The 56738-nt window shown below is 67.2% G+C and carries 49 protein-coding genes (2 of these 49 cut by a window edge); 27 read left to right on the forward strand and 22 right to left on the reverse strand.

The genetic code is table 11. The features are described 5' to 3' along the window. From CXY91_RS19585 to CXY91_RS19615, 7 genes are all read right to left on the reverse strand, one after another. Positions 1-454 carry the 5' portion of an ABC transporter ATP-binding protein gene (locus CXY91_RS19585; protein WP_100962889.1) on the reverse strand. The gene continues 515 nt to the left of window position 1, outside the view, so the window shows 454 of its 969 coding nt (coding positions 1-454); it begins with the start codon at positions 452-454; its stop codon lies beyond the left edge, outside the window. After that, a complete protein-coding gene (locus tag CXY91_RS19590) occupies positions 447-1430 on the reverse strand; it encodes an ABC transporter ATP-binding protein (RefSeq protein ID WP_100962890.1) in 984 nt (327 codons plus the stop codon). Before CXY91_RS19590 ends, CXY91_RS19585 begins: the two co-directional genes overlap by 8 nt. Further along, positions 1427-2890, reverse strand: a complete 1464-nt coding sequence (locus CXY91_RS19595) for an amidohydrolase family protein (protein ID WP_100962941.1) — start codon at positions 2888-2890, stop codon at positions 1427-1429. The genes CXY91_RS19590 and CXY91_RS19595 overlap by 4 nt, the downstream gene beginning before the upstream one ends. A gap of 38 nt (positions 2891-2928) precedes the next feature. Further along, on the reverse strand, positions 2929-4128 hold the full coding sequence (locus CXY91_RS19600; protein ID WP_100962891.1) for an amidohydrolase family protein: 1200 nt from the start codon (positions 4126-4128) through the stop codon (positions 2929-2931). Between the two features lie 31 nt (positions 4129-4159). Continuing rightward, on the reverse strand, positions 4160-5092 hold the full coding sequence (locus tag CXY91_RS19605) for an ABC transporter permease (RefSeq protein ID WP_100962892.1): 933 nt from the start codon (positions 5090-5092) through the stop codon (positions 4160-4162). Continuing rightward, complete coding sequence (locus tag CXY91_RS19610; protein WP_100962893.1) at positions 5082-6074, reverse strand: ABC transporter permease; 993 nt, start codon at positions 6072-6074, stop codon at positions 5082-5084. The genes CXY91_RS19605 and CXY91_RS19610 overlap by 11 nt, the downstream gene beginning before the upstream one ends. Positions 6075-6230: 156 nt before the next feature. Continuing rightward, positions 6231-7799 (reverse strand): ABC transporter substrate-binding protein, encoded by a 1569-nt coding sequence (locus CXY91_RS19615; protein WP_100962894.1) that lies wholly within the window; start codon positions 7797-7799, stop codon positions 6231-6233. A 242-nt stretch (positions 7800-8041) separates the two neighbouring features. Here CXY91_RS19615 and CXY91_RS19620 point away from each other — a divergent pair, with 242 nt between their 5' ends. The 3 genes from CXY91_RS19620 to CXY91_RS19630 all read left to right on the forward strand — a co-directional run bounded on the left by CXY91_RS19620 (position 8042) and on the right by CXY91_RS19630 (position 10784). Further along, positions 8042-8749 (forward strand): GntR family transcriptional regulator, encoded by a 708-nt coding sequence (locus CXY91_RS19620; protein ID WP_091834290.1) that lies wholly within the window; start codon positions 8042-8044, stop codon positions 8747-8749. After that, complete coding sequence (locus tag CXY91_RS19625) at positions 8746-9450, forward strand: flavin reductase family protein (RefSeq protein WP_248307562.1); 705 nt, start codon at positions 8746-8748, stop codon at positions 9448-9450. The genes CXY91_RS19620 and CXY91_RS19625 overlap by 4 nt, the downstream gene beginning before the upstream one ends. An 89-nt stretch (positions 9451-9539) precedes the next feature. Beyond that, a complete protein-coding gene (locus tag CXY91_RS19630; protein WP_100962895.1) occupies positions 9540-10784 on the forward strand; it encodes an aminopeptidase in 1245 nt (414 codons plus the stop codon). 128 nt (positions 10785-10912) lie between these two features. Here CXY91_RS19630 and aptA read toward each other — a convergent pair whose 3' ends face one another. Together aptA and CXY91_RS19640 are read right to left on the reverse strand one after the other, a co-directional pair. After that, complete coding sequence (aptA, locus tag CXY91_RS19635) at positions 10913-12253, reverse strand: omega-aminotransferase AptA (RefSeq protein WP_100962896.1); 1341 nt, start codon at positions 12251-12253, stop codon at positions 10913-10915. A 77-nt stretch (positions 12254-12330) separates the two neighbouring features. Continuing rightward, positions 12331-13212, reverse strand: a complete 882-nt coding sequence (locus tag CXY91_RS19640) for a GntR family transcriptional regulator (protein ID WP_100962897.1) — start codon at positions 13210-13212, stop codon at positions 12331-12333. A gap of 84 nt (positions 13213-13296) precedes the next feature. On the opposite strand from CXY91_RS19640, the gene CXY91_RS19645 reads away from it, so the two are divergent. Together CXY91_RS19645 and CXY91_RS19650 are read left to right on the forward strand one after the other, a co-directional pair. Continuing rightward, on the forward strand, positions 13297-14439 hold the full coding sequence (locus CXY91_RS19645; RefSeq protein WP_100962898.1) for a C45 family autoproteolytic acyltransferase/hydolase: 1143 nt from the start codon (positions 13297-13299) through the stop codon (positions 14437-14439). A gap of 56 nt (positions 14440-14495) precedes the next feature. Continuing rightward, a complete protein-coding gene (locus CXY91_RS19650; RefSeq protein ID WP_100962899.1) occupies positions 14496-16055 on the forward strand; it encodes an ABC transporter substrate-binding protein in 1560 nt (519 codons plus the stop codon). On the opposite strand, the gene CXY91_RS19655 is transcribed toward CXY91_RS19650, so the two are convergent. Beyond that, positions 16052-16702: a GntR family transcriptional regulator gene (locus CXY91_RS19655; protein WP_091833068.1), complete on the reverse strand. Its 651-nt coding sequence runs from the start codon at positions 16700-16702 to the stop codon at positions 16052-16054. The genes CXY91_RS19650 and CXY91_RS19655 overlap by 4 nt on opposite strands. Positions 16703-16854: 152 nt before the next feature. Here CXY91_RS19655 and CXY91_RS19660 point away from each other — a divergent pair, with 152 nt between their 5' ends. From CXY91_RS19660 to ggt, 6 genes are all read left to right on the forward strand, one after another. Then, complete coding sequence (locus tag CXY91_RS19660) at positions 16855-17739, forward strand: alpha/beta hydrolase family protein (protein WP_100962900.1); 885 nt, start codon at positions 16855-16857, stop codon at positions 17737-17739. A gap of 61 nt (positions 17740-17800) precedes the next feature. Beyond that, complete coding sequence (locus tag CXY91_RS19665) at positions 17801-19345, forward strand: ABC transporter substrate-binding protein (RefSeq protein WP_199777511.1); 1545 nt, start codon at positions 17801-17803, stop codon at positions 19343-19345. A 34-nt stretch (positions 19346-19379) separates the two neighbouring features. After that, positions 19380-20324, forward strand: coding sequence for an ABC transporter permease (locus CXY91_RS19670; RefSeq protein ID WP_100962902.1), 945 nt, complete (start codon positions 19380-19382; stop codon positions 20322-20324). Next, positions 20321-21139 carry an ABC transporter permease gene (locus CXY91_RS19675; RefSeq protein ID WP_091833056.1) on the forward strand — a complete coding sequence of 273 codons (819 nt, stop codon included), beginning with the start codon at positions 20321-20323 and terminating at the stop codon, positions 21137-21139. The genes CXY91_RS19670 and CXY91_RS19675 overlap by 4 nt, the downstream gene beginning before the upstream one ends. Further along, positions 21136-22782, forward strand: coding sequence for an ABC transporter ATP-binding protein (locus tag CXY91_RS19680; protein WP_100962903.1), 1647 nt, complete (start codon positions 21136-21138; stop codon positions 22780-22782). Before CXY91_RS19675 ends, CXY91_RS19680 begins: the two co-directional genes overlap by 4 nt. 213 nt (positions 22783-22995) lie before the next feature. Continuing rightward, positions 22996-24609: a gamma-glutamyltransferase gene (ggt, locus tag CXY91_RS19685; RefSeq protein WP_100962904.1), complete on the forward strand. Its 1614-nt coding sequence runs from the start codon at positions 22996-22998 to the stop codon at positions 24607-24609. A 6-nt stretch (positions 24610-24615) separates the two neighbouring features. Here the strand turns inward: ggt and CXY91_RS19690 are convergent, their stop codons facing one another. After that, complete coding sequence (locus tag CXY91_RS19690; protein WP_091833046.1) at positions 24616-25116, reverse strand: Lrp/AsnC family transcriptional regulator; 501 nt, start codon at positions 25114-25116, stop codon at positions 24616-24618. Positions 25117-25324: 208 nt separating this feature from the next. Here CXY91_RS19690 and CXY91_RS19695 point away from each other — a divergent pair, with 208 nt between their 5' ends. The 6 genes from CXY91_RS19695 (at position 25325) to CXY91_RS19720 (ending at position 33582) form a co-directional block, all read left to right on the forward strand. Beyond that, positions 25325-26557 (forward strand): 3-methyl-2-oxobutanoate dehydrogenase (2-methylpropanoyl-transferring) subunit alpha, encoded by a 1233-nt coding sequence (locus tag CXY91_RS19695; protein ID WP_100962905.1) that lies wholly within the window; start codon positions 25325-25327, stop codon positions 26555-26557. A 2-nt stretch (positions 26558-26559) separates the two neighbouring features. Beyond that, positions 26560-27576 carry an alpha-ketoacid dehydrogenase subunit beta gene (locus tag CXY91_RS19700; protein ID WP_100962906.1) on the forward strand — a complete coding sequence of 339 codons (1017 nt, stop codon included), beginning with the start codon at positions 26560-26562 and terminating at the stop codon, positions 27574-27576. After that, positions 27576-28889, forward strand: a complete 1314-nt coding sequence (locus CXY91_RS19705) for a dihydrolipoamide acetyltransferase family protein (protein ID WP_100962907.1) — start codon at positions 27576-27578, stop codon at positions 28887-28889. Before CXY91_RS19700 ends, CXY91_RS19705 begins: the two co-directional genes overlap by 1 nt. Positions 28890-28905: 16 nt before the next feature. After that, positions 28906-30303 carry a dihydrolipoyl dehydrogenase gene (gene lpdA, locus CXY91_RS19710; protein ID WP_100962908.1) on the forward strand — a complete coding sequence of 466 codons (1398 nt, stop codon included), beginning with the start codon at positions 28906-28908 and terminating at the stop codon, positions 30301-30303. Positions 30304-30415: 112 nt separating this feature from the next. Beyond that, positions 30416-31909, forward strand: a complete 1494-nt coding sequence (locus CXY91_RS19715; RefSeq protein ID WP_100962943.1) for an amidase — start codon at positions 30416-30418, stop codon at positions 31907-31909. Between the two features lie 86 nt (positions 31910-31995). Beyond that, on the forward strand, positions 31996-33582 hold the full coding sequence (locus tag CXY91_RS19720) for an ABC transporter substrate-binding protein (RefSeq protein WP_100962909.1): 1587 nt from the start codon (positions 31996-31998) through the stop codon (positions 33580-33582). A 122-nt stretch (positions 33583-33704) separates the two neighbouring features. Here CXY91_RS19720 and CXY91_RS19725 read toward each other — a convergent pair whose 3' ends face one another. Together CXY91_RS19725 and CXY91_RS19730 are read right to left on the reverse strand one after the other, a co-directional pair. Continuing rightward, entirely contained in the window at positions 33705-35306 is a 1602-nt protein-coding gene (locus CXY91_RS19725) for a gamma-glutamyltransferase (protein ID WP_100962910.1), read from the reverse strand. Between the two features lie 97 nt (positions 35307-35403). Further along, positions 35404-36240 (reverse strand): endonuclease/exonuclease/phosphatase family protein, encoded by an 837-nt coding sequence (locus CXY91_RS19730; protein ID WP_244543791.1) that lies wholly within the window; start codon positions 36238-36240, stop codon positions 35404-35406. A 188-nt stretch (positions 36241-36428) separates the two neighbouring features. Here CXY91_RS19730 and CXY91_RS19735 point away from each other — a divergent pair, with 188 nt between their 5' ends. Beyond that, positions 36429-37976, forward strand: coding sequence for a phospholipase D-like domain-containing protein (locus tag CXY91_RS19735; RefSeq protein WP_100962911.1), 1548 nt, complete (start codon positions 36429-36431; stop codon positions 37974-37976). A gap of 24 nt (positions 37977-38000) precedes the next feature. Here the strand turns inward: CXY91_RS19735 and CXY91_RS19740 are convergent, their stop codons facing one another. Continuing rightward, positions 38001-39251: an ROK family transcriptional regulator gene (locus CXY91_RS19740; protein ID WP_100962912.1), complete on the reverse strand. Its 1251-nt coding sequence runs from the start codon at positions 39249-39251 to the stop codon at positions 38001-38003. A 166-nt stretch (positions 39252-39417) separates the two neighbouring features. Between CXY91_RS19740 and CXY91_RS19745 the strand changes: the two genes are divergently transcribed. The 7 genes from CXY91_RS19745 to CXY91_RS19775 are packed head-to-tail and all read left to right on the forward strand — an operon-like array spanning position 39418 to position 47041. After that, positions 39418-40677, forward strand: a complete 1260-nt coding sequence (locus CXY91_RS19745) for an extracellular solute-binding protein (RefSeq protein WP_100962913.1) — start codon at positions 39418-39420, stop codon at positions 40675-40677. A 55-nt stretch (positions 40678-40732) separates the two neighbouring features. After that, entirely contained in the window at positions 40733-41659 is a 927-nt protein-coding gene (locus CXY91_RS19750; RefSeq protein WP_100962914.1) for a carbohydrate ABC transporter permease, read from the forward strand. Then, the gene (locus tag CXY91_RS19755) at positions 41659-42495 is read left to right on the forward strand and encodes a carbohydrate ABC transporter permease (RefSeq protein ID WP_100962915.1); all 837 of its coding nucleotides are present in this window, start codon (positions 41659-41661) and stop codon (positions 42493-42495) included. Before CXY91_RS19750 ends, CXY91_RS19755 begins: the two co-directional genes overlap by 1 nt. A 5-nt stretch (positions 42496-42500) precedes the next feature. Further along, positions 42501-44018, forward strand: coding sequence for an argininosuccinate lyase (locus tag CXY91_RS19760; RefSeq protein ID WP_100962916.1), 1518 nt, complete (start codon positions 42501-42503; stop codon positions 44016-44018). Next, positions 44018-45073: an ABC transporter ATP-binding protein gene (locus tag CXY91_RS19765; RefSeq protein WP_100962917.1), complete on the forward strand. Its 1056-nt coding sequence runs from the start codon at positions 44018-44020 to the stop codon at positions 45071-45073. The genes CXY91_RS19760 and CXY91_RS19765 overlap by 1 nt, the downstream gene beginning before the upstream one ends. Then, positions 45070-46029, forward strand: coding sequence for a carbohydrate kinase family protein (locus CXY91_RS19770; RefSeq protein WP_248307563.1), 960 nt, complete (start codon positions 45070-45072; stop codon positions 46027-46029). The genes CXY91_RS19765 and CXY91_RS19770 overlap by 4 nt, the downstream gene beginning before the upstream one ends. Then, positions 45956-47041 carry an SIS domain-containing protein gene (locus CXY91_RS19775; protein WP_199777513.1) on the forward strand — a complete coding sequence of 362 codons (1086 nt, stop codon included), beginning with the start codon at positions 45956-45958 and terminating at the stop codon, positions 47039-47041. The genes CXY91_RS19770 and CXY91_RS19775 overlap by 74 nt, the downstream gene beginning before the upstream one ends. A gap of 7 nt (positions 47042-47048) precedes the next feature. Here CXY91_RS19775 and CXY91_RS19780 read toward each other — a convergent pair whose 3' ends face one another. From CXY91_RS19780 to CXY91_RS19815, 8 genes are all read right to left on the reverse strand, one after another. Continuing rightward, positions 47049-48335, reverse strand: coding sequence for a TRAP transporter large permease (locus CXY91_RS19780; protein ID WP_100962919.1), 1287 nt, complete (start codon positions 48333-48335; stop codon positions 47049-47051). Further along, on the reverse strand, positions 48332-48829 hold the full coding sequence (locus tag CXY91_RS19785; protein ID WP_091832996.1) for a TRAP transporter small permease: 498 nt from the start codon (positions 48827-48829) through the stop codon (positions 48332-48334). The genes CXY91_RS19780 and CXY91_RS19785 overlap by 4 nt, the downstream gene beginning before the upstream one ends. A gap of 190 nt (positions 48830-49019) precedes the next feature. Beyond that, positions 49020-50012, reverse strand: a complete 993-nt coding sequence (locus CXY91_RS19790; protein ID WP_100962920.1) for a sialic acid TRAP transporter substrate-binding protein SiaP — start codon at positions 50010-50012, stop codon at positions 49020-49022. A gap of 78 nt (positions 50013-50090) precedes the next feature. Then, positions 50091-50765 carry a GntR family transcriptional regulator gene (locus tag CXY91_RS19795; RefSeq protein ID WP_091832988.1) on the reverse strand — a complete coding sequence of 225 codons (675 nt, stop codon included), beginning with the start codon at positions 50763-50765 and terminating at the stop codon, positions 50091-50093. Between the two features lie 10 nt (positions 50766-50775). Beyond that, the gene (locus tag CXY91_RS19800; protein WP_100962921.1) at positions 50776-51672 is read right to left on the reverse strand and encodes a dihydrodipicolinate synthase family protein; all 897 of its coding nucleotides are present in this window, start codon (positions 51670-51672) and stop codon (positions 50776-50778) included. Between the two features lie 78 nt (positions 51673-51750). Next, complete coding sequence (locus CXY91_RS19805) at positions 51751-52569, reverse strand: carbohydrate ABC transporter permease (RefSeq protein WP_100962922.1); 819 nt, start codon at positions 52567-52569, stop codon at positions 51751-51753. Then, a complete protein-coding gene (locus tag CXY91_RS19810) occupies positions 52569-53498 on the reverse strand; it encodes a carbohydrate ABC transporter permease (protein WP_091832977.1) in 930 nt (309 codons plus the stop codon). The genes CXY91_RS19805 and CXY91_RS19810 overlap by 1 nt, the downstream gene beginning before the upstream one ends. Positions 53499-53637: 139 nt before the next feature. Then, positions 53638-54987 carry an ABC transporter substrate-binding protein gene (locus CXY91_RS19815; RefSeq protein WP_091832973.1) on the reverse strand — a complete coding sequence of 450 codons (1350 nt, stop codon included), beginning with the start codon at positions 54985-54987 and terminating at the stop codon, positions 53638-53640. 184 nt (positions 54988-55171) lie between these two features. On the opposite strand from CXY91_RS19815, the gene CXY91_RS19820 reads away from it, so the two are divergent. Further along, a complete protein-coding gene (locus CXY91_RS19820) occupies positions 55172-56194 on the forward strand; it encodes an aldo/keto reductase (RefSeq protein WP_100962923.1) in 1023 nt (340 codons plus the stop codon). A gap of 4 nt (positions 56195-56198) precedes the next feature. Next, a protein-coding gene (locus CXY91_RS19825) for an amidohydrolase family protein (RefSeq protein WP_100962924.1) crosses the window boundary here: on the forward strand, positions 56199-56738 show its 5' portion. 300 nt of this gene lie beyond the right edge of the window; only the first 540 of its 840 coding nucleotides appear in the window; it begins with the start codon at positions 56199-56201; its stop codon lies beyond the right edge, outside the window.

Consider the following 56738-nt stretch of genomic DNA (forward strand, 5'->3'; position numbering starts at 1 on the left):
CATCCGCGCGCGACAGGCCGACGATTTCGAGCAGATCGCCCACGCGGGTCGCCGTCTCGCTCTCGTCCTTGCGCAGCTTCAATTCGCGGATCGGCTCGGCGATGATGTCGCCGACACGCCAGCGCGGGTTGAGCGAGGCGTAAGGGTCCTGGAAGATCATCTGCACCCGCGGCGGCCCGAAGGAGCCGTCGGCGCGCTTGATGTCCTTGAAATCGAGCATGCCCTGCGTCGGCCTTTGCAAGCCGACGACCATGCGCGCCAGGGTCGACTTCCCGCAGCCGGACTCTCCGACGATGCTGAAGGTCGTGCCGCGGTGGACGCTGAACGAGACGTTCTCGACCGCGCGCAGGATGCGGCGCGGCTCAGCTGAGAACAGCCGCGACAGCGCCGGCGCCGAGACGTCGAAGCGACAGGAGGCGGCGGTGACCTCAAGGATGGTGTTCGCCTCAGCCATGGGCGATCTCCCGCAGCGGGAAATGGCAGGCGGCGGCGTGATCGGATGCCGGCAGGCTGGGCTTGGTCTGCCGGCAGAGATCGGTGGCAAAGCCGCAGCGCGGATTGAAGGCGCAGCCGGTCGGGATCGCGTTCAAACGCGGCATCGAGCCGTCGATCTGGTTGAGCGCGGCGTTACGGCGGTGAACGCTCGGGATCGAGGCCATCAAACCGGCGGTATAGGGATGATGCGGCCGGCGCGTCACCTCCTCGACCGGGCCGATCTCGACGACGCGCCCGGCATACATCACCGCGACCCGATCGGCGGTCTCGGCGATCACGCCCATATCGTGCGTCACCAGCATGATCGCTGTGCCGTGCTCGCGGCAGAGCCGCTTCAGCAGCGTGGTGATCTGCGCCTGGATCGAGACGTCGAGCGCCGTGGTCGGCTCGTCGGCGATGATCAGCGTCGGCTCGGCGCAGAGCGCCAGCGCGATGACGACGCGCTGGCGCATGCCGCCGGAGAACTGGTGCGGGTAATGGTCGATCCGCGTCTCGGCGGCGGGGATGCCGACCTCCTTCAGAAGGTCGAGCGCCCGCTTGCGCGCCTCGGCCTTGCCGACCGGCAGATGCGTCGTGATCGTCTCGACCAGTTGCTCGCCGACGGTCAGCAGCGGATGCAGCGAGGTCAGCGGGTCCTGGAAGATCGCGCCGATCCGGCGGCCGCGCAATTTGCGCATCGTCTCGGCCGGCAGATTGTCGATGCGCTGGCCCGACAGCCTGATCTCGCCGCCGGCAAGGCGCCCGGGCGGATCGAGCAGGCCGATCACCGCCGTGCCGGTCAGCGACTTGCCGGCGCCGGATTCGCCGACCACGCCGAGGATTTCGCCCGGCGCGATCTCGAAGGAGATGCCGTCGAGCGCCGTCAGCGGGCCACGCCGCCCGTCGAAGACGATGCGCAGATCCTGCACCGAAAGCAGCGCTGGCTGGGCGTTCACGCGGCGTCCTCCTGGCGTTCGATCGCGTAGCTGGACGAGAAGATCTCGCTGGCGGGCGGGTGGCCCAAAGTGCGCTGCGGATAGCGCGCCATCACGCCCTCGAACTGCTTCTGGGCACGAATTTTGTCGGCGGCCTCGTCCTGGCCCGGAATGGCGCGGTCCTCCATGACGAAGCGGCCGTCGATCACCACGGTCGAGAAATCACGGCCATGGCCGGTCAGCAGCATCGTCTGGATGGGGTCGATGACCTGGCCGCTATGCGGCCGGTCCAACGCAAAGACGGTGATGTCGGCGCGCGAGCCGGGCTGGAGGCGGCCGAGATCGGGCCGCTGCAGCGCATCCGCGCCACCAATCGTGGCGGCGTCGTAGTAATCCTCGGAGCGCACGGCGCCGACATTGCCGGCCATGGTCCGAGAGAGGATCATGCCGACCTGCAGGTTCATGATCATGTCCGGCGGGGCGGTGTCGGTCCCCATGGCGATGTTGAGGCCCATGGCACGGTAGCTGCCGAAATGGTTGATCGCGTTGCCGTGCCGGCCCGAGACCAGCGGGCAATGCACAATGCTGGCGCCGGAATCGCGGATGATCTCGAGGTCGCGGCCGGGACGGTCGATCAGGCGGCTGCCGGAGACGACGGTGCCATGCGGCAGCAGGCAGCGCTCATCGAGGAAGCCGAGGCTTTCGAGCCATTCCGGCGGGCTCAGCCCGTGCTGGGCGAGGACGAGATCGTACTCGATCTTGGACTGGCAGCAGTGCAGGCGGACGGGGATATCGAGCTCGCGCGCCGCGGCGGCGGTGCGGCGCAGCAGCTCGGCCGTCGAGGTCTCGATGCGGTCGGGCGCGAGCATCGCCCGGATCAGCCCACCGGCCGCGCCGTCGTGACGCCGGGCGAAATCGATGGCGGCATCGAGCTCGGCAAGGCCGCGGGGCTCGTCGTAATGGGTGACGATGCGCCCGTCGGCTTCGACCAGCTGGTTGCCGGTCCGGTAGGCGGGGCCGAGATAGGCGCGCAGGCCGAGATCGGCGGCCGCTTTCGCGGCGTCCTCGAACTCCTGCACCGTCTCGCCCCAGGCGCGGTAGAACAGCGAGGCGATCGGCAGCGCCGTGGTGATGCCGTTGCGGATCAGCTGGGAGAAGGCATAGCGCTTCTGAAAGGCGAGTTCCTCGCGCGTATACATCTCGTAGGGGCCGGCTTCGAGATAGCTGCGCGGCCAGACGCGCCCCTTCTTCCAGGCCGGCTGGTTGTCATAGCCGAGGATGGTGGTGTCGAGATCGGAGAGGGCATCGCAATCGATGAAACCTGGCCCGATCAGGGCGTGGCCGTAGTCGAGGCGGCGGGCGACGTCGCCCGGAAAGCCATGGCCGACGAAGACGACTTCGCCGTCTTCGAACACGACCTCGCCGTTCTCATAGAGGCGGTGGCGGCCGTCCTTGTGGCCGACCACCCAGCGCGCGGTCATCAGGATACGGCCGTCCGGCCGCTTCTTGGCTCGCGGGGTCACGGCGCGGTCCTGATCGACACGCCGTCGCGGGCGACGATCTTGCCGCGCTTGATCACGCGGCGTCGCGGCGGACGGGTCGCGACGGCTTCGGCGATCGACTCGGCCGGCAGCAGGACGAGATCGGCGACGCAGCCGAGCTCGAGCCCGTAGCCCTCGATCTCCATCACCTTGGCGCCCTCGGTGGCGCAGACGTCCAGCGCCAGCCTGACCTCGTCGTCGCGACGGAAATTGTTGCGCAGGCCGACGAACATCGCCCGCTCCAGCATGTCGGCGTTGCCATAGGGGCTCCAGGTGTCGCGGATGCCGTCGGAGCCGGAGCAGACGCGGACGCCCGCCTGTAGCAGCTTCTTGACCGGAGGAGCCGGGCGGCTCGCCGGCGCGGTCGTCATGATCGCGATGTCGAGCACGGCGAGTTCCTCGATCAGCGGATCGATCAGGGCCGGATCTGGCGTGCCCAGGCAGAAGGCGTGGCTGACCGTGACCTTGCCGGTCATGCCGAGCGCGCGGGTGCGCTCGATGATCAGGTCGAGCGAGAAGGCACCGACCTCGCCGGGCTCGTGCAGATGGATGTCGAGCGGCTTGCCATAGCGCTGGCAGAGCCCGAAGACGGCGTCGAGATGGCCCTTGGGATCGCGGTCGATCGTGCAGGGATCGAGCCCGCCGACGATCTCGCAGCCGGCCTGCATCGCCTGGTCCATCAGTTCGAGCGTGCCCGGCCGGCGCAGCAGGCCCGATTGCGGGAAGGCGACGAGCTCGATGTCGACGATATCGCGATAGGCATCGCGCGTCTGCATCACGCCCTCGACACCCCACATCCCATGCTCGGTGTCGATATCGACATGGCTGCGGATATGGGTCGTGCCCTTGAGCGAGGAGAGGATGCTCTGGCGGGCTGACTGGCGCGCGGGATCGATGTCGAGCCGCTTCTTGTTCATCCGCTCGTTGTCGATCTTGTCGAGCAGCTTGGGGCCGACCTCGTTGGTGTACCAGGGCAGGCCGAGCAGGCTCTTGTCGAGATGGGTGTGGGCCTCGACCAGGCCGGGGATGACGATCTCGCCCTTGCCGTCCTCGATCGCGACGCCGGCCGGCGCGGAAAGGTTGGCGCCGATCTGGGCGATCCTGCCGTTCTCGATCAGGAGATCGACGGCCTTGCCGGCATAGGGGCGGACATTGCGGAGCAGCAGGGAGGCGGTCATCGCAGGCATATCCTCGTTTGATTTCTTGTCGTCAGCGCAGCTTCGGGTTCAGCGCGTCACGCAACCAGTCGCCGAGGAGGTTGACCGAGAGGACGATCAGTCCGAGCTGCAGCGAGGGGAAGACGACGAGCCACCAGGAGCCGGAGAACAGATACTGGTTGCCGATGCGGATCAGCGTGCCGAGGGAGGGCTGGGTGATCGGCATGCCGACGCCTAGAAAAGAGAGGGTCGCTTCCGACAGGATGGCGAGACCGAGATTGAGCGTGGCCGCGACCATCACCGGGGTCAGCGTGTTCGGCAGGATGTGCCGGCGCATGATCCGCCCAGCCGGCACCTTGATGATCCGCGCCGCCAGCACATATTCCTTGCGCCGCTCGACCATGGTCGAGGCGCGCACGGTGCGGGCGTACTGCACCCAGCTGGTCAGCGCGATCGAGACCACAAGCACGGCGGCGGCGAAGGGATCGCGCAGCGCTGGCGGCAGCAATTCCCGGAAGATCGCCGAGACCAGGATCGCCATCAGCAGCGTCGGGATCGACAAAACGGTATCGCCGAGCCGCATCAGGAGATTATCGATCCGCCCGCCATAGAAGCCGGCGGCAAGGCCGAGCGAGACGCCGATCGCCATCGAGACCAGCACGGCCGAGAAGCCGATGATCAGCGAGACCCGCGTGCCGTAGAGGATGGCGGAGAGCACGTCGCGCCCCTGCGGGTCGGTGCCGAGCAGGAAGGGCCATTCGCCATCCGCCGACCAGATCGGCGGGATCTCGGCCTTGTCGATAAACACCTGCGCCAGGTCGTGCGGGTTCTGCGGCGCGATCAGCGGGCAGAACAACGCGGTCAGGATCAGGATCGACAGCACCAGCGTCGAGAGCCAGGCGGCCGGCGTGCGCCGGAAGCTCCAGCCGATGTCGCTGTCGAGGAAGCGGCGCAGGCGGCCGGGTTTGGCGGCTTCAGCGGGCATTGGCGCCTCCCGAAAGCGCGTCCTCGCGCAGGCGCGGATCGACCCAGGCATAGGTCAGGTCGACCACCGTGTTGAGCGAGACGAAGATGAAGGAGACGACGATCAGATAGGCCGCCATCACCGGGATATCGACGAAGGTGACGGCCTGGACGAAGAGCATGCCCATGCCCGGCCACTGGAACACCGTCTCGGTGACCAGCGCGAAGGCGATCAGGTTGCCGATCTGCAGGCCGGTCACCGTGATCACCGGCATCAGGCAATTGCGCAGCGCGTGCCGGAAATTCACGACGCGGGCCGGCAGGCCGCGCGCCCTGGCGAAACGGATGAAATCGGTCCGCATCGTCTCCAGCATCTCGGCCCGCACCAGCCGCATCACCAGCGTGATCTGGAAGAGCGAGAGCGTGATGCCGGGCAGGATCAGCGCCTTGCGGCCCGACGCCGTCAGGAAGCCGGTGCTCCACCAGCCGAGCTGGACGACCTCACCGCGACCGAAGGCGGGCAGCCATTGCAGGTTCACCGAGAAGACCAGGATGAAGAGGATGCCGAGCGCGAAGCTCGGCAGGGAGACGCCGAGCACCGAGATGAATTGTAGTGCCTTGGCGAGGACGCTCTCTCGTCGGATCGCCGTGTAGACGCCGAGCGGGATGCCGACCGCCAGCGACAGGAAGGTCGCGACCAGCACCAGCTCGAAGGTCGCCGGGAAGCGCTCGGCGATCAGCGTGAACACCTCCTGCTGGTTCCGGTAGGAGATGCCGAAATCGCCGCGCACGGCATTGCCGACGAAGGTCGCGAACTGCAGCACGAAGCCCTTGTCGAGCCCGAGCCTGGTCCGCAGTTCGTCGCGCTGCTGCTGGCTCGCCTGCTCGTTGAGCATCAACTCGACGGGATCGCCGACGAAGCGGAAGGTCAGGAAGGCGAGGAACGCCACCGCCAGCATGACGCCGGCGGCATTGACGAAGCGCTTGAACAGGAAGGCGGGCATTGGGGAACTCCGCTGCCGACTTGATGTCTGGTCATCCCGGGCGACCCAAGGGAGACCCGGGATCCATTCCGGAACGGTTCAGGCATGGATCCCGGCTCTGCGCCGCTACGCGGCTCCGGCCGGGACGACCTCACACCAGAAGCGCTATGAGCGCCTTCACTTCATCATGGTGAGCCACAGCCGCGGCTTGTTGTCCGAGGCCTGAACCGTGGAGGCGACGGTGCTGCGCATCGCCCAGGCCATCGGCTGCTGGTGCAGCGGAATGAAGAGCTGCTCGGCCTTGGCGATCTTCAGCGCCTCCTGCATCAGCGCGATGCGCTTTGGCGTATCGAGCTCGACGCCGGCCTTGTCGACCAGCGCGTCGATGCGCGGATCGCCCCAGTTGCCCCAGTTGAACACGCCGCCCGTGCCGCTCTTGGAGCGTAGCACCTGCACCAGGATCGAATAGGCGTCGATCATCGGCTCATTGGCCCAGCCGAAGGAGATCACGTCGAAATCGCCCTTGACCCGCTTCGGCGTCTGCTGGCTGCGCGGCGCCAGGCTGAGGTTCGGCTTGAACCCAGCGCGCGACCACATCGCCGCCACCGCCTGGCAGAACTCCTCCTCGTTGACGAGCGAGTCGCTCTGGCAGTTCATCAGGAAAGAGAAACCATTGGGATAGCCGGCCTCGGCGAGCAGCTTCTTGGCACCGTTGAGGTCGAAGGGCAGGCGCTCATCCTGCGAGGGCTCATAGCCGGGGATCGCCGGGGCGACGAGCGCGCCGGTATTGCGCGAGAGGCCGCGCATCGCACGCTTCTGCACGGCGTCGATGTCGATCGCGCGGTAGAGCGCCTCGCGCACCTTGATGTCCTTGAGGGGGTTCTTGTCCTTGACGTCGCTCTCGACCAGCTTGTCGGTCAGGTTGAAAGCGAAGAAGACCGAGCGCAACTCGTTGGTCTGCAGCACCTTGACCTCGGGCGAGGCCGAGAGGCGCGGCAGGTCCTGCAGCGGCGCGACATTGGTATAGTCGATCTCGCCGGAGAGCAGCGCCGCCACGCGCGTCGACGACGAGGTGATCGGCGTGAACTCGATCACGTCGATATTGTGCTGCGGCTTGTCCCACCAGTCGGGATTCCTGGCGAAGACCGTCTTGGCGTCGACGCGGCGGCTCTCGATCTTGAACGGGCCGGTGCCGTTGGCGTTGTCGGTCGCATAACCCTTCACGCCCTTGCCGGAATCGGTGGGAAGCAGCGAGTTGTTCGCCTCCATCCACTCCTTGTCGAAGATGAAGATGTTGGTGAGGTCGTTGAGCAGCAGCGGATAGGGGCCGTTGACCTCGAGCTCGACCGTGTAATCGTCGATCTTCTTCGAGCTCTTATAGGCTGGCAGGTTGCCCTTGAGCGGCGAGGTATCGTGGGTGACGCGCGCCAGCGAGGCGATGACGTCGTCGGCCGTCAACGGGTTGCCGTTGTGGAACTTGACGTTCTTGCGCAGCTTGAAGCGCCAGGTCGTCGGCGTCACCGTCTCCCAGGATTCCGCCAGCGCCGGCTCGATCTTGAGATCGCCGGTATAGCGCACCAGACCTTCATAGACGTGGTTCAGCACGGCGAGCGTGAAGGTCTCGCCATAGGAATAGGGGTCGAGCGAGGCGATCTCGCGCGACGCGCCCCATTTTAGCGTCTTCGCTTCGACCGCGCCATTCAGCGCAAAGGCGGCGACGGCCGCCAGCAGCCAGGCCTTCTTCATCGAACTCTCCCCTTTGTCGTTGCTCGCCGCCGGCCCGCGCTGCGTACCGGGGGAATGCCGTTTCGTTGCCGCCTCTGTGACCACCGTGGCGCTTTCCGCGCCATCTCGTGTGCGATAATTCATCAACTTGCATACGATACAATAACCGTATTGTATGCGATTATTGAAGACAAGCGGAAACTCGATGCATGCCGCGCCCTGCCCGCCCGCTCGCTGCGAACAAGTCGAACTCCAACGTCAGGATGCCCGAGAAGGGCGCGCCGGTGCCGCGCGCGCAGGCGGTCTACAAGGCGCTGCGGCGTGCCATCATCGAGCAGGCGCTGAAGCCAGGTGTGAAGCTGCCGGAGGATGCGATCGGCGAACAGCTCGGCGTCAGCCGCACGCTGGTGCGCGAGGCCTTCGGACGGCTGGCCGTCGAGGGCCTGGTCGAGCTCAAGCCCAATCGCGGCGCCAATGTCGCATATCCGACACTGGAAGAGGCGCGCGACGTCTTCGAGGTCCGCCGCGGGCTGGAGCGGCTCGTCGCCGAGAACCTCGCCGGCCGATTGACGCCGGCGCAATCGGCCGAGCTCGAGGCGCATGTGCGGCTGGAAGAAAAGGCGCATGAGCAGGACGGGCCGGAATCGATCCGGCTGTCCGGCGAATTCCACATCAAGCTCGCCGAGATGACCGGCAACGCGCTGCTGCTGCGCTATGTCCAGGAAGCGTCGTCGCGCTGCTCGCTGATCCTCGCCATCTACGGCCGCCCGCACTCCTCCGAATGCGCCGTCTCCGAGCATCGCCAACTGATCGAAGCGCTGCGCGCCGGCGACGCCGCCCGCGCCGCCGCGCTGATGGACCACCACCTGCAATCGGTCGTCACCCGCGCCTTGCTGGCGCCGCGCGGCGAACGCGACATCCGCGACGTGCTCGCGCCCTATGCCCTGAGTGAAGGATTGACCCCATCGTGACCCAGACGCTGACGCAGGACCGGTCGGCCGCCGCCGAGATCGTCACCTTCGACTTTGCCGCGCTGACCCCGCGCGAGCGCTACAAGCTGCTGATCGGCGCCGTGGTGCCGCGCCCGATCGCGCTGGTGACCACGATCGACGCCAATGGCGTCGTCAACGCCGCCCCCTTCTCCTTCTTCAACTGTCTCTCGGCCGATCCGGCGATCCTGGCGCTTGGCGTCGAATACCGCCTGACCGGCGGACAGAAGGACACCGGCCGAAATGTCCGCGAGACACTGGCGTTCACCGTCAACATCGTCTCCGACGCGCTGCTCGACGGCATGAATGCCTGCGCCGTGCCGTTCGAGCCGGGCACGGACGAACTGGCCGAGGCCGGCCTTTCAGCCATGCCCGGGGTCAAGGTGCCCTGCCCCTGGATCGGCCAGGCGCCGGCCGCCTTCGAATGCCGCCACCACACCACGCTCGGCATCGGCAATTCGCGCGAGATCATCCTGGGCGAGGTCGTCTACGCGCATTTCCGCGCCGACACGGTCGATCAGATGAAGCACTACGTCGATCCGGTCGCGCTCGATGCGATCGGCCGCATGGGCGGCCATGGCTACGCCACGACGCGCGACTATTTCGACCTGCCGACCATGTCGGTGGCCGATTGGCGCGGCGATCGTTCCAAGGCGAGGCGCACACGGCCCGACCGGCGCTGAACGAATGCGTCCTCTGCTCAGGAACGGTTGACCCCGACAGGATTTCCGCCAGCAATGCGGCCTCTTAAAATCAGTTCGACGAGGCCCCCATGAACAAGCACGTCTCCGGCATCGATGCCAACAAGCTCGACAAGCTGGCGCAGGTCGCGATCAAGGTCGGCCTCAACCTGCAGCCGGGGCAGGACCTGTTCCTGACCGCCCCGGTCGCAGCGCTGCCGCTGGTCCGGCGCATCGCCGAGCACGCCTACAAGGCCGGCGCCGGCCTGGTCACGCCGATCCTCTCCGACGAGGCGCTGACGCTGGCGCGCTATCGTTTCGGGCAGGACGCCAGCTTCGACCGCGCCCCGTCCTGGCTCTATGAGGGCGTCGGCAAGGCCTTCGCCGCCAACACGGCCCGCCTCGCCATCGTCGGCGACAATCCGATGCTGCTCGCCGAGCAGGACCCGGCCAAGGTCGCCCGCGCCAACAAAGCGAACTCGATCGCCTACCAGCCGGCGCTGGAGAAGATCGCCAATTTCGACATCAACTGGAACATCGTCTCCTATCCCGGCACGGCCTGGGCCCAGCAGGTTTTCCCGGGCGATGCCGAAGAGGTCGCGGTCGCCCGTCTCGCCGAGGCGATCTTCGCGGCCTCGCGCGTCGATCGTGACGACCCGATCGCGGCCTGGGCGGAGCATAACGCAGCGCTGGCGCAGCGCACCAAATGGCTGAACGGCCAGCGCTTCTCGGCGCTGCATTTCACCGGGCCGGGCACGAACCTCACCATCGGCCTCGCAGATGGCCATGAATGGGAGGGCGGCGCCTCGACCGCCAAGAACGGCATTACCTGCAACGCCAACATCCCGACCGAAGAGGTCTTCACCACCCCGCATGCCCGCCGCGTCGAGGGCCATGTCTCCTCGACCAAGCCGCTTTCCTATCAGGGCACGCTGATCGACAACATCCAGGTGCGCTTCGAGGAAGGCCGGATCGTCGAAGCCAAGGCGAGCCGCGGCGAAGAGGTGCTTAACAAGGTGCTCGACACCGACGAGGGCGCGCGCCGGCTCGGCGAGGTCGCGCTGGTGCCGCACTCATCGCCGATCTCGCAGAGCGGTATCCTGTTCTACAATACGCTCTTCGACGAGAACGCCTCCTGCCACATCGCGCTCGGCCAGTGCTATTCGAAGTGCTTCATCGACGGCACCACGCTGACGCCGGAGCAGATCGCGGCGCAGGGCGGCAACAAGAGCCTGATCCATATCGACTGGATGATCGGCTCCGGGGAGATCGACATCGACGGAATCAAGCCCGACGGCAGCCGCGTTGCGGTCTTCCGCAAGGGCGAGTGGGCCTGAGAAGCGCCGCTCCCGTCATTGCGAGCGCAGCGAAGCAATCCAGGGAGACGTAGAGCGCTGCCGCTCCTGGATTGCTTGGTCGCTACGCGTCTCGCAACGATGGGGAGCGCAGCCTCGCAGCACACCCCTTAACCGATCCGCCCCAGCGCCCGCTCGATCGCGGCGAAGATCTCCTCGATCTGCGCGGGCGCGATGACCAATGGCGGCGACAGCACCAGCGTGTCGCCGGCATTGCGGACTAGCACGCCGGCGTCGAGGCAGAGCGCGTTCGCCTCCCCGCCTCTGGCGCCATCGGCACCGGGACGCGGCGCAAGATCGATCGCGCAGAGCAGGCCCGCGGTGCGGATGTCGACGACGTGGGCCGCGCCCTTCAGCCGGTGCGCCCGCTCCTCCCAGAGCGGCAGCACCTTGGCGAGGCTACCCAGGATGTCCTGCTCGGCAAAGACGTCGAGCGTCGCGAGGCCGGCTGCACAGGCGAGCGGATGGGCCGAATAGGTATAACCGTGTAAGAGTTCGATCGCCTCGGGCGGGCCGGCCATGAAGGCCTCGTAGACGTGGCCGGCGACGAGGACCCCGCCCATCGGCACCGCGCCATTGGTCATGCCCTTGGCGCAACTCATCAGGTCGGGCCTGACGCCATAGGCCTGCGCCGCGAACGGACTGCCCAGCCGGCCGAAGCCTGTGATGACCTCGTCGAAGATCAGCAGGATGCCGTGCCGGTCGCAGATCGCGCGCAGGCATTCGAGATAACCCTTTGGCGGCGGATAGACCCCGCCCGAGCCGGTCACCGGCTCGACGATGACGGCCGCGACGGTCGCGGGATCATGGATCTGCAGCAGGGTCTCCAGCGCCTCGGCCTCGACGAGACCGCCTTCCGGCCGGCCGCGTGAGAACGCCATCGTCGCTCGATCATAGGGCAAGGGTAGATGCGCGACATCGGGCAGCAACGGCCCGAAGGCGGCTTTGTGCCGGCCGATGCCCGAGACCGAGAGCCCGCCCCAGCCCATGCCGTGATAGCCCTTGGCACGCCCGATCAGCTTGGTCCGCCCGGCCTGGCCGCGAGCCTGATGGTAGGCGCGCGCGATCTTCAGGGCGGTATCGACCGCTTCCGAGCCGGAATTGACGAAGAAGACGTGGTCGATGCCCTCCGGCGCGAAGTCGCAGAGCCTGGCAGCATAGGCCTGCGCGTCGGGATGGCTCATCTTGAACGACGAGACGAAGTCGAGCCGGCCGGCGGCGGCCCGGATTGCCTCCGTGATCGTCGCCTGGCCATGACCGGCGTTGACGCACCAGAGCCCGGCCATGCCGTCGAGCACGCGCAGTCCGTTCGGGGTGATGTAGTGCATGCCTTCCGCCCGCTCGAACAGCAGCGGCGCCTGCCGGAAAGCGCGCATCGGCGTAAACGGCATCCAGAATGCGTCGGGAGCGTTGTCGCGGCGGCTTTCGGGGGCAAGTGCATGCGCGGTCATCAGCGGGTCCTCACTATCAACGACCGTATGATGTCTTTTGTAAATTCAAAAGACAATAGCGAGGATGCCGGGTAGTCTCAGTCCAGCCCGTCCGGCCTGCGCAGCTGCATGGCGCGCTGGAGATGGCTGCGCATCAGCGCACTGCCGAGCTGAAGATCGCCGGCCTCGATCGTCGCGAGCATCTGCAGATGCTCGCGGCTGTTCACCACAACGCGCTCATAGCCATAGGTCCAATCGTAATTGGAGAGCCGGCGCATCTGGTTCTGGCGGCGGATGGCGGAGTGGATGAAGCGGTTGCCGGAGGCGGCCGCCAGCCCCTCATGGAAATCGGCGTTCATCTCGTAGAAGCCGATCGCCGAGCTTTCCTTCCAGGGCTGCGACAGGGTCAGCTCGTGCCGGGCCCTCATCTCGTCGATCCAGCCTTGGTCGAGCGCAAAGCCTGGCTCCAGAAAGACCATCGGCTCGATCAGCAGGCGAAAGCGATAGCGCTCGTCATGGGCAGACTGATCGCGCGCCTCGTGCAGGAAGCGCCAGCCATAGCCGCGCTTGCGCTCGACCATGTCGAGATCGGCGAGCCGCGCCATCAGGCGCTGCACCTCGGGCCGGCCGAGCTCGTAGCGCCGCATCAGTTCGAGCTCGGAAATCTCATCGGGCAAGTGCCCGCCATGGCGATCCTGCGCCACCTTGACCATGACGAGCTCGCTCTCATCGGCGCTGGCGCCTTGATCGGCAGGCGCCTCCAGCGCGCTGAGCAGCTCGACGCCCCTGTTCGGATGCCGGCGCACCAGCCCTTGCCGGGCGAGATGGTCGATCGCGGCGCGCACCGGCGTGCGCGAGACGTTGAGGCGGCGCGCCGCGCTGTTCTCGTTCAGCCAGGCGCCAGCCTGAAGTCCATCCTCCCGCACCATTTGCATGATGCGTTCGGCGATCTCCTGCTGCAATCGTGTCGGTGCCGCCATGAGAAGACTCTTGATTGTCTTAGTTTGAAATGAAATACATTATAGCCAGACACATCACCAGCGCGAACCCGCGGAGATCCGGCCATGGTCGAACCCTTTCCCTTCGTCGATGTCGCCGGCACGCCCTATGAGCGCGGCCGCCAGCATGGTGCGGCGGTGCCGAAGCGCGTCAAGCGCTCGATCGAACTCTATGGCGGACAGCTCGGCGAGCTCGGCTATGACGCCGCCGCCAAGTCGCGACTGATCGGCGAGTTCGCCCGCGAGATCGAAGCCTTCGGCAAGCACTATGTCGAGGAGATGCGCGGCATCGCCGACGGCGCCGGCGTCGCGCTCGAAGACGTCATCATGATCAACGCCCGCACCGAGGTCATCGCCAAGGCGAAGCTCGAAAAGAGCAAGCCGGTCGGGGCTGAGGAGGAGCTCGACGATGGCTGCACCGGCGCGATCATCCTGCCCGAGCGCAGCGCTACGGGCGAATTGATCCACGGCCAGAACTGGGACTGGAAGGCCGAATGCGCGGAGACGGCGATCGTGCTGCGCGTGCGCCGCGACGACGGTCCGGACTTCCTGACCTTCGTCGAGGCCGGCGGTCTCGCCCGCTGCGGCATGAACGCCGCCGGCATCTCGATCACCGCCAACTATCTCGAAAGCGAGCGCGACTTCACGCAAACCGGCGTGCCGCTCGCCCTGATCCGTCGCAAGGTGCTGGAGCAGGAGCATTTCGCCTACGCGATCAAGGCGGTCGCGACGACGCCGAAAGCCTGCTCGAACAACATGATGCTCTCGACGATCGCCGGCTTCGGCATCGACTTCGAATGCGCGCCCGACGCCGCCTTCCCGCTCTATCCCGAGGACGGGCTCATCGTGCACGCCAATCACTGGGTCGGCCAGGTCGCGCTGACCAAGCTCACCGACACCGGCATCCCGCGCGTGCCCGAGAGCTTCTACCGCGACTGGCGCGTCAGGAAGCTGCTGAACGAGGCCGGTCGCAAGCTCACGGTCGCCGATCTCAAAGAGGCTTTCTTCGACGATTTCCTGACGCCGCACTCGGTCTGCCGGCCGCCGCGCCTCAACGACACCGGCAATCTCTCGGCCACCGTCTCGATGGTGATCATGCAGCCGGCCAAGGGCACCATGGAGGTCGCACCGCTCCCGGCCCTCAACCGCATATTCACCCGCTACAGCCTGACCGATGAGCCGGTGACGCTGGCGCAGGCCGCCGAATAGGGCCGCCAAGCCAGACAGCATCCAAGCCAAAACCAAAAGACAAGGGGAACCCGCCGATGCACAACCGACGCCGCCTTTCCCTAGCCCTCGCCGGATTGGGCCTTGCAACCGCTGCCCCCCTGCCGGCTGCGGCCGCGACGTTGCGGGTCCACCTGAATGCCGACATCCGCGGCATCAATCCGGGGATCAACCGCGACGACAACACTGACGCCGTGATGCTGCATGTCGTCGAGGGGCTCGTCGCCTATGGCGAGGATTCGGAGGTGAAGCCGCTGCTCGCCGAAAAGGTCGAGGTTTCGCCGGACGGGCTCAGCTACACCTTCACCCTGCGCAAGGGCCTCAAGTTCCACAACGGGGCCGACGTGACCTCGGCCGACATGGTCTGGAGCTGGAACCACTATATGAACGCCAAGGCCGACTGGCGTTGCCTGTCGGAATTCGATGGGCGCGGCCGCGTCAAGGTCGAGGCGGTGACGGCCCCCGATCCGGCGACCGTCGTCTTCAAGCTGGACAAGCCGAGCTCGCTCTTTCTCGCCAATCTCGCCCGCACCGACTGCGCGATGACGGCGATCCTGCACAAGGATTCGCTGAAAGCCGACGGTTCCTTCGACAAGCCGATCGGCACCGGCCCCTACAAGTTCGCCGAATGGAAGCGCGGCGAGTTCGTCCGCCTGACCCGCAACGAGGCCTATGCCAGCCTGCCGGGCGCGCCCGACGGCTATACCGGCGGCAAGCGCCCGCTCGTCGACGAAATCCGCTTCATGGTCATCCCGGACGGCGCCACCGCCAAGGCGGCACTGCTGCGCGGCGATGTCGATGTGATCCCGGACGTCGCCAATGCCGAGGTCAAGGAGCTCAAGAAGGACCAGCGCATCGGACTTTCGATCACGCCGAACATGGGCTTGGTCGGCATCCTCCTGCAGACCCGCGACCCGCTGCTCGGCAATGTCAAATTGCGCCAGGCGATCGCGGCGGCAATCGACACCGAGGAACTCGTGGCGCAGGTCACGGACGGGCTCGGCAAGCGCAACAACTCGATCGTGCCGTCGATGTCGTCCTATTACGGCCCGGTCCAGGCCAAGGGCTATGCATACGACCTCGCCGCGGCCAGGAAGCTGCTGCAGGAAGCCGGCTACAAGGGCGAGCCGCTGGTGATGATCGCCAACAAGCGCTACCCGCAGAGTTTCGATGCCGCCGTCGTTTCGCAGCAGATGCTGCAGGCTGCCGGCATCAACGTCCAGATCGAGGTGCTCGAATGGGCAACGCAGCTCGACCGCTATACCAAGGGCAACTATCAGCTCCAGGCCTTCCCCTATTCGGCCAGGCTCGACCCCGCTCTCAGCTTCGAATCGATGACCGGCCCGAAGGCGACGCAGCCGCGCAAGGTCTGGGACACCCCGGAATCGCAGGCGCTGCTCGACAAGTCGATGGTCGTCTCCGACAAGGCCGAGCGCCAGAAGCTGTTCGACGAACTGCACCAGCGCTTCATCGCCGAGGTGCCGATGGTAATGCTCTATAACGGCATCGACGCCGGCGCCTATGGCAAGCGGGTCAAGGGCTACAAATCCTCGATCCTGTCGAAACCGCGACTCTGGGAAGTCACGGTCGCGGACTAGGCCGCACCACCGGCCTCGATAAGGTCCTTGAGGATGTGCTGGCTGATCAGCTCGGCCAGACGCTCTCCATCCCCGGCGCGGATCGCCGCGACCATGGCGTGGTGGTCCGCATCGCTTGCGAGCAGGGCCTGATGCGAGGCCCAGACCGTGACCGCCGAACCGCGCGAGCGGTCGCGCAGGCTCCAGATCGTCTCCGCCAGCACCGGATTGCCGCAATGGGCATAGATCAGGCTATGGAAGGCGCGGTTGATCTCGCTCTGCTCGACGCGCGTACCGCTCTGCACGGCACGGCTGAACTCGTGGGCGAGTGCATCGAGCCGGGCGACGGCCTCTTCGTCCATCCTGCCGATCACCAGGCGGGAGGCGGCGCTCTCCAGGATGATGCGGGTATCGCGGATCGCGCGGTAGGTGGCGAGATCGATCTCGACAACGCGGTAGCCGCGATTGGGTACGTGCTCGATCGTCTTGCGTATGGCAAGCTCGTCGAGCGCCGTGCGGACATCGAAGCGCGTCGCCTGGAAGGCTTCTTCCAGATCGATCTGGCGCAGCCATTCGCCCGGACGATAGGCGCGGATATGGATCGCCTTGGCGATCTCGTTGGCGAGTTCGCCCTTGGCGCGCTGGCGGATTTTCGGACGGCTGGCCATGACGGGTCTCTAGAGCATTGCAATGACGCTTGCGAGCCGGCTCGCACGTCTCGCGCACAGGCCGCTCAGCATCGGTCGAATCCGGCTTGCGGCTCCATCCGTATCATGCAACAAAATTGGCGCCAATCTTATAGCCAATCAGGACCCGCCGTATGACCGCTCCCGCTGCAAAGCCCGCCAAGCAGGACGACGCGGCGGCGATCGCCCGCGCGCTCTACGACCTCGGCCCGACCCCGGTGATCGCCTGCAAGGCCGATCCCCGCTTCAGCTATTGCCTCTATGTGCCAAAGAGCCTCGGCAAGGGCGGCCAGCCTCCCGAGCTCGTCGTCACCATGCACGGCACCGGGCGCGGCTTCACCGGCTATCGCGACGCCTTCGAGGCCTTCGGCCGCTGGAACAACTGCGTCATCCTCGCCCCGCTCTTCCCGATCGGCGTGATGGGCGACGGCAACCGCAACGGTTTCAAATACATGCGCGAAGGCGAGGTCCGTTACGACCACATCCTGCTCGCCATGGTCGAGGAGGTCGCCCAGCATTACGGCCTGCGTTTCGACCGCTTCGCCCTGTTCGGCTATTCCGGCGGCGGCCACTTTGCTCACCGCTTCCTGATGCTTCAGCCGGACAAGCTCTGGGCCGCCTCGATCGGCGCGCCAGGCTCGGTGACGCTGCTCGACCCGACGCGCGACTGGTGGGTCGGCACCCGCAACATGGCCGAGCTCTTCGGCAGCGCGCCCGACATCGAGGCGATGCGCAAGGTCGCGGTGCAGATGATCGTCGGTGCCGCCGATCTTGAGACTTGGGAGATCACCCACAAGCCCGGCGACCGCAGCTGGATGCCGGACGCCAACCGCGCCGGCACGAACCGTCCGGAACGGCTCGACAGCTTGCGCCGGAATTTCGAGGAGCACGGCATCGACGTGCGCTTCGACCTCGTGCCGAACATGCCGCATGACGGGTTGAAGGCCGTCTCGCGGGTCGAGGACTTCTTCGCCGAGGAGCTCGCCAAGCGCCGATCCGGCGCGGCCAGGGCGGCCTGACGTCAGCGATCGCACGCACAACGACAAGATCAAGACAACAAGACAAAGAGGGGAATTGCCGATGAACCGCCTGCTCGCCTCCGCCTTCGCTTTGCTGGCGCTCGCCAGCCCCGCCGCGGCGCAGTCCATCACGGTTGCGGTCGCCGCCGACATCCGCAGCAACAATCCCGGCGTCAACCGCGACGACAACACCGACGATTTCGCGCTGCAATTGGTCGAGGGCCTCGTCGGCTACAATGAGGGCGGCGTCGCGACGCCGCTGCTCGCCGAGAAGGTCGACCTCTCCGCCGACGGCAAGACCTACACCTTTACGCTGCGCCAGGGCGTCAAGTTCCATAACGGCGCCGAGCTGACCTCGGCCGACGTGCTGTGGAGCTGGAACCGCTACATGGACGCCAAGACCGACTGGCGCTGCACCTCGGAATTCGACGGCCGCTCCGGCCTCAAGGTCGAGGCGGTGACCGCGCCCGATGCCCGCACCGTCGTCATGCAGATCGACAAGCCGAACGCGCTCTTCCTCGACACGCTCGCCCGCACCGACTGCGCGATGACCGCGATCCTGCACAAGGATTCGGTCAAGGCCGACGGGTCCTGGGACAAGCCGATCGGCACCGGCCCCTACAAGTTCGGCGAGTGGAAGCGCGGCGAGTACTTCACCATGACCGCCTTCGACGGCTACAAATCACCGAAGGACGGCGGCAAGGCCGACGGCTATGTCGGCTCCAAGCGGCCGCTGCTCAAGGAGGTCAAGTTCCTGATCGTCAAGGATCCGGCCACGGTGAAGGCCGGCCTGATCTCCGGCGCGCTCGACATGGCCGAGATCCTGCCGAGCGATGCGGCCGAGCTGAAGAAGAACCCGAAGCTCTCGGTCGCGGCCGAGCCCAATGCCGTCAGGCACGTCTTCCTGATCCAGACCAGGGACGCGGTGATGGGCAACCAGAAGCTGCGCCAGGCGATCGCCGCCTCGCTCGACATGGATGAGATCGTCGCCTCCTTCTACAACGACCTTGGCAAGCCCAACGCGTCGCCGATCTATTCCGGCTCGAGCTATTTCGGCGAGGTCGAGAAAAAGGGCCATGTCTACGACGCGGCCCGCGCCAAGACCCTGCTCAAGGAGGCCGGCTACAAGGGCGAGAAGATCGTGATCCTCGCCAACAAACGCCCGACCGTGCCGAGCTTCCCGGCCGCTGTGGTGGCGCAGCAGATGCTGCAATCCGTCGGCGTCAACGCCGAGATCGAAGTGCTCGACTGGGCGACCCAGCTCGACCGCTTCAACAAGGGCAATTACCAGATGCAGTCCTTCTCCTTCTCGGCCCGCTTTGATCCCGCCATCGCCTTCGAGCAGTTCTCCGGCCCGAAGGACAAGCAGCCGCGCAAGACCTGGGACAATCCAGAGGCGCAGAAGCTGATCGACAAGCTCTACGTCACCTCCGACCGGGGCGAACGGCAGAAGCTCGTCGACGAATTGCACAGGCGCGTCATCGACGAAGTCCCGATGATCTTCGCCTTCAACGGCCTCGACATCATCGCCCATGCCAAGCGCGTCCAGGGCTTCAAGCCGTGGCAGTCGAAGCTGCGCATGTGGGAAGTGACGCTGGCGAACTGACGCCAACTGCCACCGCGCATCCGGGAGGAAACCGATGCTGCGCTTCGCGCTGACGCGCATTCTCATGTCCGTGCCGACACTGTTGATCGTGTCGGTCTCGGTCTTCGCGCTGATCAGGCTGATCCCGGGCGATCCGGCCTCGCTGATGCTGGGGGACCTGGCGACACCCGCCTCGATCGCCGACCTGCAGGCCAGGCTCGGCCTCGACCAGAGCCTGCCGGTGCAGTTCGGCATCTGGTTCGGCAACCTGCTCAAGGGCGATCTTGGCCAGTCGATCAACTCGCAGCAGGCGGTGCTGCCGCTGATCCTGCAGCGCTTCTGGATCTCGGCCCAGATCGTCCTCATTGCGGTCGCGCTCGCCAGCCTCGTCGCGGTTCCCGCGGGCGTGCTCGCCGCCTGGAAGCAGGACACCTCGCTCGACTTCAGCCTCGTCGCCGTCGCGACGCTGCTCTTATCGATCCCGACCTTCTGGCTCGGCCTTTTGCTGCTGCTGTTCTTCGGCCTGAAGCTCGAATGGCTGCCGGTGGTCGGCTACGTCTCGATCGCCGAAAGGCCGCTGGCCGGCATCCTCTATCTGATCATGCCGATCATGACGCTGTTCCTGCACGAGATCGGCGTGATCCTGCGCATGGCACGTGCCTCGACGCTGGAGGTACTGCGGCTCGACTACATCACCCATGCCCGCGCCAAGGGCCTGACCGAGAGCGCCGTGCTCTGGAACCACGCCTTCAAGAACGCCTTCGGGCCGACCTGGACGCTGATCGGCCTCGTGCTCGGCAATCTGTTAGGGGGAATCGCGGTGGTCGAGACAGTCTTCACCATCCCCGGTCTCGGCCGCCTGCTGGTCGATTCGATTTTCGCCCGCGACTACCCAGTGATCCAGGGCTGCATGCTCTTCGTCGCCTTCACCTATGTGCTGGTCAATCTGGTGATCGACCTCTGCTATCCGATCTTCGACCCGAGGGTGGCGGCGCAATGAAGCTCCCTGCTCCCAACGCCCTGGTTGGCGGCACGCTGATCGGCTTCCTCGGCCTCGTCGCCGCGGTCAGCGCGCTCTGGACGCCGTACGATCCCTTGCGACTCTCCTTCCGCGCCAAGCTCGCGGCGCCCTCCGCCATGCACTGGCTCGGCACCGATGAATTCGGCCGCGACGTGCTCTCGCGATTGATGGCGGGCGCCGCGACCTCGGTCTGGATCAGCCTGCTGACGGTCGCACTCGCCGTCTCGCTCGGCACGATGATCGGCCTGTTCTCCGGCTATGTCCGCGGCTGGGTCGACCGTACCATCATGGCCTTCAACGACGCCCTGCTCGCCTTCCCCGGGATCCTGCTGGCGCTCGGCCTGCTCGCCGTGGTCGGTGCGAACAAATACGGCATCATCCTGGCGCTCGGCATCGCCTACGCGCCCTCCGTCGCCCGCATCGTCCGCGGCACTGTGCTCTCGCTGCGCGAGCGCGAATTCATCTCAGCCTCGCGGGTGATGGGCAATTCGGAGGCCTTCACCATGGCCCGCCACATCCTGCCCAACTGCATCGCGCCGCTGACCGTGCTGGCGACCTCGATGTTCGGCTGGGTGCTGCTGGCGGAGAGCTCGCTCTCCTTCCTCGGCCTCGGCGTGCCGCCGCCGGCCCCGACCTGGGGCAACATGCTCGCGGGCTCGCGGCCCTATATCGGCCAGGCGGTCTGGCTCGGCATCTTCCCGGGCCTCTGCATCTCGCTGACCCTGCTCGGCATCAACCTGCTCGGCGACGCCCTGCGCGACAAGCTCGACCCGCGGATGAGGGGTGCGCGATGACCTCCACCAAGCCCCTGCTCGAGGTCGACGGCCTCACCCTCAGGATCGGCGCAAGCGGTCGCACCGTCGTCAACAATGTCAGCTTCTCGGTCTCGCCGGGCGAGATCGTCGGCATCGTCGGCGAATCCGGATCGGGCAAGACGCTCGCCGCCCGCGCCGTGATGGGCTTCATCCCGCCGGCGGTGCGCCTGATCTCGGGTTCGATCCGCTTCGACGGCGAGGAGGTCACCACCATGGCGCCAAAGCGCCTGCGGGCGATCCGCGGCGCCAAGGTCGGCATGGTCTTCCAGGAGCCGATGACCTCGCTCAACCCCTCAATGCTGATCGGGCGCCAGCTGGACGAGGGCCTGGCGCTGCATCGCAAGCTCGACGCAAACGGCCGGCGCGAACTCATCCTCGACATGCTCCGGCGTGTCGGCATCCGCGATCCCGAGGGCGCGTTCAACGCCTATCCGCACCAGTATTCCGGCGGAATGCGCCAGCGCATCATGCTGGCCTCGGTGATGCTGCTGAAACCGGCCCTACTGCTCGCCGACGAGCCGACCACCGCGCTCGACGCCGTCGTCCAGCGCGACGTGATGGAGCTGATGGTCGACCTGACCAAGGAAAACGGCACCGCCGTGCTGCTGATCTCGCATGATCTCGGCATGGTCGCGCGCTATTGCAGCCGCATCGTCGTGATGTGCCAGGGCGACGTCGTCGAGCAGGGAGAGAGCGAAGACATCCTCGCCCGGCCGCAGCACCCCTATACCCGCAAGCTCCTCGCCGCGATGCCGCATCGCGAGCCGGCACGTGACCTGCCGGAAGCAGCGACGCCGCTGGTTTCGGTCGACGGTCTCGTCGTCGATTATGGCGGCCGCCAGGGCTTCTTCCGAAAGGAGCAGCCCAAGCGCGCCCTGCACGGCATTAGCCTCAATGTGAAGCCGGGCGAGGTCGTCTCGGTCGTCGGCGGTTCGGGCTCGGGCAAGACCACGCTCGGCCATGCCATCGCCGGGCTGATCAAGCCGAGCGAGGGCGCGATCCTGTTCAACGGCAAGCCGATCGACAAGAGCGAGACGGCCTATTGGGACTATCGGCTGAACTGCCAGATGGTCTTCCAGGATCCCTATTCCTCGCTCGACCCGCGCATGACCATCGGCGAGCTCGTCGGCGAGCCGCTGCGGCTGGTCAAGGGCATGGGCGCCGCCGAGAAGAAGGCGCGGCTCGCCGAAGTTCTGGGCGAGGTCGGCCTCGGCGACGGCTTCGCCGAGCGCTATCCGCACGAGCTCTCCGGCGGCCAGCGCCAGCGCGTCGCCATCGCCCGCGCCATCATCCGCCGGCCGAGCTTCGTCATCGCCGACGAGCCGGTCTCGGCCCTGGATGTGACGGTGCGCGCGCAGGTGCTGGAGCTCTTCGCGCAGCTGCAGAAGAAGCACGGCTTCTCCTGCCTGTTCATCAGCCATGATCTCGGCGTGGTCGAGCAGGTCTCCGACCGCGTCATCGTCATGCAGGACGGCCGCATCGTCGAGGAAGGCACGCGCGACCAGATCTTCGACGCGCCGCAGCACGACTACACCCGCAAGCTGCTCTCGGCCGTGCCCGGGCTGGAGAGTACCGAGGATGGCGGGGTGAGGCTGTTCTGGAGATTGGCGGAGCCGGCGTGATGAAGAGCGCGGCCTCCCCTTCTCCCCTTGCGGGAGAAGGTGGCTCGGCGAAGCCGAGACGGATGAGGGGTCGCGCGACCTGCCCTCTTTGCCTCGTTGCTCGTCGCCAGTGATTCAGCGCAGCGCGACCCCTCATTCGCCTGCCGGCACCTTCTCCCGCAAGGGGAGAAGGGAAGCCTTCCGGCCACGCCGCGCCAATGAAAGGCCCTCGCCATGAAGAACGGAATGATCGTCGCCCCGCAGCCGGAAGCGGTGGAAGCCGGCGCCGCCGTGCTGGAGCGTGGTGGCAATGCGATCGACGCGGCGATCGCCTGCGCCTTCATGCAGGGGGTGGTCGATCCGCTGATGTCCGGCATCGGCGGCTTCGGCTCGATGCAGCTCTACATGCCCGGCAGGGGCGTGCATGAGATCGTCGAGTTCTATGCCCGCGCCTCCTACTCAGCGAAGCCGGACATGTGGCAGGACAAGCTGCGCGGCCAGTCACGCGACGGCTTCGCCTTCCTGCTCGAGGGCGGGATCAACGAATTCGGCCATCTTGCCGTCTGCACGCCCGGCAGCGTCAAGGGCTATGACTATGTGCTGTCGCGCTTCGGCACGATGGACTGGGCCGATGTCATGGCGCCGGCGATCCGGCAGGCGCGCGAGGGCGTGCTGGTGCGCCCGCACATGCACTGGTTCTGGACCCAGGACCAGAGCGGCTCCGGCCAGGTCAATACGGCTGACAAGCTGCGCTACAGCGAGACCGGCAAAAAGCTCTATTTCCGCCCCGACGGCAGCGCGAAGCGCCCGGGCGACATCATCGTCAACGCCGACATGGCCAACACGCTGGAGCGGCTCGCCAGGGGCGGCGCCAACCTGTTCTATCATGGCGAGCTCGCGCAGGAGATCGCCGCCGACTTCGCCGAACATGGCGGGCTGATCTCACGCGAGGACCTCGCCCGCTACGAGCTTTCGGTCGCCGAGCCGATCTGGGGCTCCTATCGCGGCCATCGCATCTCGACCTCGCCGCCGCCGGCGAGCGGCACGTCGATGCTGCAGATCCTCCACATGCTGGAGGCCTTCGACATCGGCGCGCTCAGCCATGGCAGCGCCGAGCATGTCCGCCTGCTCGCCGAGGCGATGAAGCGCATGACCATCGACAAGGACCAGTTCATGGGCGACCCCGCCTATGTCGACGTCCCCGTCGCGCATTTGATCTCGAAGGAGCATGCGGCAAGCCAAGCCGAGAGCATCCGCCGCGGCGAGCGCGCCGACGTGAAGCGCCTGGAGCGCTCGTCCTCGCGCGAGACCACCCATGTCACCGTTGTCGACAAGCATGGCAATGCGGTGGCGCTGACCCACACGCTCGGCAGCCCGTCGGGCGCAATCACCGAGGGGCTCGGCTTCATCTACAACGGCACGATGAGCCGCTTCGATCCGCGCCCCGGCCGCGCCGGCTCGATCGCGCCCGGCAAGCGCCGCTCGTCCTCGGCCGCGCCGACCATCGTCTTCAAGGGCGACAAGCCCTTCATCGTCATGGGCGCGCCGGGCGGCAGCTATATCGCCCCGGCGACGGCCCAGGGCATCATGAACGTCATCGACTTCGAGATGTCGATGCTGGAGGCGGTGGCGGCGCCGCGCGTGATGGGCGTCTCCAACTCGATCGACATCAGTAACCGCATCCGCCGCAGCGTCGAGGCGCAGCTCAAGGCCGAGGGCTATGACGTCAAGCGCTCGGCGCAGAGCTATCCCTTCGCCGCGCTGCACGGCGTCAAGATCGAGGACGGGCTCGCGACCGGCGGCGCCGACCCGCAGCGCGACGGCATGGCGATCTCGGTGCCGGCGTAGAACAGGTCAAACCGGCGCGATCTGCAGCGGGTCGACCGAGATCGCCCGCTTCAGCGCGCGCAGGCCGAAGGTCGTGCGCGACTGCCGCATGCCGGGCAGGCGGTAGATCTTCTCGCGCAGGAAGCGCTCATAGTGCTCGGTGCCGCTGACCACGGCCTTGACCAGATAGTCGTAATCGCCGGTGACGAGATGCGCCTCGACCACCTCGGGAATGCGCGCCAGCGCCTCGCCGAAGCGGTCGAGCAGCTTGTCGTCATGCTTATCGAGCGTGATCTCGATGAAGACGACATTGTCGAGCCCGAGCGCGCGATGGTTCAGCACCGCGACATATTTCTCGATCGCGCCGCTCTCCTCCAGCCGCTTCACCCGCGTCCAGCACGGCGAGGGTGAGAGGCCGACCTTCTCGGCCAGCGCATTGATCGTCAGTCGGCCGTCCTCGTTCAGGGCCGAGAGGATGCGCCGGTCGATCTGGTCGAGCTCCTCGCCACGCCTTGCCTTGATCGCCATAGAGTGAATTTTCCGCCAAGGATCGAGATGACAGAAAGATCGTCTGAGCAGGAGCAAATCACAAGGCCATTTCGGTAAGAAATAGGCATTTCACAGCCCTAACATGCCCGAATAAAGATGGCGTCCTTCGGATGCGCCGGCAGACACGGCTTGCGGCGATGCCCGTGGCGCGGAATGCTGGGTCGGACAGAGCCTAGGGAGCGTGGACATGACAGACCCCTCACCGCTTCGGTTCCATGTTCCCGTCCCCGCCAGTCGCCCCGGCGAAAAACCCGACTTCTCCCATGTCGTGATCCCCAAGGCCGGCTCGGTGCAGCGCCCGCCGGTCGATGTCGATCCCAAGGAAATCCGAGACCTCGCCTATTCGATCATCCGCGTGCTCAACCGCGAGGGCGAGGCGGTCGGCCCCTGGGTCCCGGAGCTCTCCAAGGACGAGCTGGTCCGCGGCCTGCGCCACATGCTGACGCTGCGTGCCTTCGACGCCCGCATGCAGATGGCGCAGCGACAGGGCAAGACCTCGTTCTACATGCAGCACACCGGCGAGGAGGCTGTCTCCTGCGCCTTCCGCATCGCGCTCGGCAAGGGCGACATGAACTTCCCGACCTATCGCCAGGCCGGGCTCTTGATCGCGCACGACTACCCGCTCGTCGAGATGATGTGCCAGATCTACTCGAACGAGCGCGACCCGATGAAGGGCCGGCAATTGCCGGTGATGTACTCCTCCAAGGAGAACGGCTTCTTCTCGATCTCGGGCAACCTCACCACCCAGTACATCCAGGCGGTGGGCTGGGCGATGGCTTCCGCCATCAAGGGCGACACCAAGATCGCGGCCGCCTGGGTCGGCGACGGCTCGACCGCCGAATCCGACTTCCACGCCGCGCTGGTCTTCGCCTCGACCTACAAGGCCCCCGTCGTCCTCAACGTCGTCAACAACCAGTGGGCGATCTCGACCTTCCAGGGCATCGCGCGCGGCGGCTCCGGCACCTTCGCCGCGCGCGGCCTCGGCTTCGGTATCCCGGCGCTGCGCGTCGACGGCAACGACTACCTCGCCACCTATGCCGTGGCACAATGGGCGATCGAGCGGGCCCGCCGCAATCTCGGGCCGACCCTGGTCGAATACGTCACCTATCGCGCCGGCGCGCATTCGACCTCGGACGACCCGTCCGCCTACCGGCCCAAGCACGAATCCGACGACTGGCCGCTGGGTGACCCGATCGTCCGGCTGAAGCAGCATCTGATCGCGATCGGCGCCTGGACCGAGGAGCGCCACAAGCAGGCCGAGGCCGAGGTTCTGGCAACCGTCATCGCCGCGCAGAAGGAAGCCGAGAGCTTCGGCACGCTGCATGCCGGCGGCAAGCCCTCCTCGCGCGACATGTTCGAGGACGTCTATGCCGAGCTGCCGCCGCATCTGCGCCGCCAGCGCCAGCAGATCGGAGTCTGACCATGGCCCGCATGACCATGATCGAGGCGATCCGCTCCGCCCTCGACGTCTCGATGGGCCGCGACGACAATGTCGTCGTCTATGGCGAGGATGTCGGCTATTTCGGCGGCGTCTTCCGCTGCACCCACGGCCTGCAGCAGAAATACGGCGTCAACCGCTGCTTCGACGCGCCGATCAGCGAGCTCGGCATCGTCGGCACCGCGATCGGCATGGCCGCCTACGGCCTGCGCCCCTGCGTCGAGATCCAGTTCGCCGACTACATGTACCCGGCCTATGACCAGATCGTCTCCGAGGCCGCGCGCCTGCGCTACCGCTCGGCCGGCGACTTCACCTGCCCGATGGTGATCCGGATGCCGACCGGCGGCGGCATCTTCGGCGGCCAGACCCACAGCCAGAGCCCCGAAGCGCTGTTCACCCACGTCTCCGGCTTGAAGACGGTCGTGCCGTCCAATCCGCGCGACGCCAAGGGCCTGCTGATCGCGGCGATCGAGGATCCCGATCCGGTGATCTTCCTCGAGCCGAAGCGGCTCTATAACGGCCCGTTCGACGGCCATCACGACCGCCCGGTCACGCCTTGGTCGAAGCACGAGCTCGGCGAGGTCGAGGAGGGTCACTACACCATCCCGCTCGGCAAGGCAGCGATCCGTCGCGAAGGCTCGGCCGTCACCATCGTCACCTACGGCACGATGGTTCACGTCGCGCAGGCCGCAGTCGAGGAAACGGGCATCGACGCGGAGATCATCGACCTGCGCACCCTGCTGCCGCTCGACCTCGACGCGATCGTGGCTTCGGTCAGCAAGACCGGCCGCTGCATCGTGCTGCACGAGGCGACGCTGACGTCAGGCTTCGGTGCGGAGCTGGCCGCGCTTATCCAGCAGCACTGCTTCTACCATCTGGAGGCGCCGATCATGCGCGTCACCGGCTGGGATACGCCTTACCCGCACGCCCAGGAATGGGACTACTTCCCCGGCCCCGCCCGTCTTGGTCGGGCGCTGCGCGACATCATGGAGGCACGCTGATGGCCGAGCGCATCATCAAGCTGCCCGATGTCGGCGAGGGCATCGCCGAGGCGGAGCTGGTCGAGTGGCACGTCAAGGTCGGCGACATCGTCCGCGAGGACGATCTCATCGCCGCGGTGATGACCGACAAGGCGACCGTCGAGATCCCCTCCCCCGTCGAGGGCGAGGTCACCTGGGTCGGCGCCGAGATCGGCGACACCGTCGCGATCGGCTCGGCGCTGGTCAAGCTGAAGGTCTCGGGTGATGGCGCCGCGAGCGAGGCGCCGGCCGAGGCTGAGGCCCCTGCCGAGCCGCCGAAGGAAAAGCCTGCTGGTGCGCCTCCTCCGGCCGCACCGGTCGCGGCTGCGGAGCCCGCTCCCAAGCAGTTGCCGACGCCGAAGCCCGCGGCTCCGGCCCGCCCTGCCCCCGCCATCACCACGCCGGCGCCGCGCCGCCCGGTCGGCGAGAAGCCGCTGGCTTCGCCTGCCGTCAGGCTGAAGGCGCGCGAAGCGGGCATCGACCTGCGCCAGGTCCAGGGCTCCGGCCCGGCCCGCCGCGTCACCCATGAGGACATCGACGCCTTCATCCTGCGCGGCCCCGAGGCTCTGGCCAAAAGCGGGCTCGTCGCCAGGACAGGGATCACCGACGTCAAGATCGTCGGCCTGCGCCGCCGCATCGCCGAGAAGATGGCGCTGTCGAAGTCGCGCATCCCGCACATCACGATCGTTGAAGAAGTCGATGTCTCCGCGCTCGAAGACCTTCGCGCCGCGCTCAACAAGAAGCCGACGGCCGAGCGGCCAAAGCTGACGATATTGCCCTTCCTGATGCGGGCGATGGTCAAGGCGCTCGGCGAGCAGCCCAATCTCAACGCGATCTATGACGACGAAGCCGGCATCGTCCACCAGCATGCCGGCATCGATATCGGCATCGCCACGCAGGCGCCGTCCGGTCTGATGGTGCCAGTGGTCAAGCATGCCGAAGCGCGCGATCTCTGGGGCTGCGCGATCGAGCTCTCGCGCCTGGCCGAACGGGCCCGCGACGGCTCGGCGACTCGCGACGAGCTCACCGGCTCGACCATCACCATCACCTCGCTCGGCGCGCTCGGCGGCATCGCCACGACCCCGGTGATCAACCATCCCGAGGTCGCGATCGTCGGCGTCAACAAGATAGTGGTCCGCCCGGTCTGGGACGGCACGACCTTCGTGCCGCGCAAGATGATGAACCTCTCCTCCAGCTTCGACCACCGCGTCATCGACGGCTGGGACGCGGCGGTCTTCGTGCAGCGGCTGAAAGAGCTGCTGGAGACGCCGGCGACGCTGTTCGTGGACATGTGAGCGGCGGGAACGAGCCATGACCGACATCACCTGCAAGCTCCTCGTCATCGGCGCCGGCCCCGGCGGCTATGTCTGCGCCATCCGCGCCGGCCAGCTCGGCATCGACACCGTCATCGTCGAGAGCGCCAAGCTGGGCGGCACCTGCCTCAACATCGGCTGCATTCCGTCCAAGGCGATGATCCATGTCGCCGAGGAATTCGAGAAGGCGGCCCATGCCGCCGCCGGCAAGACTCCGTTCGGCCTGACCGCCGCCGAGCCGAAGCTGGACCTGAAGCAGGCCGTCGCCTGGAAGGAAGGCATCGTCCAACGCCTCAACAACGGCGTCGCCGGCCTGCTACGCAAGGCCAAGGTCAAGATCGTCCATGGCCAGGCCCGCTTCCGCGACGGCAAGACCGTGGCGGTCGAGACCGAGACCGGTCCCAAGACCATCACGGCCGAGACGATCGTGATCGCGACCGGTTCGGTTCCGGTCGAACTGCCCTTCCTGGCCTTCGGCGGGAACGTCATCTCCTCGACCGGCGCGCTGGCGCTGACCGAGCTGCCGAAGCGCCTCGTCGTGGTCGGCGGCGGCTATATCGGGCTCGAGCTCGGCATCGCCTTCGCCAAGCTCGGCAGCAAGGTCTCCGTGGTCGAGGCGCAGGAGAAGATCCTGCCGCTCTACGATGCCGAACTGACCGCGCCCGTCGCCAAGAGCCTCTCGGCGCTCGGCGTCGAGGTCCTGCTCGGGGCCAAGGCGCTCGGCCAGACCGCCAAGGGCGACGGTTTGCGCATCGAGACGGCCGACGGCAAGGAGCGCGAGCTGCCGGCGGACAAGATCCTGGTCACGGTCGGCCGCGCGCCTGCGACGAGCAAGCTCGGTCTCGACGAACTCGTGCTCGACATGGACGGGCGCTTCATCCGCATCGGCGAGCGCTGCGAGACCTCGATGCGCGGCATCTACGCCATCGGCGACGTCACCGGCGAGCCGATGCTGGCCCATCGCGCCATGGCGCAGGGCGAGATGGTCGCCGAGATCGTCGCCGGCGAGCCGCGGATCTGGGACAAGGCCTGCATCCCGGCGATCTGCTTCACCGATCCCGAGATCGTCTCGGCCGGCCTGTCGCCGGCGGAGGCCAAGGCCGCCGGCTACGAGACCAAGATCGGGCTCTTCCCGTTCCAGGCCAATGGCCGCGCCATGACCCGCCATGGCGAGGCCGGGTTCGTCCGCATCGTCGCGCGGACCGACAATCATCTCGTGCTGGGCATCCAGGCGGTCGGTCAGGGCGTCTCGGAGCTCTCCGCCGCCTTCGGCCTCGCCATCGAGATGGGGGCGCGGCTGGAAGACGTCGCCGGCACGATCCACGCTCATCCGACGCTGGGCGAGGCCTTCCAGGAATCGGCGCTGAAGGCGCTGGGCCACGCCTTGCACATCTGAGGCGAACGCAGGCCGGCACTCGACCCAGCGAGGGTTGACGTAGCGGCTCAGGCCGCTTCGACTGGCAGGACGGGTCAGGATGGACCCGCCCTGCCTGCCGGAGCTTTCTGCCGTGACCGAACCCTGCGATCTCGATGCCGTCACCGCCCGCCGCCTGATCGGCGAGAAGAAGCTTTCGGCGACCGAGCTGCTCGAAAGCTGCCTCGCCCGGATCGACGCCGTCGATCCCGCCGTCAACGCCATGGTAGCCCGCGACGACGAACGGGCGCGGGCCACGGCGAAGGCGGCAGACGCCGCCACGATGCGCGGCGACGACCTGCCGGCGCTGCATGGCCTGCCGATCGGCATCAAGGATCTGGAGGACGTCGGGGGCCTGCGCACCACCTATGGCAGCCCGCTCTTCGCCGACCATGTCCCGACGCAGGACCAGGGCATCGTCGCCGCCGTGCGGAAGGCCGGCGCCGTCATCGTCGGCAAGACCAACACGCCCGAATGGGGCGCCGGCGCCAACACCCGCAATGCCGTCTACGGCGTTACCGGCAACCCGTTCGATCCCTCGCGTTCCGCGGCCGGCTCCTCCGGCGGCTCGGGCGTCGTGCTCGCGACCAATATGGTGCCGATCGCGACCGGCTCGGACACCGGTGGCTCGCTGCGCAACCCGGCCGCCTTCAACGGCATCGTCGGCTTCCGCCCTTCGCCCGGCCTGGTGCCGAGCGACAAGCGCCCGCTCGGCTGGAATCCGCTCTCGGTGCTCGGCCCGATGGCGCGCACCGTCCCCGACCTCTGCCTTCTGCTCTCGACCATGGTCGGCGACGACGCCGTCGACCCGCTGGCAACGACGATCCATGGCAGGCAGGTCCGGCGGCCGGAAGACTTCGCCCGGCCCGATCACTGCGACCTCGCCTCGCTGAAAGTCGCGATCACCCCGGATTTCGGCTTCGCCCCGACCGAGAAGCACATCCGTGAAGTCTTCGCCGACAAGGTCGGCCGCTTCAGCAAGGTCTTCGGTCGCGCGGACGAGGCGAGCCCGAACTGCGCGGGTACCGATGAGAGCTTTGAGGTGCTGCGCGCCGTTTCCTTCCTCGCCAGCCATCACGACCGCGCGACCAGGACGCCCGACAAGGTCGGTCCCAATGTCCGCGCTAATGTCGAGGAAGGCCTGCGCTACAGCGCGCTCGACGTCACCCGCGCCCTCAAGCAGCAGACCGTGCTCTATCATGAGTGGCAGCGCTTCTTCGAGACCTACGACGTCATCCTCTCGCCGGCGATGACGCTGTCGCCGCGGCCCTGGTCGGAACTCTATCCCGCTGAGATCGACGGCAAGCCGACGCGCACTTATTTCCACTGGCTCGCCATGGCCTATGCAGTGACGATCGTCGGCCATCCCGCGATCTCGCTGCCGGTCGGGCTCGACCGCAGCGGCATGCCCTTCGGCCTGCAGATAGTCGGCCCGCGCGGTGGCGACGCCAAGGTCCTTGCCGTCGCGGCAGCGCTCGAGTCACTCTTGGCCGGCGATCCGCTGACGGCGCGCCCCGTGCCGGATATCGCCAGGCTGAAGGCCGCGCCGAGGCTCGCGGACAGCCCGAATTTCCTTGGCTTCGACTAGTCGAAGCCCGCAACCTTCCAGATCACGACAGCAGGACAAGCAGAGTTTGTAGGCGCACGATCCAATCATAAAAGGGGAGAGACCATATGAAGCGTCGTCAGTTCCTGCAGGGCACGGCAGCCGCAGCCCTGTTCGCTCCAACACTCGCCCGGGAGGCTTGGGCGCAGGCACCGAGCGCGACCGTGCTCAAGATGGCGCCGCAAGCCAACCTCACCTCGCTCGATCCGATCTGGACGACGGCGACCGTGACCAACAATCACGGCTACTACGTCTTCGACACGCTCTATGGCGGCGATCTCGACCTGAAGCCGCAGCCGCAAATGGCCGAGGGCCACGAGGTCTCCGCCGACGGCAAGGTCTGGAAGATCAAGCTGCGCGAGGGCCTCGCCTTCCATGACGGCCAGCCCGTCCGCCCGGCCGACTGCATCGAGAGCCTGAAGCGCTGGTGTCAGCGCGACCCCTACGGCCAGCTCATGATCAAGGCCGTCGAGGCCTGGGGCGCGCCGGACGAGCGCACCATCGAGATCAAGTTGACCCGGCCCTTCCCGATGATGCTCGACTGCATGGCCAAGGCCGACAACCCGCCCTTCATCATGCCCGAACGCCTGGCCAAGACCGAGGCGACCAAGCAGGTCACCGAGATGACCGGCTCAGGCCCCTACAAGTTCGTCGCCAGCGAGTATGTCTCGGGCAGCCGCGTCGTCTACGAGAAGAACGAGGCCTACAAGCCGCGCAGCGAGCCGCCGAGCCGCAACGCGGGCGGCAAGGTCGCGCATTTCAAGCGGATCGAATGGCCGATCCTGCCCGATCCGGCGACCGCCGCCGCCGCACTGACCAAGGGCGAGATCGACTGGTGGGAGCGCCCGCTCGCCGACCTCCAGCCGCTGCTCGCGCGGAGCCCGGATGTCGTCCGCGAGGTCATCGACAAGAACGGCCGCGGCTCGATCATGCGGCTGAACCATCTCCAGCCGCCCTTCAACAATCCCAAGGTCCGCGCCGCGATCCGCCTCGGCGTCAACCAGGAAGACTATATGCGGGCGTCGCAGGGCGACGACACCACGACCTGGCAGGTCTGCCGGAACCTGTGGTGGCGCGGCACGCCCTATTACACCGGCGAACTCGAGGACCTGATGCCGCAGAGCCTCGACAAGGCCAAGGCGGCGCTGAAGGAGTCCGGCTACAACGGCGAGAAGGTCGTCATCATCAACCCGACCGACTTCCCCGATATCGGGCCGCTCGGCGACGTCACCTACGAGCTGCTGAAGTCGATGGGCATGAATGTCGAGATGGCGGCGAGCGACTGGGGCACCGTGATCCAGCGCCGCAACAGCCGCGAGCCGGTCGAGAAGGGCGGCTGGAGCATCTTCCATACCACCGGCGCGGCCGTCGGCTGGGGCAACCCGGCCCTGTCCAACCTCGTGCGCGGCCCCGGCGACAAGGGCTGGTTTGGCTGGTGGACCAACGCCAAGGCCGAGGAAATGGCCGAGGAATGGCTCTACGCGCCGGACGAGGCCAAGCAGAAGCAGGTGGCGGTCGCGCTCGGCCGGCTGGCGCTCGAGGAATGCGCCACCATCCCGCTCGGCCAGTTCGTGATCAAGACGGCCTATCGCAAGGGCCTGACCGGCATGCTGCCGGGCTCGGCGCCGTATCCTTGGGGGCTGAAGCGAGGGTGAGATTTCGCCGTCATTCTCGGGCGGCGCGCAGCGCCGACCCGAGAAACTCATGACGGTAAGACGCTAGCAGACGACCTCTCCGGCCTGAGATGCTCGGGTCAGGCCAGAGCATGACGCCTGCCTCAATTAGCCGCCACTGCCGCCGACCAGGGCGAGGCGGCGTCACTGATGCCTTCCTGCCCGTCCTGCCCGCTCCGCACCATGTTCGGGCAGGCGAAGTTGAGCGGCAGCACGCCGTGCTCGACCACCGTCAGCGGGCCGACGGCAGCCAACGCATCGAGCGTGCCCTCCGGCAGGCGTGCGTCGGCGCTGGTGCCGTCGGGGCCGGAGACGTCGATGCGCGGCTGGTGGGCCGCATCCTCCAGGCTCATGCCGCTGTCGAGGGTGAAGGCCAGCATCTGGTAGACGCTGGCGAGAATGCGCCGCCCGCCGGAAGCGCCGGCGCCATGGCGGGGATAGCCGCCATCGGCGGGAGTCACGACCACGGGGCACATATTGCACAAGGGGCGGGCTCCCGGCGCGATGGCATTGGCGCTGCCCGGGCGCGGGTCGAACCACATCATGCCGTTATTCATCAGCACGCCGGTCTCGGGCAGGACGAGGCGGCTGCCCATCGACGACAGCAAGGTCGTGGTCAGCGCGACGATGGTGCCCTCGCCGTCGACGACAGTGAGATGCGTGGTGCAGGTCTCGCCCGGCTCCTTCGCCATCTGTGCGGCACCGAGCCCCTCGAGCCGACTGGCATAGGCCTCGCGCATCACCTGCGAAAGCCTGGCGAACCAGGCCGAGTCCGGCCCGCCCTCCGGGGGCGGGCTTGCCGCCATGCCCTCGACCACCGCCTGCAGGGTCGGCGCCGCCGTCAAGCCGCCGGCCGTGTGAATGCGATGCGTGCCGCGCCAGTCGATCACCGGCGCCTCGCGCACGGTCGCGTGGCAATCGGCGAGATCCTGCGCATCGACAACGCCGCCAACTGCGGCGATGTCGGCTGCCAATCGCTTTGCGAGATCGCCGCGATAGAAATCGTCGAGCCCGGCTTTGGCGAGGTGTTCCAGCGTCGCGCCGAGATTGCCGAGCGTCCGGAAGCCCGGCACGCCCTGATAAGGTGGCACCGGCGGCAGGCCGCCGGGCAGATAGATGCGCGCGCTCTCCTCATAGAGCCTGAGCACCGCGGCCGAGGAGGCGATCTTGAGCGTCGTGTACCAGTCCTGCGCCAAGCCGCGCTTGGCCAGGGCGATCGCGGGCTGAAGCAGCTCGGTAACGGGCATGCTCGTTCCGAATGTCTCCTTCAGCCTGGCGTAGCCGGCGACGGAAGACGGGACGCAGAAGGACAACGGCCCATGGATGTTGCGATCGCCTTCGACCTCCGGCCAGGCGAACAGGTCGAACTTCATCGCACCGGTCAGCGGGTAGTCGGCCGGATCGGCGCGGCGCGGCGCGACAGGGCCGAAATCGACGACCTGCGCCCTGCTCTCGCCGGCCTTGAGCACGACGCCGAAGCCGATACCGCCGAGTCCGCTGTTCCAGGGCTCGATCGCCGCCAAGGCGAAAGCGGTGGCGACTGCGGCGTCGGCAGCGTTGCCGCCGGCTTCGAGGATCGCCGCGCCGGCGGCGGCGGCCTCATGGTTCTGCGAGACGACGACGCCCTTGCGCCCGCGCGCCGACGGCTTGGTCAGGCTCCAGTTCTGGGTGCGGTAGGCAGGGGCGCGGCGCGGCTCGGTCGTCATTGGGCATGATCCGGTCTGATGGGGCCGCCATCGTGGCATGCCCCCATCGACGCGTCACTTGAGGATGCCTCAAGCCTGTCCCGCGGCCGGCGCCGGATCAGTGCGCCTGGCGCTCCTCGCCCGGGAGATGCACCACCGCCTTGATTGGCAGATGATCAGAGGCCAGCCGCGACAAGTCGGTGTCGTGCAGCTGGACCTGCGTGATCGTCTCGGCGGGATAGGCGACGATGCGGTCGAGCGCCCAGATCGGGAAGCGCGCCGGGAAACTCGGGATCGCCGCCTGTAGCGGGCCGAATTTCGGCGCCAGCCCGTGCAGGCTCGATTTCTTGCCGATCCGCCATTCGTTGAGGTCGCCCATCAGGAAGATCGGCCGCCCGTCCGTCGGTTTCGAAGCGTTGATCAGCGTCTCGACCTGGCGCGAGCGCGAATGGCGCAGCAGCCCGAGATGTGCCGCGACGACCCGGATCGGCGAGCCGCAGACGGTGAGATCAGCGATCAGCGCTCCGCGCGGCTCGACGCCGGGCAGGACGAGCTGCCGAGTAGCGGTGACCGCGCCATCCCGAAAGAGCACGACATTCCCGTGCCAGCCATGACCCTGCCAGGCGCTTTGCACCGGCACCGGCTTCAGGCCGGTGCGACGTTCGAGGCGGGCGAGGTCGAGCAGCCCGGAGCGTTCGCCGAAGCGCTGGTCGGCCTCCTGCAGCGCCACGACATCGGCGTCGATCTGCCGGATCACCTCGATGATCCGGTCGGGATCGAAGCGGCGATCGCGGCCCACCGCCTTGTGGATGTTGTAGGAGGCGATCCTGAGTTCGGTCGCCGGCGGCGTGCTGGCGAACGCCGGCTGGCCAGTGGCTTCGCGCGTCCAGCTCGACATCTGCGGCGGCCGCAGTACCCTGATCCGGCGCAGGCCGCGCCCTTCGAATTCCAGCATCCGGCCGGCATCTCCACGAAGGCCCGCTCGATCGAACGGGCTCCAGCACAAGGGCTCTCAGCAAGAAGGCCCTTAGCAAGAGCCTTGCCATGATCAATTCCCCAAAGCGGCAACGGTTCGATCTGGATGGAACGAACGACTCGCGGAGATAGGGGTTATAGGAAAAACGGAGTTCCGGCAGTCGCTGAATGTCATTTCTCGAAGTCTTGATCGCGGCCCTTGCCTTGATCGCGCTCACCGCGGTGACGGCCGCCTATTCCTATGGCCGCTTCGCTCGCCACACCAGCGCTCCGCCGTCGCATGCGCTGCCGCCGGCCGATGCCGACACCGCGATCGACCGGGCGCTCGGCCCGCTGCTGACGGCCCATCCCGGACTCGATGGCGTCGTCCTGCTCTCGGAGGGCGCGCAAGCCTTTGCTGCACGGGCCCTCACCGCCCGCAGCGCCGGCCGCAGCCTCGACCTGCAATATTACTACTGGCGCAAGGATACCGCCGGCCGCCTGCTCATGCGCGAGATCGTCGCTGCGGCTGATCGCGGCGTGCGCGTCCGACTGCTGATCGACGACATCAACACCCGCGGCAACGATTCGAGCTATCTTGAGCTCGATGCGCATCCCGGCATCGAGGTCCGGCTGTTCAATCCGAGCCGGAACCGCGCGACCGGCATCCGCCGCGGCCTCGAGCTCGCCTTGCGCGCCTTCCGCGTGACGCGCCGCATGCACAACAAGGCCTGGATTGCCGATGGCCGCCTCGCCATCATCGGCGGCAGGAACATCGGCAACGCCTATTTCAACGCGGCGCAAACCAGCAACTTCCACGATCTCGACCTGCTCGTCGCCGGCGAGGCGGTCGCTCAGGCCGAGACGATCTTCGATCGCTTCTGGAACAGTCCGACCGCGGTCCCGATCGCCTCGCTCAGCCGCCCTATCGCCCGGCGCCTGCCGAGCCGTGCGATACCGCCGACGGCCCGAGACCGCGCCAATGTGGCCGCCTTGCCGCGCATCGTCGAAACGCTCGACGCGGACGCGGCGCTGGCCGAGGTCCTGGGCCGGCTGCGCTGGGTCGCCGAGGTCCAGATCCTCTCCGATCCGCCGGAGAAGGCCCTCGGCGCCGGAGCGGAGGGCTGGCTCGCCCGCCGGCTCTATCGGGCGATCGCCGAGACGCGGAGCGAACTGCAGATCACCTCGCCCTATTTCATCCCCGGAGAACGCGGTCTCAAGGCGCTCTCGGCCCTCGTCGCACGCGGCGCGAAGGTCACGGTCCTCACCAACTCGCTGGCCGCCACCGACGTCGTCGCCGTGCACGGTGCCTATGCCGGCTATCGCAAGCGCCTGCTGCAGCTCGGCGTCGAACTGTACGAACTGCGCCCGGAGCTCATGCCAGCGGGCGTCTCGCTCTTCGGCTCGAAGGGCGCAAGCCTCCATACCAAGGCCTTCACGGTCGACCGGCACACCGGCTTCATCGGCTCCTTCAATTTCGACCCGCGCTCGGTCTCGCTGAACACGGAAATGGGCGTGGTCGTCGTCGATGACGGCCTCGTCGCCGAGATGCGCGAGATCTTTGCACAGGAGACCGCGCCGCATTGCTCGTTCCGGCTCGGCCTCGATCGTGACCGCCTGTGCTGGCACGCAGGGTCGCAACGCGACGGCCATCTGCAGCAGGAGCCCGTAGCGGGTTTCGGGCGCCGGCTTACGGCGGCCCTGGTCCGCTTCCTGCCGATCGAATCGCAATTGTGAAAGGTCCGCGCAAGCCGGCGACCGTCACGCCAAGGCAGCCTGCTCGGTCTCGACCGGCTCGCCTGCTGCCGGATTGCGTACCAGCCGGGGTGCGATCGCGTCGAGCAGCGGCAGCGCCGCCGCGCCGAGCGCCGCCGTGAACTGGCCGGTCGTGCCACGCTGGATGCGCGGGATGATGCGGCCATCACGCCTTGCGACGGAGAGCGGCAAGGGCTCGGCCGCCACGATCAGCGCATCGATGACGCTGTCCGGCAGCCCGCCGCCGAGAATGATCGTCTCCGGATCGAACAGGTTCTCCAGCATGGCGAGCACCGGCGCGAGCAGCGGCCCGGCCTCGGCGATCCAGCCTGCGATCGCTGGGTGCCCTTCGGCGTGAAGCCTGGCGATGCTCGTCGCGTCGACCTCGGCGACACCCTCCCGGCGCAACCTGTCCTGCAACGCCGGCGGCGAAACGTAGCGTTCGAGGCACCCCTGGCGGCCGCAGATGCAAGGCGCGCCCTGCGGAACGGCCGGGACGTGGCCGAGTTCGCCGGCATTGCCATGGGCGCCGCGAAACGGCTCTCCGCCCAGCATCAGCCCGAGGCCCAGGCCGAGCCCGAAATAGACCAGGCAGAAATGCCGGAGATTGCGGCCGACGCCATAAAGATGCTCACCGACCGCCGCCGCCGTCGCATCGTTCTCCACCGTCACCGAGGTCGCGAGCGCGGCGCTCATCAGGGCCGTTACGTCACGCCCGGTCCATCCGGGGAGAGCCGTCGAGCCGACGGTGATCGTGCCCTCGAAATCGAACGGGCCAGGCATGACGACGCCGCAGCCGAGCAGGCGTTCCGGCAGACCCCTCGTCGCTCGCGCTTGCTCGAGCTCGGCCGCCGCCAGCGCCTGCACCGCTTCAACCGAGAGATCCGGCAACGGCTCGACGCGCCGGGCCCTGACCTCGCCGGTGAGATCGACCAGCACAGTGGTGATGTGGTCGGCGGCGATCTCCAGGCCGGCGGTGACGCCGCCATCGGCATTGAGCGCGAACTCGACCGGCGGCTGACCGCGCGCCGTGCGCCGGCGGCCAAGCTCCACCAGAAAGCCTTCCTCCAGCAATTCGGCGACGATGTTGGAGACGGCTTGCGCCGTCAGCCGTGTCAGGCTGGCCATGTCGGAGCGGCCGAGCCGGCCATGCTGACGCAGCGTCTCGAGCACGACCCGCCGGTTATGGCGGCGCGCCCGCTCCGGATTGGTGCCGAGGGCGGCGCTGGGCGCGGCCGGGAGCTTGCGATGCGGCATGATGGGCAGCCTCTTTCGTGCCGCAGGCTGCGCTGGCCATTAATCAAACTCAAGTGAATTAATCTGTTGACAGCAAGCAAGCTGCGGGAAAGCATGCCCGCCGAACGTCCGGCGGCCGGGAGCGAGCATGCGGGCGGGCGTCGCAACCAGACGGGGAGGAAGACCCATGCGCGGCTTTCGCGGACTAGTCCTGGGCATTGCCATGTCGATCGGCGCCATTGCCGGCGCGCGCGCCCAGGCCGTCGAGATCGAGTATTGGCAATATGTGTTCGACGCCCGCATCAAGGCGATGAACGAGCTGATCAAGCGCTTCGAGGCCGCCAATCCCGGCATCAAGGTCAAGCACACGACCTTCCCTTATGCCGACTACCAGACCAAGATCGCCGCCGCCGTCCCGGCCGGCCAGGGGCCGGACGTGGTCCAGCTCTATTATGGCTGGCTCGACAATTTCGTCGGCGCCAAGTTCATCCAGCCGCTGCCGCGCGACGCCTTCCCGCACGACGTGATCGAGAAGGAATTCTACCCCATCGTCCAGACGATGAAGCGCGACGGCGAGTATTACGGCCTGCCGACGGCGGTGCGCACGCTGGCGCTGTTCTATAATAAAAAGCTGTTCCAGGAGGCCGGGCTCGACCCGAACAAGCCGCCGCAGACGCTCGACGAGTATCTCGAGGCCGCCAAGAAGACGGTGAAGCGCGACGCTGCCGGCAACATGCTCTCGGCCGGCGCCGTGATCGACATGCCCGGCCAGGACCTGCACTGGTGGCGCGAGGTGCTGCTGCGCCAGATGGGGGGCAAGCCCTATTCCGACGACAACAAGACCGTCGCCTATGACAGCGAGGCCGGCGCCAAGGCGCTGAACTGGTATGCCGACCTGCAGCGCATCCACAAGGTCGGCCAGGCCGGCTTCATGGACGAGGGCCAGGCCGCCTTCCGCGCCGGGCGCGCCGCGATGACGGTCGACGGCTCGTTCCGCCTCGGCGCCTTCGGCGGCATCAAGAACTTCGAATGGGGCGTCGCCGAGCTGCCGGCGAGCGCCGACGGCAAGCGCTCGAACTTCGCCAGCTACTGGGTCAACGCCATCACCGCCAAGCCGACCGGCGCCAAGCTCGAGGCGGCCAAGAAGTTCATGGCCTTCACCACCTCGCCGGAAGCGATGCAGGTCTGGCTCGACATGGTCGGCGAGCTCCCGGCCCGCAAGGCCGCGGCCGAGACAGAGAAGAACCTCGCCCACCCGATCTATGGTCCCTTCCTCAAGGCACTGAACTACTCGCAGGCGACGGTCTTCGTCGACGAATTGGCGCAGCGCCAGGTCGGGCTCGACATGGCCAACCGGGTGTTCATCCAGAACCAGGACGCCAAGGCCTCGCTGGCCGAGGCGGCCAAGGCCGAGCAGGCGATCCTCGACCGCTTCTACAAGAAGTGATGGCGCAGGACGCGATCGCGACAGCCTGAAGCATTCCGACACGGCAGGACGCGCCATGACCGCCGACACCGACGTCGCCCGCTCCGGCGGGCGCCTCTGGCAGGGCCTCACCTTGCAGCAGAAGCAGGTGGTCTGGGCCTGGGGCTTCCTTGCCGTGCCGATCCTGTTCTACGGGCTAATCCGCTTCTACCCGACGGTCGAGGGTTTCATCATCTCGACCACGAACTGGAACCTGATGAATTCGCCCTCCTATGTCGGGCTGGCGAACTTCAAGCGGCTGATGGCCGATCCGGTGTTCTGGCAGGTGTTCCGCAACACCTTCCTCTATCTGATCATCGGCGCGCCGCTCAGCCTCGTGCTCGCCTTCACCATCGCCTACCATCTCGACCGCGTCCGCTTCATGCATGGCTTCATCCGGGCGCTGTACTTCCTGCCCTTCCTGACCACGGCGACGGCGATGGCCTGGGTCTGGCGCTGGTTCTACCAGCCGGTGCCGATCGGCCTGATCAACGACCTGCTCTCGTCCGTCGGCCTGCCGCAGCAGCCCTTCCTGCGCTCGACGACGCAGGCGCTGCCGGCAGTGCTGGCACCGGCGATCTGGGCCGGGCTCGGCTTCCAGGTCGTGATCTTCCTCGCCGGCCTGCGCGCCATCCCGACGACCTATTACGAAGCCGCCCGCATCGACGGCGTCTCCGACTTCGCCATCCTCAGGAAGATCACGCTGCCCCTACTCAAGCCGACGATCATCTTCCTCGTCGTCTTCTCCTCTATCGGCTTCCTGCGCATCTTCGACCAGGTCTACAACATGACCAGCGGCGATCCCGGCGGCCCGCTCAACGCGACCAAGCCGCTGGTTCTGATGATCTATCAGACCGCGTTCTCCTCCTTCGACATGGGCTATGCGGCGGCGCAGACCGTCGTGCTCTTCCTCGTCCTGCTCAGCATCTCGCTGGTGCAGCTGCGCCTGCTGAGGGACCGTTGATGACCGGCGCCGCCCTCTCCCCGCGCTTCGCCCCGGGGCGCGTCATCGCCTGGCTGCTGCTGCTCGCCGGCGGCCTCCTGATGCTGACGCCGCTGCTTTTCATGTTCTCGACCTCGCTGAAGGACTCGGCCGACATCTACGACCTCCGCCTGATTCCGGCGGCGCCGACGCTCGACAACTACCGGACCGTGCTCTCGGACGGGCGCTTCCTGCGCTGGTTCTGGAATTCGCTGGCGATCGCGACGATCGTCACCCTGTCGAACGTCTTCTTCGACAGCCTGGTCGGCTACACGCTCGCCAAGTTCCAGTTCCGCGGCCGCTATCTTGTCTTCCTGGCGATCCTCTCGACCCTGATGATCCCGACGGAGATGCTGGTCATCCCCTGGTACGTCATGGCCAAGAACTTCGGCTGGCTCGACAGCTATTGGGGCATCATGTTCCCGGGCATGATGACCGCCTTCGGCACCTTCCTGATGAAGCAGTTCTTCGAGACCGTGCCGACCGACTTCCTCGAAGCGGCGCGCGTCGATGGGCTCAACGAGTTCACGATCTTCTGGCGCATCGCCCTGCCGCTGGTCACGCCGGCGCTCTCGGCCCTGGCGATCTTCACCTTCCTGAGCAACTGGACCGCCTTCATCTGGCCACTGATCGTCACGACCAGCAAGGAACTCTACACGCTCCCGGTCGGGCTCGCCTCCTTCGCAGTCGAATCGCAGATCCAGTGGGAGCTGATCATGACCGGCGCCGCGCTCGCGACGCTGCCGACGCTCGCCATCTTCCTGCTGCTGCAGCGCTACATCGTCCGCGGCGTCGTGCTCGCCGGGCTCAAGGGATGAACACGATGACCACCCATACCGATCCGCGCACGACCGATAAGTCCGTCTTCCCCGATCCGGTCTACAAGGAGACGGTGCTGCGCCCGCTCTTCGACGCGGTGAAGACGCATCATGTCGCGGGTTTCCGCGCCGTCGACCGCGCCCATCTCGTCATGCTGGCCGAGACCGGCATCCTGTCGCGCGAGACGGCATCCGGCATCGCCCGCGCCCTGAGCGAGATCGAGCGCGAGATCGACCCGGCGACGCTGAGCTATACCGGCGAGGTCGAAGATTATTTCTTCCTGGTCGAGGCCGAGCTGCGCAAGCGCCTGAAGCCCGACGACAACGGCCGCCTGCACACCGGCCGCTCGCGCAACGACATCGAGCACACCCTGTTCAAGCTGGCGCTGAAGCCGAGGCTCGACAGGCTCGCGGCGCAGCTGCGCGCCCTGATCGCGGCGGCGCTGACGCTGGCCGAGCGCGAGAAGGAAACCCTGATCGTCGCCTATACGCATGGCCAGCCGGCCCAGCCCTCGACGCTCGGGCATTACCTCTCCGCCGCGATCGAGGTGATGCTGCGCGACCACCAGCGCCTGATGCAGGCGCGCGAGCTCATCGATCTCTGCCCGCTCGGGGCGGCCGCGATCACGACCTCCGGCTTCCCGCTCGACCGTCACCGCACCGCCCAACTCCTCGGTTTCAAGGCGCCGCTGCAGAATTCCTATGGCTGCATCGCCGCGGTCGATTACGTCACCGGCGTCTTCGGCGCGGTCGAGCTGGTCTTCCTGCATCTCGGCCGGCTGATCCAGGACCTGCAGTTCTGGACCGCCTTCGAGGTCGGGCAGGTCTATGTGCCCAATGCCTTCGTGCAGATCTCATCGATCATGCCGCAGAAGCGCAATCCGGTGCCGATCGAGCATCTGCGCCACCTCGCCTCGCAGAGCGTCAGTCGCGCCCGCATGGTCCGCGACATCGTCCACAACACGCCGTTCACCGACATGAACGACTCGGAGGGCGAGACCCAGGAAGCCGGCTACCAGACCTTCGAGAGCGGCGGACGCGTGCTCGACCTGCTCGCGGCGCTGCTGCCGGCGCTCTCGGTCGACAGCCGCCGCGTCGCCGAGACGATCCGGCGCTCCTGCATCACCATCACCGAGCTCGCCGACACGCTGGTGCGCCAGGAAGGCCTGTCCTTCCGTGCAGCGCACGAGGTCGCCTCCGCCGTGGCGCGTGCGGTCGTCGCTGCAGATGGCGACCTGCCGCGCGACGGCTACGCGCCTTTCGCCGACGCCTTCCGCCATGCCGCCGGCCGCGAGCCTGCTCTCAGCCGCGAGGACTTTGCCATCGCCGTCTCGCCCGAGAACTTCGTCGCCCTGCGCGAGCGCTTCGGCGGGCCGGGGCCGAAGGTGCTGGGCGAGGCCCTCGCCGGCTATCGCGGCGAGCTCGCCGCAGCCGAGGATGCCGCCACCGCGATCGCCCGGCGCGAGGAGGCAGCTCGCCGCGAACTGGACGCCGCCTTCACCGCCCTCGCAGGAGCCGCCTGATGGCCGGGATCGCGATCGACAAGCTGGTCAAGCGCTACGGCACGACGCAGGTCGTGCACGGCATCGACCTCGACATCCAGGACGGCGAGTTCGTCGTCTTCGTCGGCCCCTCCGGCTGCGGCAAGTCGACGACCCTGCGCATGATCGCCGGGCTCGAGGAGATCAACGACGGCACGATTTCGATCGGCGGCCGCGTCGTGAACCGGCTCGAGCCGAAAGAGCGGAACATCGCCATGGTGTTCCAGAACTACGCGATCTACCCGCATATGAGCGTCGCCGAAAACATCGCCTTCGGCCTCTACACCTCCCAGCTCGACAAGACCGCCAAGCGCAAGCGCGTCGAGGAGGTCGCCGAGGTGCTCGGCCTGACCAAGCTGCTGGAGCGCCGGCCCTCCGCCCTCTCCGGCGGCCAGCGCCAGCGCGTCGCCATCGGCCGCGCCATGGTGCGCAACCCCGCCGTCTTCCTGTTCGACGAGCCGCTCTCCAATCTCGATGCGCAATTGCGCGCGCAGATGCGGCTCGAGATCAAGCGCCTGCACCAGCGGCTGGGGACCACCATCGTCTTCGTCACCCATGACCAGGTCGAGGCGATGACGCTGGCCGACCGGATCGTGGTGATGCGCGACGGCCATATCCTCCAGGTCGGCGCGCCGATGGAGCTCTACGAGAAGCCGGCCGATGTCTTCACCGCCCGCTTCATCGGCTCGCCGACGATGAACATCATGCCGGCGAAAGCTACCGACGGCACGCTGCAGCTCGGCGAGACGCCGATGGCATGGCCTGCCGCGCTCCCGGCCGATGTGCTCGTCGGCGTCCGGCCGCAGGAACTGCGCGTTCTGGGCGAGGGCGAAGCCGCCGATCTCACCCTCGCCGGCACGGTGGCCGTGGTCGAGCCGCTGGGGCCCGAGACCTTCGTCCATGTCGAGGCCGAAGGCAGCTTGCTGCTCGCCTCGGCCCCGGCCAAGCATCCGCCCGCCGTCGGCAGCGCCGTCCGGCTCGGCGCCTCGGCCGCGGGCTTGCGCCTGTTCGACGCCAAGAGCGAGCGCGCTCTGTGACCTCGCGGCGGTCACGACCGGACGGGCTCGTCCTCAGCACCGGCCGGCTCTATTGCGACCTCGTCTTCCGCGGACTCACGGCAATGCCGCACCTCGGCGAGGAGCGCTTCGCCGACGATCTCGCGATCGTGCCCGGAGGCGGCGGCTTCATCACCGCAGCCCATCTTGTCGGGCTGGGCCGGCCTGCCGCCTTGCTGGCGCGCCTCGGCGAAGACCCGCTCTCGCAATCGCTCCTGCCGGCGCTCGCGCGCAGCGGCGTCGAGCTCGGCTTCCTCGAGCGCGCTCCTGACGCCGGGCCGCAGCTCACCGTCGCGATGGTGCAGGATGGCGAGCGCGCCTTCCTCTCGCGCCGCGCCGGATCGGCTCGCCCGGCGACGCTGCCCGCCGCGCTCGGCGATGTCCGCGTGGCCCATCTCCATATCGCCGAATTCGCGACCTTGGCCGAGATCCCGCATCTGGTCACCGATGCCAGGCATCACGGCCTCACCGTCTCGCTCGACCCGAGCTGGGACGATGCGCTGATCCGCTCGCCCGATCTCGTCGCACTCTGCAACGGCGTCGACATCTTCCTGCCGAACGCCTCCGAAGCGCGTGCGATCGCCGATTGCGACGATCTCGACACGGCTGGCCGGCGGCTCGCCCAGCACTTCGCACTGGTCGTGATCAAGGATGGGGGCGACGGCGCCCGCCTCTACGAAGGGCGAGAGAGCCTCGCGCTCCCGGCTGCGCCCTGCCAGGGCGTGCTCGACACCACCGGCGCGGGCGATGCCTTCAACGCCGGCTTCCTCGCGGCCTGGCTCGGTGGGAGCTCCCCCGAACGCGCCCTCGCCGAAGGTATCGCCTGTGGTACGCTCTCGGTCCAGAGTGTCGGCGGCGCCGGCCATGAGCTCGATCCGCGCCAGGTCGCCGCTGTCGCCGACCAACTGCTTGAAGAGCCTCTGCGCCGCCATGGTTGAAGCCCTGCTCACTCGCGAGGCGGCCGAGGCCGCCGCCGTCGCACGCCGCCAGCGCGCGGAAAATGGCGCAATCATCGCCGATCTCGTCACACGCCTGCGCATCAAGCGCCCGGCCTTCGTCGCGACCTGCGCGCGTGGCTCCTCCGACCATGCCGCGAGCTATGGCAAATACCTGATCGAGCGCACGCTCGGCCTGCCCGTCGCCTCGCTCGGCCCCAGCCTCGCCTCGGTCTATGGCGGTGAGCTCGACCTCTCCCGCGCCGTGTTCATCGCCGCCTCGCAATCCGGCCGCAGCCCCGATGCCTTGCTGCTGACCGAGGCGGCGAAGCGGGCCGGAGCGCTCGTCGTCGGCTTCGTCAACGACGAAGCCTCGCCCCTCGCCGGCATGGTCGACGTGCTCGTACCGCTGCGGGCTGGGACAGAACGGAGCGTCGCCGCGACCAAGAGCTTCCTCGCCACCTGCCTCGCCTTCCTGCATCTCGCGGCCGAATGGGCGCAGGACGAAGCCCTGTACGCCGCCCTGGCAAAGGCACCCGCGGCCTTCGATGCCGCCGGGCGCTGCGACTGGACGCCGGTCCTGCTCTCCTGGCGCGAGGCCAGCAGCCTCTATGTGATCGGCCGGGGGTTGTCCTTCGGCATCGCCCAGGAGATCGCGCTCAAGTTCAAGGAAACCTGCCGGATCCATGCCGAGGCCTTCAGCGCCGCAGAGGTGCTGCACGGGCCGCTCGCTCTGGTCGGACAGGGGTTCCCGGCGCTGGCGCTCGATCCCGGCGACGAAGGCAGCGAGAGCGTGCGCGCCGCGGCCACGGCCTTCTCTAGCCTTGGTGCCGATCTGGCCTATGCCGGCGGCGGCGCGGGACAGAATCTGCCTCTGCCGCCGGACTTGCCGACCGCCTTGCTGCCTCTGGCGCAGGTTCGCGCCTTCTATGGCGCGCTCGCGACGCTTGCTGAAAGCCGCGGCCTCGATGCCGACCGCCCGCCTCACCTCTCCAAGGTGACGCGGACGGTCTGATCAGTTCTCATTTGCCGAGCACCAGGTTGGGCAGCCAGGTCGTCAGTGGCGGCCAGAACGTCACCGCGAGCAGCACGCCAAGCAACGGCAGCAGCCAGGGCACGATCGCACGTGACATCGCCTCGAACGAGATCTTGGCGATCTTCGATGTCACGAAGAGTACCACCCCGACCGGCGGCGTGATCGTGCCGATCATCAGGTTGAGCACGAAGATCAGGCCGAACTGGATCGGATCGATGCCGAACTGCGCCGCAGCCGGCGTCAGGATCGGGATCAGGATCAGCATGGCCGCCAGCGCTTCCATGAAGCAGCCGACGAAGAGCAGCAGCAGGTTGACGATCAGCAGGAAGACCAGCGGATTGCCGGCGAGGTCGACCAGCATCGGCCCGACCGTCTGAGGGATGCGCGAGATCGACAGGCACCAGCCGAGCGCCGCCGCCGTCATCACCAGCGCCAGCACGACGCCGGTGGTCTCGACCGTCTGAACCACCAGCTCCGGCAGGTCGTTCAGCGAGAAGCTGCGGTAGACGAACAGGCCGAGCACGATCGCATAGGCGGTCGCGACCGCGGCCGCCTCGGTCGGCGTGAAGATGCCCGCCATCATCCCGCCGAACAGGATGACGGGCGTCATCAGCGCCCAATGCGCCTCCTTGTAGGCGACCCAGAGCTGCGCCGCGCCGGGGAAGGGATGGCGCGGCAGGTCGCGCTTCCTCGCGACATAGACCACCATCGCCATCAGCGCGCCGGCCATGAGCAGGCCAGGGATCACGCCGGCGAGGAAGAGCCCGCCGATCGAGACGTCTGCCGAAACGCCGTAGATAACCATCGGCAGCGAGGGCGGGATGATCGGCCCGATCGTCGCGGAAGCGGCGGTGATCGCCGCCGCCGTCTCCGGATCATAGCCCTCGTCCTGCATCGCCTTGATCTCGAGCGTGCCGACGCCGCCGGCATCGGCCACCGCCGAGCCCGACATGCCGGCGAAGATCACGCTAGCGAGGATGTTGGCGTGGCAGAGCCCGCCGCGCAGCCAGCCGACGCAGGCCGTGGCGAAGGCGAAGATCCGGTCGGTGATCCCCGCCGAATTCATGATGTTGCCCATCAGGATGAAGAGCGGGGCCGCCAATAGCGGGAAGGAATTGGCGGACTGCGCGATCTTCTGCGGCACGATGCCGAGCGGGAAGCCACCGAAGAAGGCGAAGGCCGCCGCCGCCAGCCCCATCGAGACGAAGAGCGGCACGCCCATCAGAAGGGCGATGAACCAGACCGGCAGGATCTGCAGCATCAGGGTGCTCATAGCGGCTGCGTCCCGGGCTCGGCGGTGTCGACCTTGCGGCCGGCGATGACGTCGCCGATCTCGGCCAGCGCCTGCAGGATGAGGGCGAGGCCGGCGAGCGGCATCACCACGTAGAGCGCCGCGCTCGACACCGGCAGCGCAATCGAGTCGACATCCCAGGTCCGCTCGATCAGCCCGAAGGAATAGCGGATCAGGATGGCGGCGAAGAGGATGATCGATCCTTGCGTCACGAGTTCCAGCAGCCGCCCGGCCGGCTTCGGCAGCAGGTCGGCGAAGACAGTGATGCGGATATGCGAGCGCCGCCTCGCCGCGATGATCCAGCCGGTGAAGCCGGTCCAGACGAGAAGGTATTGCGCAAGCTCATCGGTCCAGGCCAATGGGGCATTGAGCTGGCGCGAGGCGACGCCGAGCAGGACCGCGACGAGCAGCGCCAGCAAGAGCCCGACGGCTGCGGCGCGGACGAGGCGGTCGGTGAAGGCGACGAGGGATTTCATGAGCGTCCACCATGGGGGCGCGGCGTCCCCTCTCCCGGATGGGAGAGGGGTAGGGGTGAGGGACCGCCGCTGATTGCTGGGGTACGAAGGTGCCGCGGCGCCTTCTGCGGTGAGGGCAGGCCCTCATCCCTGCCCTTCTCCCACACGGGAGAAGGTTTCCCTGCGCCCATCACGACTGTCGAAGCGCCCGTCACAGCGCCGCGAGCGCGTCCCAGGTGCCCTTGCCCCATTTGCTCTCGAACTGCTTGGGCAGGCTCGCCAGCACCGGCTTGCTGAAGCTTTCGAGATCGGGCTCGGTGACGCTCATACCTGCCGCCTTCAGCGTCGCGACGAGGCTGCCCTCCTGGCTCGCCAGCTCGGCATCCTGCCAGGCGACCCCATTGGCGATGGCGGCTTCCAGGATCGTCCGGTCAGCGTCCTTCAGCCCCTTCCAGAAGTCCTGGTTGATGACGATCAGACGCGGCGTGATGATGTGGCCGGTCAGGATCAGGTGTTTCTGCACCTCCTGCAATTTGGCGCTGTGAATGGTCGGCAGCGGATTCTCCTGCCCGTCGACCGCGCCCTGGCTCAGCGCCAGATAGAGCTCGTTGAAGTTGACCGGCGTCGCCTTGGCGCCCCAGGCCTCGACCATCGCGCGGAAGGTGTCGACCGGCGGGACGCGCAGCTTGAGGCCGGCGACATCCGCCGCGCTCTTCACCGCCTTGGAGCCGGTGGTCAGGTGGCGCTTACCGTAATAGGTCACCGCCGCCATGCGCAGGCCGCGCTTCTTGATCAGCTCCTCGTTCATCTGGGTGAAGACCGGCGCCTTGGCGACCTTGGCCATATGCGCCGGGTCGCGCCACAGATAGGGCGCCTCGACCACCGAGAGCTGCGGCAGGAACGAGCCGAGCGCCGCGGCGCCGTCCGTCGTCATGGTCAGCGCGCCAGAGGCGACCGACTCCATCATGTCCTTGCCGGAGCCGAGCTGGCCGGCGGGGAAGGATTGGATGTCGACACTGCCGGATGTCTTCTCCTTCACCTCCTTGGCGATCCGGTCGACCATCTGCACCTGCGGATGCGTGGTCGGCAGCATCTCGCCCCAGCGCAGCACGGTGGCCTGCGCGCGCAGCACGGTCGGCATCGCGATCATGGCGCCGGCCGCAGCCGAGCCGGCGAGAAAGGCACGTTTCGTCAGCTTGGTCATCGTTGCTCTCCTCCCTGAGCGGCCGGTTTTCCGGCTCGCCGTTCCAGCGCCTGGTTTCGATCGGCGCCTGATCGCTGGTCAGTAGCTCATCGCCCGCGTCCGGGCGTTGTTGATATGGGTGCTCATCTCGGCCGCAGCCGCCTCGGGATCGCGCGATTCGATCGCGGCGATGATCTTGAGATGGTCCTGCATCACCGGGATCAGGATATGGTTCTGGATCCGCGTCTCGTATTGCCGGATCAGCCTGATCTTCAGCCAGGTGACGCGGAAGGCCTGGCTGACGATATCGTTGTCGAGATGATCGATGATCGCCTCGTGCATCAGCCGGTCGACATCCTCGGCATCCTCGATCAGCGTCTCGTCGCCGCCGGCCTCGGCGCGGCCGATGATCGCTTCGTGGCGCCGGCGCTGCTCGGCAATCTCTTCGTCGGTCGCGGTCCGGGTATAGGCGGCCGTCGCCTCCTTCTCGAGGAAGAGGCGGAACTGGAAGGCGTTGCGGATCAGGTTGAGGTCGACATGGGCGACCTGCATGCCGCGCTGCGGCACGGTCTTGATCAGCCCTTCCGCCTCCAGCCGCGGGATCAGCTCGCGGATCGCCCCGAGCGGGAAGCCCGTCATGGCGACGAGCTCGCGCTGGGTGACGAACTGGCCCGGCCGGATCTCGCGGGCGAGCAGCCGCTCGGTGAAGCTGGCATAAGCCCGCTCCCTAAGCTTCAGCGGCTCGCCGTCGCGGTCCGGCTCGGACTGGCTCATCGCGTCCTCCTCAGGCCGCCTTGGCGCGGGTGATCCGGTCGAAGGCGGCGAACAGCGCCTTGCGCTGGCCTTCGTCGAGCGCAACCAGCGGCGCCCGCATCGGGCCATAGCCGGCGTCGCCGTGGAGATGGCCGACCAGCGCCTTGACCGCCGGCAGCACCGGATAGGAGCAGATTTCGTCGACGAGCGCGTTCACCGTGGCGTCCTCGGCGCCCTCGTAGACGACCGGGCGCAGCAGATGCGGCACCAGATTGGCGACGCCGCAGATCGAGCCCTGCGCGCCATTGCGCACGGCCCTGCCGAGCAGGCGCTCGTCGCCGACCAGGATGGCGAGTTCGCCATGCGCCTTCAGGAAGGCTTCCGTCGTCGCATAGTCGCCGGAGGAATCCTTGATGCCGGTGACGATGCCCGGGAAGGCCTTCTTGAGCCGCTCGACCAGGCCGATCGAGATCTCGACCGCCGTCACCGAGGGGATGTGATAGAGGATGGTGTCGCGGGCGGAGCTCCCCAGCTTCTCGAAGAACTGCGAGAACCAGGCATAGAGCCCCTCATCGCCGACGCCCTTGAAGTAGAACGGCGGGGCGACCAGCAGGCCCTTGGCGCCGACGTTCAGCGCGGTCTGCGCCTGGTCGACCGCCTCGTGCAGCGAGGCGGCGGCGACGCCGGCATAGATCTGCCTGGCCGGGTCGATGCCGGCGCCGACCAGAGCGCCGAGCATGGCGGTGCGGGCCGGGCTGCCGAGCGCCGCGCCTTCTCCGGTCGTGCCGAACAGTGTGACGCTGTCGCAGCCATTGGCGAGGACATGCCTGGCGTGGTGGACGAGCCGCGGCAGGTCGATGGCGCCGCCTTCCCGCATCGGCGTGGTGATGGCGCAGGAGAGGCCGAAGCGGTTGGGGTTCAGAGCCATTGCAAAGTGTCTTTCCGTGAGATGAGCGATCGAGGCGTTGAAGGGGTCGGGCGCGCAGCAAGATCGGCGCCAGCGATGTCAGCCATCCTTGAGCCCTCCGGCGGAAAGGCCGGCGACGATCTCGCGCTGGGCGAGGACTGTCAGCAGCAGGAAGGGCAAGGTCACGAGCAGAGCGGCGGCCGCGAGCGGGCCCCAGGAGATCTGCTCGAAGGTCAGCGAGTTGTAGACGGCGGACGGGAGCGTGCGGCTGGCCTTGCCGCCGAGCACCACCGAGAAGATGAAGTTGTTCCAGGAGAAGATGAAGGCGAGGATGCCGCCGACGACAATGCCGGGCCGCGCCAGCGGCAGCGCGACATGGCGGAAGGCCTGCCAGGTGGTGGCGCCGTCGATGCGGGCGGCGTCCTCCAGCTCCATCGGCACGTTCTCGAAGTACCCGATCATGATCCAGACGATGATCGGGATGGTGATGACGAGATGGGTGATCACCAGCGCCGTCACCGTGCCGACGAGGCCGGTGATCTGGAAGAGCAGGAAGAGCGGGATCAGGTAGGACAGCGCCGGCGTCATCCGCGCGACCAGGATCAGGATCGCGAACTTGTGGGCCTTGCCGCGGGCGATGCCGTAGCCCGCCGGCACGCCGACTGCGAGGCCGACCAGCACCGCCCCGCCCGTCACCAGGATCGAGTTCCAGAGATAGAGCGCGAAATTGTTCTTCTCGAACACGTCGAGATAGTTGGCGAAGGTCGGCGGGTTCGGGATGAACACCGGCGGGAAGGCGGTGTTGTCGAGCTCGTTCTTCAGCGAGAGCGAGATCATCCAGAGGAAGACTAGTACCGCCGGCGAGACCAGCACGAAGACGGAGGCGTAGAAGCCGAATTTGGAGAGGAACCGCTTCATCACGCGTTCCACTTCGACTTCTGGCGCGCATAGAGCAGCAGCAGCGACAGCATGATGATGATCACGAAGAAGATCACCACGACCGCGGAGGCGTAGCCGATCTTGTAGAACTGGAAGGCCTGCAGATAGAGGAAGATGTTGAGCGTCTCGGACGCCGTCCCGGGGCCGCCCTGGGTGATCACGAAGATCGTGTCGAAGGCCTTCAGCGCGTCGATTGTGCGGATCACGATCGCGACCATGATGAACGGCCAGACCAGCGGCAGCGTGATGTGCCGGAACATGTGCCAGGCATTGGCGCCGTCGATCAGCGCGGATTCGTAAGGCTCGCGCGGCAGGCCCGCGAGGCCGCCGAGCACGATCAGCATGACCAGCGGCGTCCAGTGCCAGACCTCGACCAGGATCAGCGTCGGGATCACCGTGTTCGGCGAATAGACCCAGGCCTGCGGACCGATTCCGACGAGCGAGAGCAGGTAGTTCAGCACGCCGAGCTGGGGGTGGAACATCATCGTCCAGACCAGCGCGACTGCGACCGGCGTCGCCATCATCGGCATGACGAAGATGGTGCGCAGCAGCCCCCGGAACGGGAATTCGCGATGGAAGACCAGCGCCGCGGCCGTGCCGAACAGGATCGGCAGCACGACTGCGAGCACCGTGTAGTAGAAAGTGTGCCCCATCGACTCGATGAAGCGCGCATCGCGGAAGAGCTCGGCGAAGTTCTGCAGGCCGACAAATTCCGGCCCGCCGCCGATCTTCCAGTCCTGCGTCGACATATAGAGCGTGAACAGCCAGGGGAAGACGATCACGCCGGCGACGATCAGCACCGCCGGCAGAGAGAACAGCCAGTAGCGCGGGGTGAAATCCCGCGAGTCGGCCGCAGGAGCTTGCGCCGGGCTCGTCAGGCTACTGGCTGGCAAGGTTGTGCTGGTCATTATCTGCTCTGGAAACTCACGCCGTCATGCTCGCCCTTGTGGCGAGCATCCACGTCTTGAACTCAGGCCAGCCCGCAGGAAGACGTGGATGGTCGGGACAAGCCCGACCATGACGCGTCTCATGGCTGGCCGGCCAGCCTCAGCCCTGCTCGCTCTTGGCCAGCACCGGTGCGAAGGCTTCCGTCGCTTTCTTCAGCTCGGCCGCGACATCGGCGCCGCCGATCGCATTGGTCAGCGCCACCCCGAAGACGTCGCGGAACTCGGTGACCGGGACGATCTGCGGCAGTGCGGCCCGGGCGATCTTGGCCGAGTTCAGCAGGCAGTCGAAATACTGCTTGCCGAATTTCGAGGCCTCGATCGTCGCCGTGTCGAGATAGGCCGAGGAGCGGGCCGGAGCGCCGGCGCCGGCCTTCAGCATGGCGAGCTGCTGCGCCTTGTTGGTGATGAACTGGATATAGAGCCAGGCCGCCTCCTTCTTGGCGGAGCCGCGCGAGATGCCGATGCCGTCGCCGAACATGCCGGCATGATGCGCCTTCGGCCCGGGCGGCGTGACGCCATAGCCGACCTTGCCGACGATGCGCGACTTGCTGGGATCCTCAAGCGGCGTCGCAAAGCCGATGCCGTCGAGCCACATCGCGGCGCGGCCCTGCATGAAGGTCGTCTGGCATTCGTTCCAGTTGAAGCCGACGGAGCCGACCGGCCCGGTGTCCTTGTTGAGCTTCTTGTAGAGCTCGGCGGCCCAGATCGCCTCGGGCGTATCGGTCAGGAGCTTGCCCTCGGCCGAGGTGGTCTCGATGCCCTGGCCGAGCACCAGGCAGGCCCAGACCGGCACATTGGCATTCTTCAAGCCGCGAGAGACGAAGCCTGCGACGCCCTTGGCCGGGTCGTGCAGCTTGGCGGCGGCAACCGCCATCTCGTCCATGCTCTTGGGATAGGCGACGCCCTTCGCGTCGAACAGTTCCTTGTTGTAGTAGAGCATCCAGTAGTCGACGAAATAGGGCAGCGTATCGAGCGCCCCATCGGCCTGGCGGGCATAGGCCACGGCGCCGGCGCCGAAATCCTCGAAGTTGAAGTCGGGCGAGGTCAGCGAGGCGTCCTTGATCATCGGCGAGAGGTCGGCGAACCACTTGCCCTTGGCGGCCATGCGCTTTTGCACATGCAGCGAGATCGCGCTGACGTCGAAGCTCGGCTTGCCGGAGGCGAACTCGATCACCGCCTTCTGGCGCTGCTGCTGCTCCGGCACCTGCTCGGAGGAGACCTTGATGCCAGTGAGCTCGGTGAACTCCTTCTCGGCGGCCTGGAACAGGTCCGAGCGCGGGTTCTTGACGAGCAGGACGTCGATCGACTGGCCGGAGAAGCGCTTCCAGTTGAAGGCGGCCTGGGCCCGCGCCTCGCGCAATACCAGCGGCGAGGCGATGGCGCCGGTGGCGCCGAGCGCGGCGGCGCCGCGCAGCAGGCCACGCCGTGTGGGCTTCAAGATCTCGGTCATGGATGTCCTCCCCTGGACTGAATGCGCGGCCGTTTCAGGCCGTCTTGATCCGGTTCCGGCAGGTGAGCTCAGCATGGCCACGCCTACCGGAATGGTGCGCACGCTAGTCCGGAACGAATGCGGTTGCAAGCTAACATGTTGACGTGCACATAGTCATGCACCACGACCGTGCACCCGAGCTTCAATGACGACTTCCACGCTTCCCGTTCGACCGCTCGGCCGCTCCGGCCTGGAGGTCACGACGCTCGGTTTCGGCGGTGCGCCGCTCGGCGATCTCTATGCCCATCTCGACGAAGCCGGCGCGATCGCGACGGTCGAGACGGCGCTCGCCTCCGGCATCAACCTGATCGATACCTCGCCGCTCTATGGCCATGGCCTTTCCGAGCACCGGATCGGCGCGGCGCTGCGGCGCTCCGGCCGAAAGGACGTGGCGATCTCGACCAAGGTCGGCCGCGTCGCCGAGCCCTTCGCCGGGCGCGGCAACGGTTCCGGCTATCTCGGCGGCCTGCCGCACGGCCTGCGCTTCGACTATACCCATGACGGCACCATGCGCTCGCTGGAGCAGTCGGCGCTGCGCCTCGGTGTCGACCGCATCGATGTCGTGCTGATCCACGACGTCGACGTCTGGACCCATGGCAAGGACGCAATCGAGGAACGCTTTGCTCAGGCGATGGACGGCGCCTATCGCGCCCTCGACACGCTGCGCGCCGCTGGCGCGGTCAAGGCCATCGGCGTCGGCGTCAACGAAGCCGAGATGTGCGAGCGCTTCGCTCGCGCCGGCGATTTCGACACGATGCTGCTCGCCGGGCGCTACTCCCTGCTGGAGCAGCCGGGGCTCGCCTCCTTCATGCCGCTGGCGCGGGAGAAGGGCATAGGCCTGATGCTCGGCGGCGTCTTCAACTCCGGCATTCTCGCCACTGGCCCGATCGCCGGTGCCAAGTACAACTACCAGCCGGCACCGCCCGCGGTCCTCGCCCGCGTCGCGGCGATCGAGGCGGTCTGCGCCCGCCATGGCGTGCCGCTGCGCCGCGCCGCGCTGCAATTCCCGCTCGGCCACCCGGCGGTGGCGAGCCTGGTCATGGGCGCGGTCAAGCCGGAAGAGGTCGCCGATCAGGTCGCCGAGCTCTCAGCGCCGGTTCCAGCCGCCCTCTGGACAGAGCTGAAAGCCGAGGGCCTGCTCGGCGCCGATGTCCCGGTTCCGGTCTAACCTCATGCGCATCGACGCCCATCAGCATTTCTGGAGCCTCGCCCGCGGCGATTATGGCTGGCTGACGCCGGCGCTGGGCGTCATCCATCGTGACTTCGGTCCCGCCGACCTCGCACCGCTCCTTGCCGTCCACGACATCGAACGCTCCATCCTGGTGCAGGCGGCGCCGACCGAGGCCGAGACCGCCTATCTGCTCGACATCGCCGAGAAGACACCCTTCGTCGCCGGCGTCGTCGGCTGGACCGATTTCGATGCGCCTGATGTAGCGGAGCGTATCGCCACCTTGGCGGCCGACCCGCTGCTCGTCGGCCTGCGGCCCATGGTCCAGGATATCCCCGACGACGGCTGGCTGGCGCGTCCTGAGCTGACATCGGCCTTCGAGGCGATGATCGCGAACGGGCTCGTTTTCGACGCGCTGCTGAAGCCACGCCATATCGCGGCGATGATCACCGTATTGGAGCGGCATCCCGATCTCGCTTGCGTCATAGACCATGGCGCCAAGCCCGATCTCGTCAGCGGCGACCTCGCTGGTTGGCGCACAGGC

The sequence above is a fragment of the Allobosea sp. FBZP-16 genome, assembly GCF_002831785.1.
In the GTDB taxonomy this organism is placed as follows: domain Bacteria; phylum Pseudomonadota; class Alphaproteobacteria; order Rhizobiales; family Beijerinckiaceae; genus Allobosea; species Allobosea lupini.

Bases quoted from the DNA above. Each gene is read 5' to 3' on its own strand.
- ggt (WP_100962904.1), top strand. From the start codon at position 22,996: ATGAAGAACGGAATGATCGTCGCCCCGCAGCCGGAAGCGGTGGAAGCC.
- CXY91_RS19735 (WP_100962911.1), top strand. From the start codon at position 36,429: ATGTCATTTCTCGAAGTCTTGATCGCGGCCCTTGCCTTGATCGCGCTC.
- CXY91_RS19645 (WP_100962898.1), top strand. From the start codon at position 13,297: ATGGTCGAACCCTTTCCCTTCGTCGATGTCGCCGGCACGCCCTATGAG.
- CXY91_RS19680 (WP_100962903.1), top strand. From the start codon at position 21,136: ATGACCTCCACCAAGCCCCTGCTCGAGGTCGACGGCCTCACCCTCAGG.
- CXY91_RS19695 (WP_100962905.1), top strand. From the start codon at position 25,325: ATGACAGACCCCTCACCGCTTCGGTTCCATGTTCCCGTCCCCGCCAGT.
- CXY91_RS19755 (WP_100962915.1), top strand. From the start codon at position 41,659: ATGACCGGCGCCGCCCTCTCCCCGCGCTTCGCCCCGGGGCGCGTCATC.
- CXY91_RS19605 (WP_100962892.1), bottom strand. From the start codon at position 5,092: ATGCCCGCTGAAGCCGCCAAACCCGGCCGCCTGCGCCGCTTCCTCGAC.
- CXY91_RS19815 (WP_091832973.1), bottom strand. From the start codon at position 54,987: ATGACCGAGATCTTGAAGCCCACACGGCGTGGCCTGCTGCGCGGCGCC.
- CXY91_RS19615 (WP_100962894.1), bottom strand. From the start codon at position 7,799: ATGAAGAAGGCCTGGCTGCTGGCGGCCGTCGCCGCCTTTGCGCTGAAT.
- CXY91_RS19810 (WP_091832977.1), bottom strand. From the start codon at position 53,498: ATGACCAGCACAACCTTGCCAGCCAGTAGCCTGACGAGCCCGGCGCAA.
- CXY91_RS19805 (WP_100962922.1), bottom strand. From the start codon at position 52,569: ATGAAGCGGTTCCTCTCCAAATTCGGCTTCTACGCCTCCGTCTTCGTG.
- CXY91_RS19670 (WP_100962902.1), top strand. From the start codon at position 19,380: ATGCTGCGCTTCGCGCTGACGCGCATTCTCATGTCCGTGCCGACACTG.
- CXY91_RS19720 (WP_100962909.1), top strand. From the start codon at position 31,996: ATGAAGCGTCGTCAGTTCCTGCAGGGCACGGCAGCCGCAGCCCTGTTC.
- CXY91_RS19700 (WP_100962906.1), top strand. From the start codon at position 26,560: ATGGCCCGCATGACCATGATCGAGGCGATCCGCTCCGCCCTCGACGTC.
- CXY91_RS19740 (WP_100962912.1), bottom strand. From the start codon at position 39,251: ATGCCGCATCGCAAGCTCCCGGCCGCGCCCAGCGCCGCCCTCGGCACC.
- CXY91_RS19790 (WP_100962920.1), bottom strand. From the start codon at position 50,012: ATGACCAAGCTGACGAAACGTGCCTTTCTCGCCGGCTCGGCTGCGGCC.
- CXY91_RS19655 (WP_091833068.1), bottom strand. From the start codon at position 16,702: ATGGCCAGCCGTCCGAAAATCCGCCAGCGCGCCAAGGGCGAACTCGCC.
- CXY91_RS19675 (WP_091833056.1), top strand. From the start codon at position 20,321: ATGAAGCTCCCTGCTCCCAACGCCCTGGTTGGCGGCACGCTGATCGGC.
- CXY91_RS19650 (WP_100962899.1), top strand. From the start codon at position 14,496: ATGCACAACCGACGCCGCCTTTCCCTAGCCCTCGCCGGATTGGGCCTT.
- CXY91_RS19640 (WP_100962897.1), bottom strand. From the start codon at position 13,212: ATGGCGGCACCGACACGATTGCAGCAGGAGATCGCCGAACGCATCATG.
- CXY91_RS19800 (WP_100962921.1), bottom strand. From the start codon at position 51,672: ATGGCTCTGAACCCCAACCGCTTCGGCCTCTCCTGCGCCATCACCACG.
- CXY91_RS19705 (WP_100962907.1), top strand. From the start codon at position 27,576: ATGGCCGAGCGCATCATCAAGCTGCCCGATGTCGGCGAGGGCATCGCC.
- aptA (WP_100962896.1), bottom strand. From the start codon at position 12,253: ATGACCGCGCATGCACTTGCCCCCGAAAGCCGCCGCGACAACGCTCCC.
- lpdA (WP_100962908.1), top strand. From the start codon at position 28,906: ATGACCGACATCACCTGCAAGCTCCTCGTCATCGGCGCCGGCCCCGGC.
- CXY91_RS19795 (WP_091832988.1), bottom strand. From the start codon at position 50,765: ATGAGCCAGTCCGAGCCGGACCGCGACGGCGAGCCGCTGAAGCTTAGG.
- CXY91_RS19620 (WP_091834290.1), top strand. From the start codon at position 8,042: ATGCCCGAGAAGGGCGCGCCGGTGCCGCGCGCGCAGGCGGTCTACAAG.
- CXY91_RS19750 (WP_100962914.1), top strand. From the start codon at position 40,733: ATGACCGCCGACACCGACGTCGCCCGCTCCGGCGGGCGCCTCTGGCAG.
- CXY91_RS19775 (WP_199777513.1), top strand. From the start codon at position 45,956: ATGAGCTCGATCCGCGCCAGGTCGCCGCTGTCGCCGACCAACTGCTTG.
- CXY91_RS19610 (WP_100962893.1), bottom strand. From the start codon at position 6,074: ATGCCCGCCTTCCTGTTCAAGCGCTTCGTCAATGCCGCCGGCGTCATG.
- CXY91_RS19600 (WP_100962891.1), bottom strand. From the start codon at position 4,128: ATGACCGCCTCCCTGCTGCTCCGCAATGTCCGCCCCTATGCCGGCAAG.
- CXY91_RS19745 (WP_100962913.1), top strand. From the start codon at position 39,418: ATGCGCGGCTTTCGCGGACTAGTCCTGGGCATTGCCATGTCGATCGGC.
- CXY91_RS19660 (WP_100962900.1), top strand. From the start codon at position 16,855: ATGACCGCTCCCGCTGCAAAGCCCGCCAAGCAGGACGACGCGGCGGCG.
- CXY91_RS19730 (WP_244543791.1), bottom strand. From the start codon at position 36,240: ATGCTGGAATTCGAAGGGCGCGGCCTGCGCCGGATCAGGGTACTGCGG.
- CXY91_RS19760 (WP_100962916.1), top strand. From the start codon at position 42,501: ATGACCACCCATACCGATCCGCGCACGACCGATAAGTCCGTCTTCCCC.
- CXY91_RS19665 (WP_199777511.1), top strand. From the start codon at position 17,801: ATGAACCGCCTGCTCGCCTCCGCCTTCGCTTTGCTGGCGCTCGCCAGC.
- CXY91_RS19785 (WP_091832996.1), bottom strand. From the start codon at position 48,829: ATGAAATCCCTCGTCGCCTTCACCGACCGCCTCGTCCGCGCCGCAGCC.
- CXY91_RS19725 (WP_100962910.1), bottom strand. From the start codon at position 35,306: ATGACGACCGAGCCGCGCCGCGCCCCTGCCTACCGCACCCAGAACTGG.
- CXY91_RS19595 (WP_100962941.1), bottom strand. From the start codon at position 2,890: ATGACCGCGCGCTGGGTGGTCGGCCACAAGGACGGCCGCCACCGCCTC.
- CXY91_RS19690 (WP_091833046.1), bottom strand. From the start codon at position 25,116: ATGGCGATCAAGGCAAGGCGTGGCGAGGAGCTCGACCAGATCGACCGG.
- CXY91_RS19780 (WP_100962919.1), bottom strand. From the start codon at position 48,335: ATGAGCACCCTGATGCTGCAGATCCTGCCGGTCTGGTTCATCGCCCTT.
- CXY91_RS19630 (WP_100962895.1), top strand. From the start codon at position 9,540: ATGAACAAGCACGTCTCCGGCATCGATGCCAACAAGCTCGACAAGCTG.
- CXY91_RS19820 (WP_100962923.1), top strand. From the start codon at position 55,172: ATGACGACTTCCACGCTTCCCGTTCGACCGCTCGGCCGCTCCGGCCTG.
- CXY91_RS19765 (WP_100962917.1), top strand. From the start codon at position 44,018: ATGGCCGGGATCGCGATCGACAAGCTGGTCAAGCGCTACGGCACGACG.